A 56800-nucleotide genomic window follows, 5' to 3' on the forward strand; every position below is an offset into this window, starting at 1 on the left:
CCCGTGCTGGTCCAGGTGCCGAGGCGCGGCTATCTCCCCTCGGTCTCGTGCGGCACGTGCCGCGCCCCGGCCCGCTGCGCGACCTGCCAGGGCCCGCTCGCCCTGCGCTCGTCCCACGCCGTACCCGCCTGCCGCTGGTGCGGCCGCGTCGCCGGCGACCACGTCTGCCCCCACTGCGGCGGCCGCGGCCTGCGGGCCGCCGTCACCGGGGCCCGCCGCACCGCCGAGGAGCTCGGCCGGGCCTTCCCCGAGACCCCGGTGCGCACCTCCGGCCGCGACGAGGTGCTCACCGAGGTGCCGGCCGCGGCCGCGGTGGTGGTCGCCACGCCGGGCGCGGAGCCGGTCGCGACCGGCGGCTACGGCGCCGTCCTGCTGCTCGACACCTGGGCCCTGCTCACCCGGGCCGACCTGCGCGCCGGCGAGGAGGCCCTGCGCCGCTGGATGACCGCCGCCGCGCTGGCGAAACCCCACACCGCCGGCGGCCGCGTCGTGGTCGTCGCCGACGGGGGCGTCCCGGTGGTGCAGGCGCTGCTGCGCTGGGACCCCGGCTGGTACGCCGAACGCGAGCTCGCCGAACGCCGCGAGCTGCGGTTCCCGCCCGCCGCCCGGATGACCAGCCTGACCGGCGCCCCGCCGGCCGTGGCCGACCTGCTGGCCGCCGTGCACCTGCCGCCCGACGCCGAACTGCTCGGCCCGGTCCCCGCCGACCAGGACCAGGAGCGCTATCTGGTGCGCGCCTCGCGCACGAAAGCAGCCGAGGTGGCCGCCGCCCTGCACGCCGCCGCGGGGGTCCGCAGCGCCCGCAAAGCCCCCGACCCCGTCCGCGTGCAGGTCGACGCCGCCGACCTCTTCTAGACTTGTCGGGATTCGACCTAGCGAGGAGTTCCACGTGACCGTCCAGCCCATCCGTCTCTTCGGCGACCCCGTGCTACGTACGCCCGCGGATCCGGTCGTCGACTTCGACGCTGAGCTGCGCAAGTTGGTCACCGACCTCGTCGAGACCATGCAGGAGCAGTCCGGGGCCGGGCTCGCGGCGCCGCAGCTCGGCGTGGGCCTGCGGGTGTTCGCCTTCGACGTCGACGACGTGGTGGGCCACATCATCAACCCGACCGTCAGCTTCCCCGACGACGAGGAGCAGGACGGGCCCGAGGGGTGCCTGTCGATCCCCGGGATCTACGTCGACACCAAGCGCCGGCAGAACGTGGTGGCCACCGGCTTCAACCAGTTCGGCGATCCGATCAAGCTGGTCGGCAGTGGCCTGATGGCGCGCTGCGTGCAGCACGAGACCGACCACCTCGACGGCGTGCTCTTCCTCGACCGGCTCGACGCGGCCGCGCGCAAGGAAGCGATGAAGGAGATCCGCCAGGCCGAGTGGTACGACGCCGGCGCGCCGCCGGTGATCAAGTCCAGCCCGCACGGCGGCGTCGCGTTCGGCCTGGGCGGGGTGCGCTGATGCGGCTGGTCTTCGCCGGCACGCCGGCGGTGACGCTGCCGGCCCTCGACGCCATCGCCGACTCGTCCCACGAGCTGCTCGCCGTGGTCACCCGGCCCGACGCGCCCGCCGGCCGGGGCCGCCGCCTGGTCCGCTCGCCCGCCGGCGCCTGGGCCGACGAGCACGGAGTCGAGGTGCTGACCCCGGCCAAGCCGCGGGAGCCCGAGTTCCTGGAGCGGCTGCGCGACCTGGCGCCGGACTGCGTGCCGGTGGTCGCCTACGGCGCCCTGGTGCCGCCGGCCGCCCTCGAGATTCCCCGGCACGGCTGGGTCAACCTGCACTTCTCGCTGCTGCCGGCCTGGCGCGGCGCGGCGCCCGTCCAGCACGCCGTGCTGCACGGCGACGAGATCACCGGCGCCAGCGTGTTCGAGCTGGAGGCGGGCCTCGACACCGGCCCGGTCTACGGCACGCTGACCGACGAGATCCGCCCGACCGACACCTCCGGCGACCTGCTCGACCGGCTGGCCACCTCCGGCGCGGGCCTGCTGGTCGCCGTGCTCGACGCGATCGAGGCCGGCACCGCGCGGGCCGAGCCGCAGCCGGCCGACGGCGTGAGCCTCGCGCCCAAGCTGACCGTCGAGGACGCGATGGTGCGCTGGGACGAGCCCGCGTTCGCCGTCGACCGCCGGATCCGGGCGTGCACCCCGGCGCCCGGCGCGTGGACCACGTTCCGCGAGGACCGGGTCAAGCTGGGCCCGGTCCGGCCGGTCGCCAACGCTCCCGCCCTCAAACCCGGCGACCTGCTGGTCGACCGCACCGGCGTGCTGGTCGGCACGGCCACCACGCCGGTCGCCCTCGGCGAGGTGCGGGCCGCGGGCAAGCGGGCCATGCCGGCCGCCGACTGGGCGCGCGGCGTCCGGGTCGAGTCCAGCGAGCGTTTCGCGTGACCGCCGACCTGCGCGGCCACGACGGCCGTGGAAGCCACGACGACCGCCGCAACGAGCCCGGACGTGGCCGCGGCGGCCAGGGCCGGGATCGCCGCGACGACCGCCGCTCCCAGGGCGGCCGACGCAACACCATCGACCCGGCCCGCTCCGCCGCCTACGCCGCGGTCGCCGCCGTGCACCGCGACGACGCGTACGCCAACCTGGTCCTGCCGGCCATCCTGCGCGAGCGCGACGTCGACGGACGGGACGCCGCGTTCGCGACCGAGCTCACCTACGGCGCACTGCGCTCGCGCGGCACCCTCGACGCGGTGCTGGCCGCGGCGGCCGGCCGCGAGGTCGACCGGATCGACCCGCCGGCCCGTGACGCGCTGCGCCTGGGCGCCTACCAGATCCTCTACATGCGTGTGCCGGCCCACGCCGCCGTCTCGTCCACGGTCGACCTGGTCAAGGCGGTCGCTCCCGGCGCCACCGGTTTCGCCAACGCCGTCCTCCGCGAGATCACCACACGCGACCTCGACGCCTGGGTCGAGCGGCTCGCGCCCGACTACGCCACCGACCCGATCGGCAACCTCGCCCTGACCAACAGCCATCCGCAGTGGATCGTCCGGGCGTTCCAGGAGGCTCTCGGCGGCGACCTCGACGAAACCAACCGGCTGCTGATCGAGGACAACCAACCGCCGGCCGTGCAGCTCTGCGCCCGTCCGGGCCGGGTCGACGCGGTCGCGCTGGCCGACGAGGTGGGCGGCGCGCCGGGCGCGTTCTCGCCGTACGCCGTCTATCTGTCCGGCGGCGCCCCGGGCGACCTCGCCGCCATCCGTGACGGCCGCGCCCACGTGCAGGACGAGGGCTCGCAGCTGGTCGCCACCGCGCTGGTCGACGCGCCGGTCGAGGGCACCGACGCGCGCTGGCTCGACCTGTGCGCCGGCCCCGGTGGCAAGGCCGGCCTGCTCGCCGCGATCGCCGCCCAGCGCGGCGCCCACCTGACCGCGGTCGAGGTGGCCGCGCACCGGGCCGAGCTCGTGTCGAAGGCGGTGGCGGGCTTCCCCGCGACCGTGCTGCACACCGACGGCCGGACCGTCGGCCGCGACTCCGACCTGCCGGAGCAGGGCTTCGACCGGGTGCTGGTCGACGCGCCGTGCACGGGCCTGGGCGCGCTGCGCCGGCGGCCCGAGGCGCGCTGGCGCCGCCAGCCCAGCGACCTGCCGCCGCTGACCCGCCTCCAGCGCGAGCTGCTCACCGCGGCGCTGCGGGCGGTCCGCCCGGGCGGCGTGGTCGGCTACGTGACCTGCTCGCCGCACACGGTCGAGACGCACGTCTCGGTCACCGAGGGCACCCGCCGCTCCGACATCGCGGTCGACTTCGTCGACGCCCGCCCGCTGCTCCCGGCCGGCATGCCGGGCCTGGGCACCGGCCCGACGGTGCAGCTCTGGCCACACCGGCACGGCACGGACGCGATGTTCCTGGCCGTCCTGCGCCGGACTAGTTGACCGGCAGCAGCGAGGTGCCGCCGTTCTTGATCGACCGGGTGTACGTGCGGCCACTGTCCCAGGAGAAGCACTTCACGCCGCGGTTGCCCTGGTCCCACTCGGCCGCGGTCGGGTAGTAGTAGATCGTCCCGGTGCGGAACGCCAGGTTGCCGTCCTTGGGCAGCTTGGCGTAGGTGGCGACGGCGTTGAGGCACGCCTTGTGGATGGTCTCGCTGTCGTCGATGAAGGTCTTGTAGGCCTTGTCCGGCGCGTTGTAGACACCGACGAACTCGCTGCGGTGCGTCTTGGTGCAGCCGACGGCCACCATCTCCTGCACGATGTCCTTGGAGATCTTCGGCGTGAAGCAGCCGTAGTGCAGCGACGACGGCTTGGCCAGCGCGCCCTTCAGCGAGCCGTCCCGGGACGCCATGCTGGTGTCGTCGAGCGACCGGGTCTCCGCGATGTCGCAGCGGAACCACCGGGAGCCGCCCTGCCACGCCTCCGGCGCCGGGAGCACGAGGGTCAGCGCGAGCCGGGCGCCGCGCCAGTCGCCACCGAGGAAGGCGTTGGCCTTCGCGCCGCATTCGCCGTACGCCGTCTTGTAAGGCTTCTGACCGGGGGCCGGCGGCTTGGCGCCCGCGTCGCCGACCTCTCCGACGTGGACCGTCTCGGTCATGTGGGTGGTGGCGCAGTCGACCGGCGCGTAAGCGGCCAGGTAACCGGACTCCACCGCCGTGCTGTGGCAGACCTCGGCGGCCGGCACGAACGGCTTGGGCTCGCTGATCGGCCGCCAGTCGTCGCTGAGGTCGCCGTCGACGCCGGCGGGGTTGCCGCCGCAGCCCGCGAGCGCGAGCGCAGCCACGAGGCCCGCCAGGCCCACCGTCCACCAGCGTCGCATCCGCTCATCCCTCCCCAGGGCCGGGTCGAGGGCAACCCTACGGGGATCGGCCAAGGCTTCGTACACTGGCCCGGTGACCCGACCGTCGCCGATCGTCGCCCCCAGCATCCTCGCCGCCGACTTCGCCCGGCTCGCCGACGAGGTCCACGTGGTCGAAGGGGAGGCCGACTGGTTGCACATCGACGTCATGGACAACCATTTCGTGCCCAACCTGACGATCGGCCTGCCCGTCGTGCAGAGCCTGCGCCCGGTCACCCAGCTGCCGTTCGACGTGCACCTGATGATCGACGAGCCGCGCCGGTGGGCGCCGGCCTACGCCGACGCGGGCGCCTACAACGTCACCTTCCACGTCGAGGCCAGTGAGAACCCGGTCGCGCTGGCCAAGGACCTGCGGGCCGCCGGCGCCAAGGCCGGCCTGGCGATCGACCGGGACACCCCGATCGAGCCCTACCTCGAGCTGCTGCCCAGCTTCGACACGCTGCTGGTGATGACCATCAAGGCCGGCTTCGGCGGCCAGCGCTTCCTGCCCGACCTGCTGGAGAAGGTGCGCAAGGTCCGCACGGCCCGGGAGAGCGGCCATCTGGAGCTGCGCATCGAGGTCGACGGCGGGATCGCCGCCGACACGATCGAGCAGGCGGCGGAGGCCGGCGCCGACGCGTTCGTCGCGGGCACCGCGGTCTACGGCGCCGACGACCCGGCCGCCGCGATCCGCCATCTGCGGTCGCTGGCCACCGGGGCCGGGGCACGGCCATGAGCGAGCGGAGCGAGCGAATCAGCCGGCTCAGCGCGCCGAGGGAATGGTCTGCCACGCGAAGCGGGGCACGGCCATGAGCGAGCGGGACCAGGTCGCCCTGGAGCCGGTCAACCGGCTCGGGCTGATCCTGATCGTCGACGACGACGAAGATATCGCCCGGTTCGTCGGGATCAGTCTCAAGCTGCACGGGTTCGACGTGATGCACGCCCGCGACGGTCAGGAGGCGCTGGAGCTGATCGAGCGGATCCGGCCGGACCTGTGCGTGGTCGACCTGATGATGCCCCGCATCGACGGCGTCGAGCTGACCCAACGGCTGCGCGCCGACCCGATGAACGCCGCTCTGCCGATCATCATGCTGACCGCCAAGGGGCTGACCGTCGACAAGGTGCACGGGCTGCGGGCGGGCGCCGACGACTACATGGTCAAGCCGTTCGACACGTCCGAGCTCGTCGCCCGGGTCGAGTCGACGCTGCGCCGCAACCGGGAATACCGCGAGGTCTCGCCGCTGACCGGCCTGCCCGGCAACACCCGGATCAGCCGCGAGATCACCGACCGGGTGCGCAACGGGGCCGACTACGCGGTCGCCTACATCGACATCGACCGGTTCAAGAGCGTCAACGACGTCTACGGCTTCGGCCGCGGCGACGAGTTCATCGGCGCGCTGGCCCGCAGCCTGCACCGGGCGGTCACCGTGGCCGGCCTGCCGCCCGCGTTCCTCGGCCACATCGGCGGCGACGACTTCGTGATCGTCTGCGCCCCGCCGCAGGTCCGGCCGCTGGCCGAGCAGGCCGTGCTCGACTTCGAGAAGACCACCGACGGGCTCTACGACGAGCGCGACGCCGCCCGTGGCTACGTCGAGGTGCGCGACCGGCGCAACAACATCCAGCGGGCGGCCCTGGTCACCCTCTCCATCGGGGTGGCCCTGTCCAGCGGCGACCGCCGGTTCAACGACCCGCGCGAGATCATCGCCCTGGCCAACGAGATGAAGAGCGTGGCGAAGAGCCAGCCCGGCTCGTACGTGGCCGTCGACCGCCGCCTCGCTCCGGGGTGACCGGTTTGTCCGGCGGTGTCCGTGGCCGGCGCCGCATGTGAGGTAGGTCGCCTGTCGATCGCCGTTCCGCCGATTGCGTGTAAGACTTAACCCCAACCCACCACGCGCTGGCGGGACTCGGTGAAATTCCGAACCGGCGGTGATCCGCGGGGCCTGGCCCCCGGTAAGCCCGCGACCCGGTCGAGGAACCTCTCGAACGGTGGACCTGGTGAGAATCCGGGGCCGACGGTTGGGCAGCCACTTCGGCCGCCCAGACAGTCCGGATGGGAGACAGCGCGAGGGCGGATGGCCGCGCCGTTCCCAGGCGCCGCCGTCGGGCGGCCTGACGCCGTCCCGAGCCGCGCTCCTGCCTGCCTCCACCTCGCCCGCGCTGACCACGGCGCACGGGAAGGGAACGGGCATGGCGAGCGGCGTCTCCGTCGACGAGGCGATGCGGCGCGCGATTGCGCTCGGGGCACGCGGCCTCGGCACCACGAGTCCCAACCCCGTCGTGGGTTGTGTGCTGCTCGACGCCGAGGGCGAGGTGGTCGGCGAGGGCTTCCACGCGTACGCCGGCGGCCCGCACGCCGAGATCGTCGCGCTCGCGCAGGCCGGCGACCGGGCCCGCGGCGGCACCGCGATCGTCACCCTGGAGCCCTGCAACCACACCGGCCGCACCGGCCCCTGCACCCGTGCCCTCATCAACGCGGGCGTGGCCAAGGTCGTCGTCGGCGTGGCGGACCCGGACCCGGTCGCCCGCGGCGGCGCCGAGACCCTGCGGGCCGCGGGCGTCGAGGTCCAGATGGGCGTACGCGAGGACGAGGCCGAGGCCGGCAACATCGCCTGGCTGACCAGCGTGCGCCGGGGCTGGCCCTACGTGACCTGGAAGTACGCCGCCACCCTCGACGGCCGGTCCGCAGCCGCCGACGGCACCAGCATGTGGATCACCTCCGAGGCCGCCCGCATGGACGTGCACGCGCTGCGCTGTGCGAGCGACGCCGTCATGGTCGGCATCGGCACCGTGCTCGCCGACGACCCCCGGCTGACCGCCCGCAACCTGCGCGACGGCTCGCTGGCGATCCGGCAGCCGCTGCGGGTCGTGGTGGACAGCGCCGGGCGTACGCCGGTCGACGCCAAGGTCCGCGACAGCGCCGCGCCGACCTGGGTCGCCACCGCCGCGGCGGTCGGCGCGGGTCCGGACGGGCACGTCGACCTGCAGGCGCTGCTCGCGGCCCTGCACACCCGCGGCGTCCGCTCGGTGCTGCTGGAGGGCGGCCCGCGACTGGCCGGCGCGTTCCTCGCCGCCGGGCTGGTCGACAAGGTGGTCGGCTACGTCGCGCCCAAGCTGCTCGGCGCCGGCACCTCCGCGCTCGCCGACGCGGGCGTCTCCACCATCGCCGAGGTCATCGACCTCGACCTCACCGATGTCACGCGGGTCGGCCCTGACCTGCGGTTCACCGCTGTGCCACGCAAGAAGGAGGGCTGACCCGCATGTTCACCGGCATCATCGAGGAGCTCGGCGAGATGGTCGGCTGGACCGCGACCGGCGACGACTCCGGCCTGATCGCGATCCGCGGCAAGACCGTCGTCGACGACCTGAAGCACGGCGACTCGATCTCGGTCAACGGTGTCTGCCTGACCGCGGTCGAGATCTCCGCCGACGGCTTCACCGCCGACGTGATGGGCGAGACGCTGCGCCGCTCGTCGCTCGGCGAGCTGCACCCCGGCGACCCCGTCAACCTGGAACGGGCCGCCCGGCTCGACAGCCGGCTCGGCGGCCACCTCGTGCAGGGGCACGTCGACGGCGTCGCCCGGATCGTCGGCCGTGAGCCCGCCGAGCAGTGGACCACCGTCCGGTTCGAGCTGCCGGCCGCCATTCGCCGTTACGTCGTGGAGAAGGGCTCGATCACGGTCGACGGCGTCTCGCTGACCGTGATGGAGGCGGGCGCCGACACGTTCTCGGTCGGCCTGATCCCGACCACGCTGTCGCTCACCACACTCGGTCACAAGCAGATCGGCGACCTGGTCAACCTCGAGGTCGACGTGATCGCGAAATATGTCGAACGGCTCCTGGGGGAGAGGTCATGACGCTGTCCACAGTGGAAGGGGCCGTCGCCGCGATCGCGGCGGGCCGGCCGGTCGTGGTCGTCGACGACGAGGACCGCGAGAACGAGGGCGACCTCATCTTCGCCGCCGAGCTGGCGACGCCGGAGCTGCTCGCGTTCACGGTCCGCTGGACGTCCGGCTACATCTGCGCGCCGATCACCGAGGAAGAGGCCGACCGCCTCGAGCTGCCGCCGATGTACCACACCAACCAGGACCGGCGCGGGACCGCGTACACGGTGACCGTCGACGCCCGCGAGGGTGTCTCCACCGGCATCTCGGCCGCGGACCGCGCGCACACGATCCGGCTGCTGGCCTCGCCGGAGACGACCGCGACCGACCTGTCCCGGCCCGGCCACGTGGTGCCGCTGCGCGCCAAGGCCGGCGGCGTGCTGCGCCGGCCCGGCCACACCGAGGCGGCGGTCGACCTCGCGGTGCTGGCCGGCCTGCGGCCGGCGGGCGTGCTGTGCGAGCTCGTCAACGACGACGGCACCATGATGCGCCTGCCCGACCTGGAGAAGTTCGCGGCCGAGCACGGCCTGCCGCTCATCTCCATCGCCGACCTGATCGCCTACCGGCGGCACCACGAGAAGCAGGTCGAGCGGGTCGTGGAGACGCGGATCCCGACCGAGCACGGCGTGTTCACCGCCTACGGCTACCGCTCCACCCACGACTCGGCCGAGCACGTGGCGATGGTCTACGGCGACCTCGACGACGGTGCCGACGTGCTGGTCCGGGTGCACTCTGAATGCCTCACCGGCGACGTGTTCGGCTCACTGCGCTGCGACTGCGGCCCGCAGCTCAACGCGGCGCTGGCCCGGGTCGCGGCCGAGGGCCGTGGCGTCGTGCTCTACATGCGGGGCCACGAGGGGCGGGGCATCGGCCTGCTGCACAAGCTGCAGGCCTACCAGCTGCAGGACCTGGGCCGCGACACCGTCGACGCCAACCTCGACCTGGGCCTGCCGGCCGACGCCCGCGACTACGGCACCGGCGCGCAGATCCTCTACGACCTCGGCGTGCGCTCGATGCGCCTGCTGACGAACAACCCGGCCAAGCGGGCGGGCCTGGAGGGCTACGGGCTGACGATCGTCGGCCGCGAGGGCCTGCCGGTGCGCCCGCACCCCGAGAACGTCCGCTACCTGCGGACCAAGCGCGACCGAATGGGACACCTGATCGACGCCCTCGACGACGTCGACACGGCGGAGGGATTCTGATGGCGGGTTTCGGCGAACCGGACGTGGCCACTGTGGACGCATCGGGCCTGACGGTGGGCATCGTGGCGGCCCGCTGGCACGCGGAGCTGACGGACCACATGGTCGACCGCGCGGTGGCCGCGGCCAAGGCCTCGGCCGTCGCGGACGTGGCGGTGGCCCGGGTCGCGGGCTCGGTCGAGATCCCGGTGGTGGCCCAGGCGCTGGCGAAGAAGTACGACGTCGTGGTCGCCCTCGGCGTCGTCATCCGCGGCGCGACGGCCCACTTCGACTACGTCTGCCGGTCGGTGACGGACGGCCTGACCCGGGTCGCCCTCGACACGGGCAAGCCGGTCGCGCACGGCGTGCTCACGGTGAACACCCTGGAGCAGGCGCAGGACCGGGCAGGCCTGCCGGGCTCGGCGGAGGACAAGGGCTGGGCGGCCACCATCGCCGCCCTCGACGCCGCCCTGGCCATCCGCGCTCTCTAGTGTCGTGAGTCGTTAATTCGAGTGCAGTAGCGGGCGATGGATTCGAGGATCTGGTCGGCGGTCTTGGTCCAGACGTAGGGCTTGGGGTTGTCGTTCCAGGTTCCGATCCATTCGCGGATGTCTTTGTTGAGGGCGCGGACCGAGCGGTGGGTTCCGCGTTGGAGTTTCTTGGTGGTCAGTTCGCCGAACCAGCGCTCGACGAGGTTGAGCCAGGATGAGCTGGTCGGGGTGAAGTGCAGGACGAAGCGAGGGTGGGCCGCCAGCCAGCGTTTGATCGCTGGTGTCTTGTGTGTGGAGGCGTTGTCCAGGACCAGGTGGACCTGTAGGTCCGCGGGGACTTCCCGGTCGAGGGTGGTCAGAAACTTGCGGAACTCGATCGCCCGGTGTCGGGCGTGCAACGAGCCGATCACCTTGCCGGTGGTCAGGTCCAGGGCGGCGTAGAGGCTGGAGGTGCCGGCGCGGATGTAGTCGTGACTGGCCCTGGCGGGTGTGCCGGGCAGCATTGGTAGGACCGGCGCGGTCCGGTCGAGGGCTTGGATCTGAGACTTTTCGTCGACGCAGAGCACGACCGCCCGTTCCGGCGGGTCCAAGTAGAGACCGACCACGTCGCGGACCTTGTCAATGAATTGCGGGTCTTTCGACAGCTTCCACGAGTCCTGCCGGTGCGGCTGCAGCCCGAACGCCCGCCAGATCCGCGATACCGCCGTCTGTGACAGGCCGACCTGCGCGGCCAGCGACCGGGTCGACCAGTGCGTGGCGTCCTTCGGCGTGGTCTCCAACGTCGTGGTGATGACGCGCTCGACGTCGGTGTCGGTGACCGTGCGCGGCCGGCCCGGCCGCGGCTCGTCCAACAACCCGTCGAGCCGGTCGACCGCGAACCGATTACGCCACTTCTTCACCGTGTTCCGCGAGATCCCCAGACGCTGCGCGATCTGGCCGTTCGACTCGCCGGGACCATCGGCACAGGCCAGCACGACCCGTGACCGCGCCGCCAAAGCCTGCGCACTGGTCGGCCTTCGTGACCAGGTAACCAACTGCTCACGCTCGTCATCAGTGAGCACGATCGACACTGCTATCGGAGACGGCATACGACCACCGTACCCACTGACAACGATTTAACGACTCAGGACACTAGAGGTCCAGCACCACTTCGCCGCGGGGGCGGGAGCAGCAGATCAGGGTGTTGCCCGGTCCCGCGGGTTCGAGGGGCTCCGGGTCGAAGGTGACGGCGCCCGAGAGCAGGCCGGTTTCGCAGGTGTGGCAGACGCCCGTGCGGCAGGACCAGCGGGTCGGGACGTCGCACGCCTCGGCCAGCTCCAGCAGTGAACGGCCGTCGTCGGGCATGGGCACGGTCAGGCCGCTGCGGGCGAACGTGACCGCCGGCCCGGTGCCGGGCTCGCCGGGCGGTGGGTGCGGAGAGCGGCGGTTCGCGTCGGTGATGCCGGGGTTGATGGCGGCGCGGGCCGCGAAGAACTCCGTCTTCACCCGGTCGGGCTTGAGACCCACGTCGACCAGCGCGGCCCGCACATCGTCCATGAAGGACTCCGGACCGCAGACGTACGCGTCGGCGTCCGTCGGCAACCCCATGGACTCCAGCACGCCGGCCGTCAGTCGGGTCTGCGTCGAGTAGTAGACGTGCTCCTGCGCGTTCGGCAGCTTCGCCAGCAGTCCTTGGATCTCCGGGCCGAACGCGTACTGGCGCTGGTCGTGGGTCGTGTGGATCCACCAAATCTGGCGGGTGTCGCCGTCGGCGGCCAGCCGGTGCAGCATCGCCAGCACCGGCGTCACGCCGATCCCGGCCGAGATCAGCAGGACCGGGTCGGTGCCGCCGGCCAGCGTGAACTCCCCGCGCGCCGCGGCGACGTCGAGCAGGGCGCCGGGCCGCAGGCGTTGCAGCGGGCCGCTGACCGCGCCGTGCTCCTCGCGCTTGACGCTGATGCGCCAGGCGGCCGGGTCGGAGAACGAGTACGAGCGCACGCCCGCGGCGACCTTCACCGTCAGGTACTGGCCGGCCTCGGCCGGCGGCAGCGGCCGGTCGTCGTCGGCGGCGAGGTAGATGGACGTGATCGAGTCGGTCTCGGCGACCATCCGGGCGACGCGCAGCTGGCGGAAGCCGGTCCACGGCGGCTCGTGGCCGACCGGGATCGGCGCGAGGCCACCGCCGCCGGCGAGCACCTCGCGGAACGAGGCCTGCCAGCCGGGGCTGAGCGCCGGGATGTCGAGGGCGGCGCGGATCCGGTCGTGGTCGGGATCCGGCAGGTAGAGCAGCGCGTCGACCTCCGCGACACTGACCTCGTGCGGGCCGACCCGGGTGCGGACGATCTCGTCGCCGGCGCCGACCGTACCCTCGGTGATCACCCGCAGGTAGAAGCCGGGCCGGTGGTGGCCGACGAGCAGCGCCGGCAGCCGCGGCTCGCCCAGCCGCATGCCGACCCGGAAGCAGGTCACCCGCGGCTGGCTGACCTCGAACTCGGCCTCGCCGATCCGGTAGCGGTCGCCGATGTGCACCTCGTCGTCGGACAGGCCGTCGACCGTGAAGTTCTCACCGAACGCGCCGTGGCCGCCCAGGTCCTTGGCGAAGAACCGCGACCAGTGCGCGTACGAGTCGGTCTGGTAGACCAGCACCGCCCGTTGCTCGCCGCCGTGCCCGTCGAGGTCGCCCTGGCCGTCGCCGTCGACGTTCAGTCGGCGCACCATCCGTCTCCCGCTCACCGGCGCCTTCCACACTCCGGTGTGGACGGTGCGGCCCTGCCACGCCACGTCCTTGGGCATCCCGACGTTGACCGACAACAGCGTCGCCATGTGCTTTCCCCCTGTCGCCAACGTAGATCGGTGGCAGCGGGCCGACAACGGGGGTCACCGCGGCCGGCCCACTCGCACGGTCGCACATGTCACACCAGCCGCTCGCCGCCGTCGAGACCCAGCGACACCCCGGTGAGGAACGTGTTCGTCAGCGCGAAGACGACCGCCTCGGCGACGTCGCCCGGCGTCCCGATCCGGCGGGCCGGGTTGGTCTTGCTGCGGCCCGCGTACAACTGCGCCTTCTTCTCGGGCCCCAGCGCGTCGTAGGCGCCCGAGTCGATCGTGCCCGGCGAGATCGCGTTGACCCGGATCGGCGCGAGCTCCACCGCGAGCGACCGGACGATCGCGTCCACGGCGCCGTTGGTCGCGGCCACGGCCAGCATGCCGGCGGCCGGCTTGACCGCGGTGGCGCCGGAGAACAGCAGGAACGAGCCGTCGGCCGGCATCTGGGTGGCGAAGTGCTTGGCGAGCAGGATCGCCCCGACCGCCTTGGTGCGCAACGAGAGCGCCACCACGTCGGGGTCGAGCTGGCCCACCGGCCCGCGGGCCCGGGCCGACGCGGTGCTCACCACGTGGTCGACGGCGCCGACCCGCTCGGCCAGGGCGGCCACGCTCGCCTCGTCGGTGACGTCGACGGTTTCGACCCGCACGTCCGGATAGGCGGCGGCGAGCGCTTCCGCGTCGCGGCCCGCGACCACCACGGACCCGCCCGCCTCGCGCACGGCGTCCGTCGCGGCCCGGGCGATGCCGCCACCGCGGCCGATCACCAGCACGGTCCGGTCCTTGAGTGTCATCGTGGTGCTCCCTCCTGGTGCAGGATCTCGTCGGGGTCGAGGCCGCGGTCGATGCCGTGCGGCACGACGGACTGGCCGGGCTCCAGCGCGAGCCGGCGGCCGTCCAGCCGCACCTCGATCAGATCGGGCTCGAACGAGACGAGATCGGCGACGGCCCGCACCTCCGGCCACGCCTCCCGGTAGGACCAGGCGGCCCGGCGGCGCCGGCCGATGTCGTAGTAGCTGGCCAACCCCTTGTAGGGGCAGAACGTCTGGCCGCCGACCTCGGTCAGCGCGGCGGGGTCGACGTCGGCACGCGGCACGTACCACCGGGGCGCGAAGCCCGACTCGTAGAGCACGAGCGGCCGGCTGGTGTCGGCGATCACCCGGTCGCCGTCGCGCACCTCGAGCCGGCGGGAGGTCCGCCGGACGTCGATCCGGTGGTACGGGTCGGCGGCGTGCCCGACGATCCGCTCGTCCTCCTCGTAGAACGCGTCCATCGGCCGCCAGGCGAACGCGACGCGGTCGGCCAGGTCCTTGGCGTGGTCGGGCAGCCCGACGAACTGCCAGGCCGCCCGGGGCGCGGTGCGGTCGCCGCCGCCGTGCACGGTGAACCAGGCCGTCGCGCCGAGGTCCGGATGGCTGGTGACCCGATCGGTCGGCTCGAGGGCGCCGGGCGTGACCGCCGCGGCGGGGAAGTAGGCCACCGGGTAGCGACCCGGCTCGTGCAGCAGCACGACGTCGTCGCTGTCGGCGATCCAGCTCCCGCCGAACCGCACCCGCATCCGCCGGCGCAGCCGTTCGGCGAAGAGCAACCGCTCCGGCAGGGGTTCGGGAACCAGGAACCGGCCCACCGGTCCGGCGGACAGCGGCCCCTGCTGCCAGGCAAGTCCCATGACGCACCTCCCTAATGCATAGTCCGACGCTAAAAGCATTAGTCTGGGTACGCAAGCCGTTCGGAGCTAATGGATAAGATTGCCCTGTGAGCATCAGTCTGGCCGACGTCCAGCGGGCCGGCTTCCCGATGGGAGGCGAGCCGCTGATCGCGCTCGACCTGGTGGACACCAAGATGCTGGTCACGGACCCGCCGCAGGACCTGATACCCGACGAGGCGACGGCGTCCGCCTGGTGGCGGGTGCAGTCGCCCCGCCTGCCCGCGGGTCCGCCGCCGGACCTGGCCGACACGCGCCGGTTGCGCACCGCGATCCGCGACCTGTTCGACGCGCACCTCGCGGGCCGTACGCCGGCGGCCGACTCGTTGGCCGCCGTCAACACGGCCGCGGCGGCGGTCCCGACCTCGCTAGGTCTGATCGCGGCGGGCGACGGCTACCGGGAGGAAACCCGCTGGCACACCGAGCACGGCGGCAACGCGGCCCTGGCCGCCACGGCCCGCGGCGCGATCGAACTGCTCGCCGACGAGACCCGCCTGACCCGCCTGCGCCGCTGCGCCAGCCCCACCTGCTCGATGCTCTTCCTGGCCGAGACCACCCGCCGCCAGTGGTGCACCCCCAACATATGCGGCAACCGGGCCCGGGTCGCCCGCCACTACCGGCGTGCGCACCAGCCGCCCTTCACAAACTGACAACGTCCCCGTTACATTGTCGTCTATCCATGGGAGCGCTCCCGGGACCTTGCCTCACCACCCTCCGACAGGAGTAACCGTCATGCACCACGTCAGACGCCTCCGGCGGGCGCGCCGTGTCCTCGCTGCCGGTGCGGCCCTGGTCACCGGGCTCACCCTCGGCGCCGTCCCCGGTCCCGCGTCCGCTGCCCCCGCCACGACCGGCGTGCAAGCCGCCGCGGCCGCCTTCAACTACGCCGAGGCGTTGCAGAAGTCCCTCCTCTTCTACGAGGCCCAGCAGTCCGGTCCCAAGCCCTCCTGGAACCGCGTCTCCTGGCGCGGGGACTCCGCGATGACCGACGGCGCCGACGTCGGGCTCGACCTGACCGGCGGCTGGTTCGACGCCGGCGACCACGTCAAGTTCGGCTTCCCGATGGCGTTCAGCGCCACCATGCTCGCCTGGGGCGCGGTCGAGTACCGGGACGGCTACGTGGCCTCCGGGCAGCTCCCGCACCTGCTCAACAACCTGCGCTTCGTCAACGACTACTTCGTCAAGGCGCACCCGGCACCGAACGTCCTCTACGGACAGATCGGCAACGGCGACGCCGACCACAAGTGGTGGGGTCCGGCCGAGGTGCTGCCGATGGCGCGTCCCTCGTACAAGATCGATGCGAGCTGTGGCGGCGCGGACCTGGCCGGGGAGACGGCGGCGGCGATGGCCGCGTCGTCCATGGTCTTCCGACCCACCGACGCCGCCTACGCGGACAAGCTGGTCGGCCACGCGAAGCAGCTCTACGCGTTCGCCGACACGGTGCGGAAGAGCTACCACGAGTGCATCACCGACGCGACCAGCTTCTACCGGTCGTGGAGCGGCTACCAGGACGAGCTGGTCTGGGGCGCGATCTGGCTGTACCGGGCCACCGGCGACGCCAGCTACCTCGCCAAGGCCGAGAGCGGGTACGACCTGCTCGGCAACGAGAACCAGACCACCACCAAGTCCTACAAGTGGACGATCGCCTGGGACAACAAGCAGTACGGCGCGTACGTGCTGCTGGCCCGCCTGACCGGTAAGCAGAAGTACCTGGACGACGCCAACCGGTGGCTCGACTTCTGGACCGTCGGCGTGAACGGGCAACGGGTGCCGTACTCGCCGGGCGGCATGGCGGTGCTCGACTCGTGGGGCGCGCTGCGCTACGCGGCGAACACCAGCTTCGTCGCCCTGCTGCACGGTGACCACCTCACCGACGCCACCCGCAAGGCCCGGTACCAGGACTTCGCGCTGCGGCAGATCAACTACGCGCTCGGCGACAACCCGCGCAGCTCCAGCTACGTCATCGGGTTCGGCGCCAACTCGCCGAAGAACCCGCACCACCGCACCGCGCACGGCTCGTGGTGGGACAGCCAGACCGTGCCCGAGGAGACCCGGCACGTGCTCTACGGCGCGCTGGTGGGCGGCCCCTCGTCGGCCAACGACGCCTACAGCGACACCCGGTCGGACTACGTGATGAACGAGGTCGCCACCGACTACAACGCCGGCTTCACCTCCGCGCTCGCCGCGCTGGTGACCAAGCACGGCGGCACCCCGCTGGCCAACTTCCCGGTCGCCGAGACCCCGGACCGTGACGAGTTGACCGTGGAGACCACGGTGATGCAGGCCGAGCCGCGGGCCACCGGGCTCAAGGCCATCATCTACAACCGCTCCGCGTACCCGGCCCGCGCCCTGACCGACGCGAAGTTCCGCTACTACTTCCGCGCCGAGGGCGCGACGCCCGTCGTGGTCACCCCGGGCTACACCCAGGGCTGCCCATCACCGTCCACGGCGCGCCAGGTCTCCGGCGACCTCTGGTACGTCGAGGTCGACTGCACCGGGCACACCATCGCCCCGGCCGGGCAGTCACAGCACCGGATGGAGGTGCAGTTCAAGGTCGGCGTGCCGGAGGGTGGCACCTGGGACCCGACCAACGACCCGTCGTACAGCACCGTCGCCGGGCCCAACCGCAACGTGCCGCTCTACGCCGGTGGCCGGCGGGTCTGGGGCGTCGAGCCCGGCGCGCCCACCCCGGACACCACCGCGCCGACGGCGCCCGGCCGGCCGACCGCGTCGGCGGTCACGGCGACCGGCGCGACCCTGAGCTGGACGGCGTCGACCGACAACGTGGGCGTCACCGGGTACGACGTCTACCGCGAAGCCGGCGCCACCGACGTCCTCGTCGGCTCGCCCACCGCCGCCACGTTCGCGGTGACCGGGCTGACCGCCGCCACCGCCTACGCGTTCTACGTGGTGGCCAAGGACGCCGCGGGCAACCGCTCCGCCGCGTCCGCACCGGTCTCCGTCACCACCACCGACCCGCCCGCGCCGGACGCGGTCGCGCCGACCGCGCCCGGCCAGCCGACCGCGTCGGCGGTCACGGCGACCGGCGCGACCCTGAGCTGGGCGGCGTCGACCGACAACGTCGGCGTGACCGGCTACCGGGTCTACCGGGAGAACGGCGCGACGGACCCGCTCGTCGGGTCGCCCACCGCCGCCACGCTCGCGCTGACCGGACTGACCGCCTCCACCGCGTACACCTTCTACGTGGTGGCCGTCGACGCGGCCGGCAACACCTCACCGGCGTCCGCGTCGGTCACCGTCACCACGTCGGCGCCGCCCGCCGCCGGTGCCTGCCGGGTGGCCTACGCGACGAACGACTGGGGCAGCGGGTTCACCGCGAACATCACGATCACCAACACCGGGACGACCGCGATCAACGGCTGGAGCCTCGGCTTCACCTTCCCGCACACCGGGCAGCGGGTCGGCCAGGGCTGGTCGGCGACGTTCACCCAGACCGGTGCGGCGGTCACCGCGACGAACCTGTCCTACAACGGTGCGCTGGCGCCGGGGGCGTCGACCGGCATCGGCTTCAACGGCACCCACACGGGCAGCAACCCGAGGCCGACCAGCTTCACCCTCAACGGCGTCGCCTGCACCGCCTGATCGTGTCGAGCGCTTGGACGGTTACCGTTCCGCAGGAGCGGTAACCGTCCAGGACAGAGGGGACCAGGGGAGTGCTGACGCAGGTCGCAGAGGGTGTGTGGGTCCACGAGAGCGAGTTCGTCCAGAGCAACGCCGTCGTCGTGCGCGGCCGCGACGGTGTGCTGCTGATCGACCCCGGCGTCCAGGACCACGAGCTGGCCTGCCTCGCGAACGACCTGGCGGGCCGCACCGTGGTGGCCGGCTTCTCGACGCACCCCGACTGGGATCACCTGCTCTGGCACGCCGGCTTCGGCACACCACCGCGGTACGCGACGGCCCGCTGCGCCGCCAGCGTCGAGGAGCAGCTGGCCGCCCCGAACGCCAAGGCCGAGATCACCGCCCATCTCGAGCCGACCGGCATCGCCGACAAGGTGCCGTTGGACCTGCTCGGCCTCGTCACCGCCCTGCCCGCCGGGGCCGCGGAGGTGCCGTGGGACGGCCCGCGGGCACGGATCATCGAGCACCGGGCGCACGCGCCGGGCCACGCGGCGCTGCTCGTCGAGGAACGCGGGGTCCTCGTCGCCGGCGACATGCTGTCCGATGTGCTGGTGCCGATGCTCGACCTGAACAGCAGCGCCGACCCGGTCGAGGAATACCTGGCCGCGCTGTCGCTGCTGGCGGCCGTGGCCGGCGACGTCGACGTGGTCGTCCCGGGCCACGGGTCGGTCGGCGGCGCCGACCAGGTGCGGGAGCGGATCGAGCGGGACCGGGCGTACGTGCTGGCCCTGCGGGACGGCGAGGCGCCCGACGACCCGCGGATCGGCCCGTCGGCCCGGCCCGGCTGGGAGTGGGTCAGCGACGTGCACGAGGGCCAGGCCCAGCGCCTCGCACAGCGCCGCTAGGGTCTATCGAGCAGGGCCGCGACGTCGGCGGCGAGGTCGGTGGTGGCCTCGATCTCCGCCCGGCGGATCGAGACGCTCTCGACGTTGAAGCCGTGCGGCATGCCGAGGTGGCGGCAGAAGTCGGCCAGGTCCCGGGCGATCGCCAGCGTCTGCCGGTAGGACTCGCTGAGCGGATCCGCGGCATGGTTGATCGAGTTGCGCAGCCAGCGCGGCACGTCGACACCGAGCCACCCGAGGAACTCCAGCGTGCGGGGCGACCCGCACAGCGACAGCGTGAAGATCACCGTGCGCGGCGCCACCCCGCGGTCCCGGCACGCGTAGAAGTAGTCCGAGACCAGGTCCTTGGTCTCGTCGACGTCGTAGACGACCTGCGAGACGAAGAACGAGCAGCCCCGCTCCTGCTTGGCCAGCATGCGCAGGTGCTCGTCGCCGCGGCGGGTGTGCCGCTCGCCGATCACCACGCCGCCGAGGTGCAGGTCCGGGCACACCTCCGCGCGCAGCTCCTGAGCCCGGCGCAGGTCGGTGCGGACCGGCTTGTCGCTCGACGACGGGCCGACGAACACGCCGAGCACCCGCCGCGGGTCGGCCGCGCCCAGCCAGTCGCGGAGGTCGGCCTCGGCGTACTTGCTGACGCAGCGGTAGATCACCGTCGGCCGGTCCCAGCCGTGCAGGTGCTCCGCGTGGTAGCGCGCGGGGTCCACTGTGGGCAGATAGGGGAACGGCCGCTCGCCCGGGTTGCGGTCGGACTCGTCGTCGATGTCGTAGAGGACCAGCCCGTCGAGGTCGAGCGGCGCGAGCCGGTCCAGCGTGACCGCCGCGATCTCCTTGACCCGTTCGGGTGACGCGCTGCTGCGCGGCGGCGTCACCGCGAACAACAACACGCCGTGCGCGGCGTCGGCCAGCAGGCGCTGCAACGGCGGGCGCGGCAGGTCGGGCACGAGCAGAGACTCTACGAGAGATCAGGCCCGCACGAAGCCGAGTTCGTTGCCGTCGGGGTCGCGGATGGTGAACTTCCGTGACCCGTACGGGGTGTCGGACAGCGGCTCCACGACGTCGGCGTCGGGTCCGAGCCGGGCCCACCACGCGTCGACGTCGTCCACCTCGAAGTTGAACCGGGCCCCGACCGCCGGCGCCGGCTCGTATGCCCCCAACGCGAACTGCGCCGCGCCGAGCGTGAAATGGGCGTACGTCGGCGCCGACGGCGGCCAGTGCCCCTCCGCCCGCACGCCGAACAGCCGCTCGTACCACGCGATGGCGGCAGCCAGATCGCGCACGTTGACCCGCACGTGGGTCAGCCGCGGAGGCGTCACTGGGCGGGCGCCAGGCGGCGGAGGAACTGCTGCGTCCGGGGCTCCGACGGGTGGTCCAGGATCCGGTCCGGCGGGCCCTGTTCGAGGATGCGGCCCCCGTCGAGGAAGCAGACCCGGTCCGCCACCTGGCGGGCGAAGGTCATCTCGTGGGTGGCCAGCACCATCGTCATGCCGTCGCGTTTGAGGTCGCGGATCAGGTCGAGGACCTCGCCGACGAGCTCCGGGTCGAGGGCCGACGTGACCTCGTCGAGCAGCAGCAGCCGCGGCGAGTTGACCAGGGCCCGGACGATCGCGACCCGCTGCTGCTGGCCGCCGGAGAGCCGGTCCGGATAGGCCGACGCCTTGTCCGCCAGCCCGATCCGCGTCAGCAGCGACAGCGCCTGCTCGCGGGCCTCGGCGACCGGCCGCTTGTGGACCCGCACCGGCGCCAGCGTGATGTTGTCCAGCACGGACAGGTGCGGGAACAGGTTGTAAGCCTGGAACACGATGCCGATCTTCCGGCGGACGAGATCGGGGTTTGCCCGCGGGTCCGTGATGTGGGCGCCGTCGAGGTGGATCGTGCCGTCGTCGACCTCCTCCAGCAGGTTGACGCAGCGCAGCAGGGTCGACTTGCCCGAGCCCGACGCACCGATCAGCGCGACCACCTCGTGCTCGGCCACGTCGAGGTCCAGCCCGTCGAGCACGACCGTCGGCCCGAACACCTTGCGTACCCCCTGGCACGACAACACGGCGCTCATCGGCCGGCCTGCCGGCGGGCGGCCCGCAGCGTCACCCAGTCGGTGACCGCGATCAGCGGGATGGCGAGCAGCACGAACAGCACCCCCGCGACGATGTACGGCGTGTAGTTGTAGTGCTCGGCCGTCGCGATCTGCGCCGCGCGCACGGCGTCAATCGGTCCGGCCAGCGACACGAGCCCGACGTCCTTCTGCAGGGCGACCGTGTCGTTGAGCAGCGGCGGCGCCACCCGCCGCACCGCCTGCGGCAGCACCACGTGCCGCATCGCCTGCCGGTAGGTCAACCCCAGCGACCGCGCGGCCGCGACCTGGGAGGGGTGCACCGACTCGATGCCGGCGCGGAACACCTCGGCGATGTAACCGGAGTAGGTCAGCACCAGCGCCGCCCCGCCGAGCACCAGCACCGACGGCATGCCCTGCAGCCGCAGCCCCGGCACGCCCAGGGTGAGCACGTAGATCACGATGATCAACGGCAACCCGCGGAAGGTGTACGTGTAGCTCGTCGCCAACGCCCGCACGGGGAAGAAGACCGGGCCCCGCAGCGTGCGCAGCAGCGCGATCAGCAGGCCCAGCCCGAGCGAGCCGAGCGCGCAGAAGAACAGCAGCCGGATGTTGAGCCAGAGCCCGCGCAGGATGTCCGGCAGCGCGTCGGCGGCGATGGCCGGGTCCAGGAACGACTGCCGGACCCGGTCCCAGCCGGGCGCGCCGGTGATCGCGACGACCAGCAGCACGCCGACCACCGCCGTCGACGCGGCCGCGACCAGGATCGACCGGACCGTCTGGCGGCGACGCCAGGCGATCCGGTCGAGTTGGACGGCCGAGGGCGGCGCGCCGTCGACCAGCTTGGTCACGAGAGTTCGGGGGCGCCCGCCGTGTCGGCGAGCCACTTCTGCTCCAGCTGCTGCAGCTGGCCGCCGTCGCGCAGCTTGTCGACCGCCTCGCTGACGCACTTCGTCAGCGGGGAGCCCTTGTCGAGCAGCAGGCCGAACGTCTCGGGGGTGCCGACCTGCGGCAGCTGGCCCACGATCTTGCCGTCGGTCAGCTCGGCCCCGGTGATGTAGAACGCCGTGGGCAGGTCGACGACCAGGCCGTCGATCTGGCCGTTCTCCAGCGCCTTCTTGGCGTCGTCGTTGGTGTTGTAGACCTGCGGCTGGCTGGCCGGCTTGATCAGCTCGTTGACCGCCTGGAAGCTCGTGGTGCCGACCTGCGCGCCGAGCTTGGCGCTCTTCAGCTCGGCCACGCTCTTCGCGTTGGCGATCTTCGACGACCTCAGCGCGATCACCGTCTGGCGCACCAGGTAGTACGGCGACGAGAAGTCGACCGCCTGCTGCCGCTCGGGCGTGACGGAGAACTGGTTGACGTCGAAGTCGAACGCCTTGGGGCCGGGCGCTATCGCGTTGTTGAACGTGACCCGGGTCCACGCGACGTCGGTCTTCGCGAAGCCGAGCTGCTCGGCCACGGCATAGGCGACCGCGGACTCGAAGCCCTCGCCGGACTCGGGCTTGTTGCCGACCACCCACGGCTCGTAGGCCGGGTCGTCGGTGGCGACGGTCAGCTTGCCGGCGGTCTTGGTCCGCAGTGAGTCCTTCGTGCAGGACGCGGCGGCGGAACCCGAGGGCGCGGCCTCCGGAGTCTCCTCGGGCGCGCAGGCCGCGAGAGTGGTGATGAGCGCGGCCGCCGCGACGACCGCGAGATGTGCTCGCCTGGACATGGGGGACAGCTTAGAGACGCCGCGGCGTACGTCCATCGAGTTCCCTATCACACTGGTCGGGAATTTGGACTAATCGCCCCCTGGCGCCGGGCATCCCCGAGGCGGTAAACCCATTGCGCGGGTGGCGCGTCAACCTCCCGTGCGAGTCGACACGGCGTTGCGTCCCGGGAGGGGCATGACCGACCGACCGTCCACGGAATGGGACGCCGACCAGGCGGTCACCCATCTCTTCGGCGCGCACTACCGCCCGATGGTGCGGCTGGCCAGCCTGCTGCTGCACGAGCGGGGGCAGGCCGAGGAGATCGTGCAGGACGCCTACGTCAAGCTGCACGCCCGCTGGCGCCGGCTCCGCGATCCCGACAAGGCGCTGGCCTACCTGCGGATGACCGTGGTCAACGGCTGCCGGTCGGCGCTGCGCCATCGGCGCGTGGTCGACGCGCACCTGGCGGCCAGCGCGCCGCCGCCCGACGCGCCCAGCGCCGAGGCCGGCGCGCTGGACCTGCTGACCCAGGCCGCGGTGGTGGCCGCGATCCGTGGCCTGCCGCCGCGCCAGCGGGAGGCGATCGTACTGCGCTACTACGCCGACCTGTCCGAGGCCGAGATCGCCGAGGCGATGGGCGTCAGCCGCGGTGCGGTCAAGAGCCACGCGTCGCGGGCGGTCGCCGCCCTGCGCCCGATCCTGGAGCGGCTGTGATGACCCCCGAGGAGACGATCCGCCGCGCGCTGGAGTCCGAGGCGTCCACTGTGGAGGTACGGCCGGACGCGCTGGCCGCGATCCGGGCGCGCACGGGGCGCCGGCGCACCGTGGTGCGCGTCTGGTTCGCCGCCGGCCTGGGTGTCGCCGCGGCGGCGGTCGCGGCCGTGTTCGCGGTGGCGTGGCCGGCCCCGCAGCCGACGCGGCCCGCGGCCCCGACAGTGGCGCCCACTGCGAGCCCGTCGGCCGGCGCCGCCGAGCGGCTGCTGGCCGTCTACTACGTCGGTCCGCGCCGGGGCGACCGGCTGGTTCGCGAGTTCCACCGGACCACCCCCGAGTCCGACACGGTGGCGGACCGGGTCCGGGCGGCGGTCACCCTGATGCTCGGCACGGCGCCCGCGGATCCGGACTACGCGTCGGCGTGGCCGGTCGGCACGGCGGTCCGCGGCGTCACCGTCGCGGGCGACGTGGTCACCGTCGACCTCGGCGGCGCCACGCCGCCGTCGGCGATCGCCACACAGCAGCTGGTCTGGACCGTCACCGCGGCCAGCGGCCGGCCGGAGGTCCGGATCGGCGCCGGCGCGCCGGTGCGCCGGGCGTCCGCCGTCGACACCCTGGCCCCCGTCTGGCTGATCAACCCGCAGCACGGCGACGTCCTCCGCGGCGGCGGCCCCGACATCCACGTCGCGGGCTTCGCGGCCACGGCCCACCTGGAGATCCGGTCCGCGGACGGTGAGGTGGTCCACGAGGAGGAGCTGGCTCTCGACGGCGGGAGCCCGGCGCAGCGTGAGGCGCACGTCACACTGGCCCTCGCGCCGGGCCGCTACACCCTGACGGCGACGGTCGACGGGGCCTCCGACGACCATGTCCTCATCGTGGAATGAGCGCGGCCCGGTTCGGCGACGGCGGCGCTGCCTGGTTGGATGGCGGCGTGAAGACGTTCGAGGAGCTCTTCGCCGAGCTGTCGGCGAAGGCCGAGGCCGGCACGCCGGGCTCGGGCACCGTCGCCGCGCTCGAGCGCGGGGTGCACGCGATCGGCAAGAAGGTCGTCGAGGAGGCGGCCGAGGCGTGGATGGCCGCCGAGCACGAGGGCCCGGAGCGGGCCGCCGAGGAGATCTCGCAGCTGCTCTACCAGGCCCAGGTGCTCATGCTGGCCAGCGGCCTGAAGCTGGAGGACGTGTACCGACATCTGTGAGCTCCGCTCACCGATCCGGCACGCCACTTCCCGCTAGGAGTCTTCCCGAAATGCTGCGCATCGCCGTGCCCAACAAAGGCACCCTGTCCCGTCCGGCCGCCGAGATGCTCCGCGAGGCGGGCTACCGCCAGCGGTCCGACGAGCGCGACCTGGTCTGCCGCGACGAGGCCAACGACGTCGAGTTCTTCTACCTGCGGCCGCGCGACATCGCCACCTACGTCGGCTCCGGCGACCTCGACCTCGGCATCACCGGCCGGGACCTGCTCGTCGACGCCGGCAGCCCGGCCGAGGAGCTGCTCGACCTCGACTTCGCCGGCGCCGAGTTCCGGTTCGCGGCCCACCCCGCGACGATCACGGCGGTCGACCAGATCGCCGGCCGCCGGGTGGCCACCTCGTTCCCGGGCGTCGTCGGCCGCTACCTGACCGACCGGGGCATCCCTGCCGAGGTGATCCGGCTCGACGGCGCGGTGGAGAACGCGATCCGTCTCGGCGTGGCCGACGTGGTCGCCGACGTCGTGCAGACCGGCGCGACGCTGCGCCAGGCCGGGCTGGCCGTCATCGGCGAGCCGATCCTCACCTCGTCGGCGCTGCTGATCGGCCGGGACTCGGTGGCCGCGCCGCCGGTCGCCCAGCTCGTCCGCCGCCTCCAGGGCGTGCTGGTCGCCCGCCGTTACGTGATGCTGGCGTACGACGTGCGGGCCGACCTGCTCGACCAGGCCACCACGCTGACCCCGGGCATCGAGTCGCCGACCGTGTCGCCGCTGCACCGCGAGGGCTGGGTGGCGGTGGAGGCCATGGTGCTGCGGTCGGACGTACACAAGATCATGGATGAGCTCTACGACCTCGGCGCCCGCGCGATCCTCGTGACCGGCATCCACAACTGCCGCCTGTAGTCTCAACTGCCGTGACGAGTGAAGCGGTGACGTTCCGTCCGCAGCGGGCGCGCAAGGTCGCGATCGGCGCGGCGATCGCGGTCGTGGTCGTCTTCACCGCCGTGAGCTTCGGGCTCTCCGGCTCGACCGGCTCCGGCGACGGCGTCTTCCAGCGCGGCGACCAGACGGCGATGATCGGCCTCGGCCTGGCGTTCGCGGCCGGCATCCTGCTGTTCCTGCGCCCCCGGGTCGACGCCGACGCCAAGGGGATCAGGATCCGCAACGTGATCGGCTCCTACGACCTGCCCTGGGAGCTGGTCCGGGCCATCCGGTTCGAGCGCGGCGTCTCGTTCGCGGGCGCCGAGCTGCTCGACGACGAGCTGGTCACGATCGTCGCGCTGCAGATCGTCGACAAGGACTACGCTCTGGCCGGCGTGCGCGCCCTCCGGGAGCTGCACGCCGCCCACCAGGCCGCCGCGCCGACCCCTTAAGGATTGACGGCGCGCCGCGAGTCGATGCCGGTGCCGTGGACCGGGTGGCCGCCCGGGATGTGCACGTCGACGGCGCCGGCCGTGGCCACGTAGAGCCGCAGCTCGGCGGCGCCGGACAGGTCCTCGGGTGTGAACCGGACGGCGCCGCGCGCGACGTCGGTGTAGGCCTGCGCGCAGCGGCGCGGCAGCTCGTCGTCGGGCACCACGGCGGCGGTGGCGTCCACGTACACCGCCCGCCCCTGGCCGATCGCCGCGGTGGAGTCGAAGATCACGATGGCGACGTCGGGCCGCTCGGCCACGTTGCGGGAGTGCCGGGCCGCCGGTGAGGAGACCCAGAAGAACTCGCGGTAACCCGCGTGGGTGAAATAGACCGGCGACACGCGGGGTCGGCCGTCGGGGCCGATCGTGCCGAGCGTCAGGTACCTGTTGCGGTCGATGACGGAGCGGGCCATCTCGTCGAGGTCGTCACTCATGCCCTGGGACTCTGCCGGGTTTTGCCGTTCCGGCAAAGAACTTTGTCAGCCGCTCCGGCCGTCGGTGATGGTGGCGGCATGCACACGGACCACTGGGACCAGATGTACCAAAGCCGCGAGCAGGTCTTCAGCGGCGAGCCCAACGGGGTATTGGTCACCGAGGCGACCGACCTGCCGCCCGGGCGGGCGCTCGACGTCGGCTGCGGCGAGGGCGGCGACGCGATCTGGCTCGCCGGCCGCGGCTGGCAGGTCACCGCGGTGGACGTCTCGCCCACGGCGTTGGCCCGGGCGGCCGCGGCGGGCGCGGCAGTCGCCGACCGGGTGACCTGGCAGCGCGCCGATCTGCTGAGCGCACCGCCGCCGGCCGCCGCGTTCGACCTCGTTTCGGCGCAGTACTTCCACCCCCCGCGGGCGGCGGGCGACGACGCAGTGCGGGGCCTCCTGGCGGCCGTCGCGCCCGGCGGCACGCTGCTGGTGGCCGGCCACGACCCGGGCGACCTGACGGAGCACGACCACCACGGCTTCGACCCGGCCGGCTACTACCAGCCCGCCGACATCGCCGCGCTCCTCGACGACGGCTGGACGGTCGAGATCGACGGGAGTCGGCCGCGCACCTCGCCCGCTCCGCCCGGTACCCGGCACACCCACGACCTGGTCCTGCGGGCCCGGCGCACCGGGTGAGGGCACGAAAAGGGGGCGGCACCGCTGCGGTGCGCCCCTTGCCCTTTCCAATATAACCACGGCGCACGCCCGGCGAATCGTCCCGGGTGTGGATTTTCGGGCCTTGACCTGCCCCTATGGTTGCCGGGACCCAATCCGCACGCTTTCCCGGGGGAGCATCGTGCCCGAAACCAGGACGCAGGAGATCGCCGCCGAGCAGCAGGTCGTCGACCGGGTCTACGCGCGTCTCGACGTGCTGCGCGGCCAGGCGAAGGCGCTCGAGGGCGAGGGACACGGGCGGGCCGCCGGCAACTCGGCCGCCGGGCTGGTGGAGCGGGACGCGCTCGTGCACCGGGCGGCCACCCGCATGCACGAGCTCGACTCCGAGGAGGAGGGGCTCGTCTTCGGCCGCCTCGACTTCGACGACGGCGACACCTACCACATCGGACGGTTGGGCGTACGCGACGGCATCGAACCGCTGCTCGTCGACTGGCGGGCGCCGGCCGCGGCGCCCTTCTACCGCGCCACCTCCGGCGACCCGCTCGGCGTGGTGCGCCGCCGGGTCATCTTCTGCCGCGGCCCCGAGGTGGTCGACCTCGACGACGACGTGCTCACCCCGGAGGCGGCCGCCGACCTGACCGTGCTGGGCGAGGGCGCGCTGCTGGCCGCGCTGCGCCGGTCCCGCGGCCCGCACATGCGCGACATCGTCACCACCATCCAGAAGGAGCAGGACGAGGCCATCCGGGCGCCGGCCCGCGGCGTCACCCTGATCACCGGCGGTCCCGGCACGGGCAAGACCCAGGTGGCCCTGCACCGCGCCGCGTACCTGCTCTACACCGACCGCGGCCGGTTCACCGGCGGCCGCATCCTGGTGGTCGGCCCGTCGACGGTGTTCACCGACTACATCGGACGCGTGCTGCCGTCGCTCGGCGAGGACAGCGTGCACCTGCGCGCGCTCGGCGAGCTGTTCGAGGGCGTCACCGCCACCCGGCGCGACCGCGCGGAGCTGGCCGCGGTCAAGGGCAGCGCCGACATGCTGGCGGTGCTGGCCGACCTCGTCTGGCAGACGCCGCCGACCGCCCCGGGCCAACTGCGCCTGGTGTACGCGGGCCAGGTGCTCACCCTCGACGCCGCGGCCCTGTCGGCGGTCCGTGCGACGGTGCGCGAACGCTGCGCGCTCGACGGCGTGCTGCCCAACGCCGCCCGCCCCGTCGCCGCCGTGGCGCTGGCCGACGCGCTGTGGTCCAAGGTGGACGGCGCGCACCTCGACCGGGAGCTGTTCACCGACGAGGTCCGCGACCGCCCGGAGTTCCGCCGTTTCCTGCACGGCTGGTGGCCGGCGCTGCTGCCGACCGGGGTGCTGGCGTGGCTCGCCGACCCCGCTCTTGTGCCCGGCCCGCACGCCGCCGCGCTCGCCGGCTCGTACCACGGGCGGTCCGACTGGTCCGTCGACGACGTGCCGCTGCTGGACGAGCTCGCCGAGCTGCTCGGCCCGCCGCCCCCGCCGCCGCGCGCGCCGCGTCCGGAGTGGCAGCTGCGCGAGCTGACCTCGGGCCCGCGCCTGGTGGAGACGTTCGTGCTCAGCTGCGGGCTGCGCGACGGGTGGGAGCTCTACGCTCCGAACCTCCCCACGCCGATGGCGCTGGCCGGGCCGTCGATCGACAACGACGCGGTCGGCCTGGCGCAGCGCTGGGCCGAGGCGATCATCCTGCGCGAGGGCCACAAGGTGGTGGGCTGGACGGACGGCTACGACCCGCACGGCGAGGAGGGTTACGTGCCGGAGCTCGAGGACCCGCTGCCGGTCGCCGAGCCCGACGACCCGGCCGAGGCCGAGGAGCACTATCTGCACGTGATCGTCGACGAGGCGCAGGACCTCTCGCCCATGGAGTGCCGGATGATCGCCCGCCGGGCGTCGTACGCGTCGATGACCGTCGTGGGCGACCTCGGCCAGGCGACGCACCCGCTGGCCGCCGACGCCTGGCCGGCCCTGGTGGCGCGGTTGGGCAAGCGGGAGGTGCGGACGCTCGACCTGCACACCGGCTACCGGGTGCCGCAGACGATCGCCGACTACGCCGCCCGGGCGCTGGCGCCGGGGATCGAGCCGACCCGTTCCTATCAGGAGGGCGGTTCGCTGTCGGTGCGCCGGGTTTCGGACGTCGCGGCGGCGGTGCACGCGGCGATCGCCGAGATCCCGGCCGGCGCGACGGCCGCGGTGATCGCCGCCGACGACACGGCCGCGACCCTCGGCGACCTGCCCGGCGTCGCGGTGGTCCCGGCCAGCGTGGTCAAGGGTCTGGAGTACGACCACGTCATCGTCCTCGAACCGGCCGACATCGTCGCCGCCGAACCACGGGGCCTGGCCCGCCTGTATGTCTGCCTCACCCGCGCGGTCGCGGGCCTCACCGTGCTGCACCACAAACCACTTCCGGAGCAACTCCGGTGAGGCGCGCCGTCTGCTAGCGTTCTGGCGATCGTGATTCGGCCGCAGGAGGTGAGACCCATGAACGCAGTGTCCGCAATGGGTGCTCCTCCTCCGTTCACGATCGTGCGGCTGAGCTAGTCGCCGCCGGGAGCGCCCGCCAGGCAGATCGCGAAAGGCGACTCCCATGAGCAACACATCTTCTTCGGCCAGCGCACGGGCGTTGGTCCTCGGCGGCGGCGGGTCGACCGGCAACGCGTGGCTGATCGGCGTCGTCGCCGGCCTGTTCGACGCCGGGCTCGACGTGACCGGGGCCGATCTGGTCATCGGCACCTCGGCCGGGTCGACGGCGGCGGCGCAACTGGCCGGCGCGACCCCGGCCGACCTCTACGCCGCCGTTCTGGCAGCGGCGAGCCCGGTGCCGACCGGCGGTGGCCGCGGGCCGGTCAGGTCGGCGACGGACCACCTCGAGCGGACGGGCCGGATCATCGCCGCGGCCGGGGACGCGGCCGACATGCGCCGCAGGATGGGCGCGGCGGCGATCGAGCTGGCCGCGGCGTCCGACGGCTCCGACCGGTGGCGGGCGACCGTCGCCGCCCGGCTGCCGAGTCCCCGCTGGCCGGAACGTCCGACCATGATCACGGCGGTCGATGCCCGTACCGGTGAACCGGTGGTCTTCGACCGGCACAGCGGGGTCGACCTGGTGGACGCCGTCGCGGCCAGCTGCGCGAGTGGCTTCGCCTACCGGATCGGCGACGGCCGCTACATCGACGGCGGCTACCGCCGCAACGAGAACGCCGATCTCGCGGCCGGTCACGCGCGGGTGCTGGTGCTGTCGCCGTTCGGCGGGCGGACCCGGACGCCGCTGGAGTGGGGCATGCAGCTCGCCGCCCAGGTCGACGAGTTGCGGGACGGCGGCAGCCGGGTCGAGACGATCGTGCCGGATCCCGACTCGGAGCGCCTGTTCGGTGCCAATGCGATGGACGTGTCGCTGCGTCCGGCCGCGGCTCGGGCCGGTCACCGGCAGGGCACCGCCCTGGCCGCGCGGCTCACCGACTTCTGGGAGTGACGCGCGGGAGGCGCCCACGACCGAGCCGGTTACGAAGCGTGGTGTCATGGACACTTGGCGGTGATGAGCGGGACGCGGCGACCGGCCGGACCCGCCGGCGGGCTGCTGGCGGAGCCGTGGTTGTGGGCGCTCTCGGCGATGTTCCTCGCGGCCGTCGTGGCGATCTCGGTCGGGCCCGAGCCGGCGGTGACGACGTGGGTCACCCAGTCCGTGTTCTACGGGGTCTTCGCCGGGCTCTCGTGGCGGCTCGCCACCCAGCCCAACCGGTCCCGTCGGTCACGGCGGTTCTGGCGCGCCGCGGCCCTCAGCGGCGTGGTCTTCACGGCCAGCGCGGTCCTGCGTACGGTCGACCTGATCGTCGAGCCCGGCCTGCACAGCACCGCCTCGACGGTCCCCGCGGCCCTGCTCACCGTGGGGTCGGCGTGGTTGCTGGGGTTCATGCTGACCCGGATACCGCGGCGGGGGAGCGCGGAGCGGCGCGGGCTGTGGCTCGACGCGGGCACCGTCATGGCGGCCGCGGCCGTCTTCATCTGGACGATCGCGCTGACCGGCGAGGCCGGCGCCGAGCGGTCGGAGCAGGCCGCCTGGACCGGGGTCGGCGCGATCATCCTGCTGGTCTCCGCCTTCGCGGTCACCCAGTTGCTGGTCACCGGGATGGCGCCGTTCACGGCCGCCACCGGGATCGTCGTCGGGTTCGGGGCCGCGCTGCACGGCCTCGAGCGGGCGCTGAACCCGCAGGTCGAGACGGCCGACGACGGCACGCTGGTGCTGATCGCCCGGCTGGTGCCGCCGCTGCTGCTGGCCGCCGCACCCTGCGTCGAGCGGTTCGGGCACGTCCTGGTGGCCGGGCCCCGCGGTCGGCTCCTCGCGCCGCTGCTCGCGCTGGCCACCACCCAGATCCTGCTGATCGCCCAGCTCTCCGACGAGGGGCTGACCGCGCGGAGCTGGGGCACCGCGATGGGCACGGTGGTCATCGCCGCGTTGATCATCGTGCGGCAGAACGTGCTGCTGGTCGAGAACTCCCGCCTCGTCAGCCAGCTCGACCGGACGGTCGGGGAGGTCAGCCGGCGGGAGCGCTGGTTCCGGTCGCTGGTCGAGCACGCCTCGGACGTCACCCTGGTCCTCGACGGCAACGGCGTGGTCACGTACGCGACGCCGGCGCTCGGCCCGATGCTCGGCCGGACCGCGTCGACGGCGGTGGGGCGGCCGATCGCCGAGATCCTGCGCCCGTACGAGAGCCGGCGGTTGCGCACCCTGCTCGCCCCGGCGCGCAACGGCTGGTCGGGCACCCGCTCGGCCGAGCTCAAGGTGCGGCGGGCGGACGGCGCCGGCCGCTGGCTCAACGTGATCGCCACCGGGCGCCTCGACGATCCGGCGGTCGGCGGGATCGTGCTCAACGTCCGCGACGTCTCCGACACCGTCGCGTTGCGCGACCGGCTGCGGCACGACGCGAGCCACGACGAGCTGACCGGGCTGCCCAACCGGGCGCTGTTCAACGAGCGGGCCGAGGAGCTGCGCGACGCGGTTGCCCGCGGCCAGGGCAGCGCGGTGCTCCTGCTCGACCTGGACCAGTTCAAGGACGTCAACGACCGGCTGGGTCACCAGGCGGGCGACGAGCTGCTGCGGGTCGCCGCGAAACGGATCAAGCGGAGCGTACGACCGGCCGACACGGTGGCCCGGCTCGGTGGCGACGAGTTCAGCGTCATCCTGGTCGACACGTCGGAGTCCGAGGCGGCGGCGACCGCCCGGCGGATCGTCGACGCGCTCGCCCGGCCGGTCTCGATCAGCGGCCACACCCTGCGACCGATGGCGAGCATCGGCGTCGCGGTCAGCGGCGACAAGCCCGTCGAGGCGCTGCTGCGGGACGCCGACACCGCCATGTACCGGGCGAAGCGCCGCCATTCCGGCACCGAGGTGTTCGAGGAGCGCTGAGCGTCAGCAGGCGGCCGTGATCGTGCGGCCGAGGCGTTCCAGGGTCACCCGGGTCTCGCCCAGCGAGGAGAGGATGGACGGGTCGCCGGCACGTTGGACGGCGGTGACGCCGGACTGCAGGGCCGTGCGGGCGGACGGGTCGATGTCCTGGCTCGCCAGCGTGGTGAGCTTGGCAGCCCACACGTCCAAGGTCTCGTCCAGCACCCGTTCCTTCTCGGCCGAGCGGGCGTCGATCGTCGCCTGGTCGAGGTCGGACTTGGCGAGCACGTACATCTCGTCGAGCGTCCGGGTGTAGGTCGTCGCGCCGGCCTCGCTGATCCGTGCCGCCTCGGCGCAGACGGCCGCGGTCGCGGGGCGGTGCGCGGCGGGCGGGGCCGGCGTGGCCGGGGGATCAGCCGGCGGGGTCGACTCGCAGGCGGCCGTTCCGGCGACCAGACCCAACACCGTCAGGGCGACGACAGCGCGGCGCATCGACACTCCTCGTCTCGAGGCGATCAACGCGACGATGCTAGCCCCACGTGGCTCGTGACGTCGGGGAAGGAGCCGTCGCCGAACAGCACCCGCGCGGCCGCGGCCCGCCCGGTCCTCGAGCGCAGCAGGGCCACGGCCGCCTCGGCGGCGGCCGGGGAGCGGATGCCGGCGAACGCCCGGCGCAGCGCCAGCCGGCCCCGGAAGCGGGCCCGCAGCGCGCCACCGTCGTAGCGGCGCAGCGCCCGCTCGTCGCCGCCGCGCAGGTAGGCCACCGTGACCGCGGCGGCCAGCTCCGACATCCGCAGGCACGGGTCCAGCCCGCCGGCCGTCAGCGGGGACACCGCGCCGGCCGCGTCGCCCACCAGCAGGCCGCCCGGGCCGGCCAGCCGGCGCAGCACACCGCCGACGGGGATCGCCCCGCCCCGGCGGTCGACCGGCCCGACCGGCGCCGCCCGGCCGGGCGCGTCGGCGGCGAACGCGTCGAGCAGGCGTCGCACCCCGGCCCGCATCGCCGCCGGGTAGCCGGCCACGCCGACGTGGGCATGCCCGCCGTCGTCGATCACCCAGCCGAGATAGCCGGGCGCGACCCGGGGATCCACCACGCAGTGGAACGCCGGCGCCGCGCCGCCCGGCGCGATCGGGTGCACGAGCTCCGCGCCGACCAGGAACCGCCGGTTGACGTCGAGCCCCAGGTCGAGCGCGACCCGGGACCGCGCGCCGTCGGCGCCGATCAGGAACCGGGCCCGGACCGGATCGGCGCCGGCGAGCCGCACCACGCCAGCGGTGACGCCGGCGTAGCGCACGGCCAGCCGGACCTGGGCGCCGGCCGCCTCCGCCGCGCGCTGGGCGTGGGCGTAGACCGCGGCCATGTCGGCGACCCGGTACTCGACGCGGTCGCTGGTCAACCGGACCGGCGAGCGCCGCGACGGCGGATAGAGCAGCACATCGCGTACGCCGGGTCCGAGCAGGTGGTCGGGCAGGTCGAAGTCGTCGAGGGTGCGCCGCACGAAGATCCCCGTCGTACGGATGCCGCTCGCCACCGTCGCCCGCCGGTCCACCACCAGCACGTCGAGCCCCCGCTCGGCGATCCGGCGGGCGGTGTGCAACCCGGCCAGCCCCGCGCCCACCACCAGCACGTCCACGCTCTCCACAGGTGGACCGTAGGATCGGACGCGCGCGCAGACGGCGATCTCCACCCGATCCGCCCCAGACCTTCACAGGGGTCACACGGGAGTGCCCGTTTCGCGGGTCCGCGTCCGGGCTGGTAGCCTTGGTGTCGTCGACCATGCCGTCCGCGTGCCCACCGCATGCGGGTGGCGGTGAAGCGGAGCGCCTGCTCCCACCCGAGCCTCGATTTCGGAGCGCCGGGTCCGGTCACCGGAAGGTGAGCCCTCGGGCTCCCGTCCGGAGCGTGCACGTGCGAGCGTGCCGACCGGTCGAGCGGGCCCTGGCATGCGCCGGGGCCTTCTGCTTCTCCTCGGTTGGCGCCCACAGGGGCTGCGGCCAGCAGCCGGACAGGCAACAGAGGAGGCCTCATCAGCGTCGAACCACGCGTCAACGAGCAGATCCGGGCACGAGAGGTCCGACTGGTCGGTCCTGAAGGCGAGCAGGTGGGCATCGTCCCGCTGGAGCGCGCGCTTCAACTGGCGGCGGATGTCGATCTGGACCTGGTCGAGGTTGCGCCCATGGCGCGCCCGCCGGTGTGCAAGCTCATGGACTTCGGCAAGTTCAAGTACGAGAGCGCACTGAAGGCTCGCGAAGCACGGCGTAACCAGCAACAGACGGTCATCAAGGAAATGAAGCTCCGTCCGAAGATCGACCCGCACGACTACGAGACCAAGAAGGGTCACGTGGTGCGGTTCCTCAAGGCCGGAGACAAGGTCAAAGTAACGATCATGTTCCGTGGTCGCGAGCAGAGCCGTCCGGAGCTGGGCTACCGCCTGCTGCGCCGGCTCGAGTCGGAGATCTCGGAGCTGGGATATGTCGAGGCCGCTCCCAAGCAGGACGGCCGCAACATGATCATGGTGTTGGCTCCGCACCGGGCGACCAAGGCCGCAGCCGTGGCTGCGAACACCAAGGGCGCGCCGCGCGAGCAACGTTCTGAGGACGCCGCCGAGGCGTCGCCGGCCACCACGGCCGGGCCCGCCGGAAATCCCGGCGAGTGACAGGGGAGAAGACGTAACAAGATGCCGAAGATGAAGAGCCACACCGGCACGGGCAAGCGCGTCCGCGTCACCGGCGGCGGCAAGATCGTGCACGAGCCCGCCGGCAAGCGGCACAAGCTCGAGGGCAAGTCCTCGACCCGTACCCGTCGGCTGTCCGGCACCGAAGAGATTTCGAAGGCCGACACCAAGCGCATCAAGAAGCTGCTCGGGCGCTGACGCGCGCCACCGACCGAAGGAGAACACTCGATGGCACGCGTCAAGCGGGCAGTGAACGCCCAGAAGAAGCGCCGCACATTGCTCGAGACCGCGAGCGGATACCGCGGTCAGCGCTCCCGCCTTTACCGCAAGGCCAAGGAGCAGGTGCTGCACTCGATGCAGTACTCGTACCGGGACCGCCGCGACCGCAAGGGTGACTTCCGCCAGCTGTGGATCACCCGTATCAACGCGGCCGCCCGCGCCAACGGCATGACCTACAACCGGCTGATCCAGGGTCTCAAGCTGTCCGGGATCGAGGTCGACCGCAAGATCCTGGCCGACCTGGCCGTGCACGACGAGGCCGCCTTCGCGGCGATCGTCGAGGTCGCCAAGGCCGCCGTCGCGGCCGAGGGCACGGGCGCGCAGAAGGCCGCCTGAGCCCGGCCTTGTCGCACGAACAGCGACCCGGGGTAGCTCCGTTCACCGAGCGGACGCCCCGGGTCATTGCTGCCGGCCGCCTGCACCGCCGCCGCGAGCGTGACGAGACCGGCCTGTTCCTGGCCGAGGGGCCGCAGGCGGTCCGCGAGGCGATCGACGCGCGGGCGGTCAAGGAGTTGTTCGCGACCCCGGACGCGGTCGCCCGGCACCCCGACCTGACCAAAGGCGCCACGGTGGTCACCGACGGCGCGATCGCCGCGCTGGCCGAGACCGTCGCCCCGCAGGGGTTGGTCGCGGTCTGCCACCAGCGGGGCGTGCGGCTGACCGACGCGCTGGCGCGCGAGCCGCGACTCGTTGCCGTGCTGGCCGAGATCCGCGACCCGGGCAACGCCGGCACCATCCTGCGCACCGCCGACGCGGCCGGCGCCGGGACGGTGGTGTTCGCCGGTGACGCGGTCGACCCGTACAACGGGAAGTGTGTCCGGGCCAGCGCGGGCAGCGTGTTCCACACGGACCTGGTCCGCGACGGTGACGCGGCGGCGACCGTCGAGGCCCTCAAGGCCGCCGGTCTGACCGTGCTGGCGGCGACCGGCTACGGCGACACGGACCTCGACGACCTCGCCGACGACGGTGGCCTCGCCCGGCCCACCGCCTGGCTGTTCGGCTCGGAGGCGCACGGCCTGTCGGCGCCGTTGCTGGCCGCCGCCGACCGCCGCGTGCGGGTGCCGCTGCACGGCCGCGCCGAGAGCCTCAACCTGGCCGCGGCGGCCGCCGTCTGCCTCTACGCGAGCGCCCGAGCCCTGCGCCGACCGGCCGCCGACCGCCCGTAGACTTGCGAGGTTGCCCCGCCGAGGGAGAGTCATGTCCTACCGCAACGACCCGTACGACCCGAAGCAGGTCGCCTACCTCGACCCCGCCGCGCTCGACGCCGCGGTGGCCGAGGCCGACAAGGCGTTCGCCGGCGCGGCCGACCCCGACGCGCTGACCCAGCTGCGGCATCTGCACCTCGGCGACAAGGCGCCGGTGTCGTTGGCCCGCCGGGAGATCGGCGCGCTGCCGCCGGCCGCGAAGTCCGACGCCGGCAAGCGGGTCAACGACGCCCGGCGGCGCATCCAGGACCTGTTCGACGCGCGTTCCGCGGCGCTCGCCGCCGAGCAGGAGCAGCGGGTGCTGGCCGAGGAGCGGGTCGACGTGACGCTGCCGTGGGCCCGCCGCCCGCGCGGCGCCCGGCATCCGTTGAGCACGCTGATGGAGCGCATCGGCGACCTGTTCGTCGGCATGGGCTACGAGATCGCCGAGGGTCCCGAGGCCGAGCTCGAGTGGACCAACTTCGACGCGCTCAACATCCCGCCGGACCACCCGGCGCGGGGGCTGATGGACACCTTCCACATCGCCCCCGAGGGCGGCGGCCTCGTGCTGCGCACCCACACCTCGCCGGTGCAGGCGCGGGCGATGCTGACCCGCACGCCGCCGATCTACGTGATCGCGCCCGGCCGGGTCTACCGCACCGACGAGCTCGACGCCACCCACACCCCGGTCTTCCACCAGGTCGAGGGCCTGGTCGTCGACCGCGGCATCACGATGGCCCACCTGCGCGGCACGCTCGACCACTTCGCCCGCGCGATGTTCGGTCCCGGCGCGCGCACCCGGTTCCGGCCGCACTACTTCCCGTTCACCGAGCCGTCGGCCGAGTTCGACATCTGGTTCCCGCAGCACCGCGACGGTCCACAGTGGGTCGAGTGGGGCGGCTGCGGCATGGTCAACCCGCGGGTGCTGCGGGCCTGCGGCATCGACCCCGAGGAGTTCAGCGGTTTCGCCTTCGGGATGGGCATCGAACGGTCGCTGATGTTCCGCCACGGGATCAGCGACATGCGCGACATGGTCGAGGGTGACGTGCGCTTCACCCGAGCGTTCGGGATGGAGCTCTAGATGCGGATCGCACTGTCCTGGCTGCGCGAGCACGTCGACCTGCCGGCCGAGCTGACCGCCGACGAGCTCGAGGCGGCCCTGGTCGGCCTCGGCATCGAGGTCGACTCCATCGTGGACCTGCGCGCCACGGTGACCGGCCCGCTGGTGGTCGGCCGCGTGCTGACCGTCGAGGAGCTGACCGGCTTCAAGAAGCCGATCCGGTTCTGCACGGTCGACGTCGGCCGGGCCAACGGCACCGGCGAGCCGCAGCAGATCGTCTGCGGCGCCACCAACTTCGCGCCGGGTGATCTGGTCGTGGTGATCCTGCCCGGCGGCGTGCTGCCGGGCGGCTTCGAGATCGGGGCCCGCAAGACCTACGGCCACCTGTCGGCCGGCATGATCACCTCGGCCCGTGAGCTCGGGCTCGGCGACGACCACGCCGGCATCGTCGTGCTGCCGCCCGACACCGCCGAGGCGCCCGGCGCCGACGCGCGACCCGTGGTCGGGCTCGACGACGTGGTGGTCGAGGTCGAGATCACCCCGGACCGGGGGTACGCGATGTCGGTCCGCGGCATCGCCCGCGAGCTGGCGCTGGCCCTGGACGCCCCGTTCCGCGACCCCGCGCTGGTGTCGGCGCCCGGCGCCACCGACACGCCGGCCTACCCCGTCGACGTGCGTGACCCGGTCGGCTGTGACCGGTTCGCCGCGCGGGCCGTCCGCGGCGTCGACCCGGCCGCGGCGACGCCCGCCTACATGGTCCGCCGGCTGACCCAGGCCGGGATCCGCACCATCTCGCTGCCGGTCGACATCACCAACTACCTGATGCTCGAGCTCGGCCAGCCGATGCACGCGTTCGACCTCGAGCGGCTGCGCGGCCCGCTGGTGGTCCGCCGGGCCACGGCGGGTGAGAAGCTGACCACTCTGGACGGTGTCGCCCGCACGCTCGACGTCGAGGACATGGTCATCTGCGACGACACCGGGCCGATCTCGCTCGCGGCCGTCATGGGCGGCGAGACCAGCGAGGTGCACCCGGGCACCGTCGACGTGCTGTTCGAGGCGGCCCACTGGGACCCGGTGATGGTCGGTCGCACCGCCCGCCGCCACAAGCTGTTCAGCGAGGCCGCCAAGCGCTGGGAGCGCGGCGTCGACCCGGCGCTGCCGCTGGTCGCGTTGCAGCGGGCGGTGCAGCTGATGACGGCGCACGGCGGCGGCACGGTCGGCGACGACATCCTCGACTTCGACGCGGTGCGCCCGCGGGTGCCCGTCGACATGGCGGTCGACCTGCCCACCCGGCGGGTCGGCGTGGTCTACGAGCCGGCCCGCGTGGTGGCGCTGCTCGAGGCCGTCGGTTGCACGGTCACCGTGGACGGTCAGCGGTGCAGCGCGGTCCCGCCGAGCTGGCGGCCCGACCTGACCGACCCGGCCGACCTCGTCGAAGAGGTGGTCCGGCTCGACGGCTACGACAAGGTGCCGGGGCGGCTGCCGCTGGCTCCGGCCGGCCGTGGGCTGACCGACGCCCAGCGTCGCCGCCGCTCGGTGGCCCGGGCGTTGGCCGAGACCGGCCACGTCGAGGTGCTGTCCTACCCGTTCGTCGGCAGCGAGGCGCTCGACGCGCTCGGCGTGCCCGACGACGACCCGCGGCGGGGGCTGGTCAGGCTGGCCAACCCGCTCTCCGACGAAGAGCCCTACCTGCGCACCACGCTGCTGCCGCCGCTGCTGGCGACGCTGCGCCGCAACGTCGGCCGGGGCGCCCGCGACCTCGCCCTCTACGAGGTGGGCGTGGTGTTCCGGGCGCGCGCCGGGGCCGGCGCGCCGCCCGCGATGGGCGTCGACGACCGGCCGTCCGAGTCGGTCTTCGCGGCCGCCGACGCGGTGGTCCCCGAGCAGCCCTGGCACGTCGCCGTGGTGCTGGCCGGCGAGGCCGAGCCGACCGGCTGGTGGGGCGGCGGACGCCCGGCCAGCTGGGCCGACGCGGTGCAGGCGGCGCGGACGGTGCTCGACACCGCGGGCATCCCCGACGAGCGGGTGACCGTGCGCTCGGCCGCGATGGCGCCATGGCATCCCGGCCGCTGCGCCGAGATCGCCGTCGACGGCGTCGTGGTGGGCTGGGCCGGCGAGCTGCACCCGGCCGCGCTGAGCGCGCTCGACCTGCCCAAGCGCACGGCCGCCGTCGAGCTCGACCTCGACGCGGTGCCGGCCGCGCCGGTGACCCCCGCGCCGCGGGTGTCCGGCTTCCCGCCGGCCCTGATCGACGTCGCGCTGGTGGTCGGCGACGCGGTGCCGGCGGCCGACGTGCAGCGGGCGATCGTCGACGGCGCGGGCGATCTGCTCGAGTCGGTGCGCCTCTTCGACGTCTACGCGTCCGACCAGCTCGGCGCCGGCCGCAAGTCGTTGGCCTACAAGCTCACCTTCCGTGCCCCCGACCGCACGCTGACCGTCGAAGAGGCGGTCGCGGCCCGGGACGCGGCGGTGGCCGAGGCCGCCAACCGCTTCGGCGCCGTCCTCCGCGGCGCCTAACCCGCTCGGGCCAACCTGGTCACCTGAGCGGTTGGAGTCGGACCGCCCGGGTACCTACCGCGGTTTTTCTTCGCGTATGGTCCCGTCTGGCAACGAACGGGTACGCCAACGGGGAGAACGCGCGCGGTGACGGTCGACGACCTGCCTCAAATCAGCGACTCGGCGCCGAACTACACCTACGTGCTGGGCGCCCTGGTGCTGCTCTGCAGCCTCCTGTTCGTGCTGGCCTACGCCCGCAACTGGGCGCCCCGCGTCGCCACCAGCGTCGGGGTCGCGCTGCTGGTCCGGGCGGTCGCCGTCTGGGTCGCGTTCGACCAGACGCCGCGGGACGTGGCGAGCTACTTCCGGACGGCCGGCGAGCTGCTGCTCAAGGGCGCCGATCCGATGACGCACATGCCGGAGTTCCGGTGGAACTTCCTCCCGTTCATGCCGGTCGTCTTCGGGGCCGAGCTCAAGACCGGCATCAACTGGGAGATCTCCGGCAAGATCGCGCCGGTCATCGCCGACCTCGTGCTGGTCGTGCTGCTGGCCAAGCTCGGCGGCCAGGAGCACGGGCGCAAGGTCGCCCTGCTCTACGCCCTGTGCCCGCTGGCGTTCCTGATCACGGCGGTGCACGGCCAGGTGGAGCCGATCGCGCTGGCCTTCGGCGTCGGGGGCTACCTCGCCGCCCGCCGCGGCCGCCCCGGCGTCGCCGGCACGCTGCTGGGCCTGGCCATCGCGGCCAAGACCTGGCCCGCCGTCCTGGTGCCCGGGCTGCTGCGGGAGATCCCGTGGCGCCGATGGTGGCGGGCGCTGGTCGGCATCGCGGCCGTCCCGCTGCTGTTCCTGCTGATGATCCCGTTCGTGCTCCACGACTCGCTGCGCGAGGCGATCCACACGCTCACCGGCTACCGGTCGTTCGTGGGCCGCTGGGGCTGGGCCGGGATGGCCTACGTCTGGGACGTCATCGGCCTCGGGTACGCCGGCCCCGGCGTCGACACCGTGCAGCGGGTGGGCACGCTGCTCACCGTGGTCGCGGTCCTCGCGGTGCTCGCGCTGCTGTGGAAGCGGGGCGACGGCGTCGTGCTGACCGCCGGCCTGATGCTGGTGTTCTTCGCGGTCACGGCGGGCTTCGGGCCGCAGTACCTGCTCTGGCCGGTGCCGTTCGTCCTGCTGCTGGGGCGGGTGACCGGCATCGTCTACGTGACGCTGGCCGGCGTCTACGCCGCGATGTTCTACATGATCTACGAAGCGCTGCCCGACGCCCGCGAGGACATGAACATCATCCTGCCGGTCGGCTCGCTGGTCGTGATCGTTGCCGGCCTGGTCGCGCTGCCGTGGCGCCCCCGCGCCACACCCGAGGCGCCGCCGGACCGGCCGGACGGTCCGGCCCAGCCGCGCGTGCCGGCTCAGGCGGGTGAGCCCGCGGCCGAGCGCACGAACGGCGACGCGGGACCGGTGCGGTCAAATTCGCCGGCCGTTGGGTCGTGATCGAGGGCGCTGCCCCCACGACCACGACACCAAGGCATAAACTTCGTTTATTCCACGAAACCACTCACGGGCGGTTCGGACATGACGACGTCGACCGCCGCACGTGACACCGCCCGCGACCCCGCCGGCGAGGCGCCGCCCCGGCCCCGGCGTGGCCGGCTGGTCGAGCGGGTGGCGCTGGGCGCCGTGCTGGCGTTCGCGCTGCTGGGCATCGGCACGCCGCTGCTCGGCCTGACCACCTTCGCCAACACCGACCTGCTGGTCAACAACAGCCCGTACGTCGGCGCCGGTCTGGCCCAGCCGCAGATCGAGAACAACATCGCCAACGACGTGGTGGCCTCGGTGCTCCCCGGCACGTCGCTGTTCGCCGACGAGTTGCGGCACGGCCGGCTGGCGGCGTGGAACCCGTACGTCGGCGGTGGCGGGACCCTCGGCGCGGTGCCCAACTTCGCGGTCCTCTCGCCGCTGACCGTGCCCTACTACGTGTTGCCGGCGTCGATGGCACCGGCCTTCGTCAAGCTGCTGGAGATCCTGGTCGCGGCCGGCGGGGCCTACCTGTTCCTGCGCCGGCTGCGGCTCGGCCGGGCGGCGGCGCTGCTCGGCGGCCTGGCCTTCACGTCCAGCGGGTTCATGATCGCGTGGACCAACTGGCCGCAGACCCGCGTGGCCGCGTTCATCCCGGCCGTCTTCTGGGCCACCGAGCGGCTGGCCGAGCACCGCCGGGTCCGCGACGGCGCACTGCTCGCGGTGGCGCTGGCCGCCATGCTGTTCGGTGGCTTCCCCGCGGTCACCGGCTACACGGTGCTGACCGCGGGCGGTTACCTGCTCGTCCGCGCCATCGCCCGCGGCCGCCCGCTCGCCCCGCTCCTGGCCGGCGCCGGCGCCCTGGTCGGCGCCGTGATGATCACCGCCATCCAGCTGCTGCCGTTCGTGGCGGCCATGCGGCACGCCCGGCTCAGCGGCCGGGGCCAGACCGGCGCCGACCACCTCGACCCGACCGCGCTGATCACCGCGTGGGCGCCGTGGTCGCTGGGCCGCGTCAACACCTTCCCGCTGCGGGACAACGCCGTCGAGTTACTCTCCTACGTGGGCGCCGCCGGGTTGGTGCTGTTCCTGCTGGCGGTGGCGCTGCCGGCCGCCGGGCGGGCGTTCCTGCCCCGCGGCGTCTGGGCCTTCTTCGTCGCGGCCACGGCCGGCTGGGCCGTGCTGATCTACCTGGGCGGCCTGCCGCTCGAGGCGGTGCAGCAGCTGCCGGTGCTGTTCGCCGACAACTTCGTCGGCCGCGCCCGCAGCGTCCTGGGCTTCCTGATCGCGGTGCTGATCGCGGTCGGCTTCGAGATCGCCCTGCGCTGGGTCGGCGCCGTGCTGGACGGTCCCGAGGCCCGGCCGGCCCCGGTGCGCGGGCGGAGCCGGGTGTGGGCGATCGGCGTCGCGGGCGCCGGCCTGGTCGGGCTCGCGGTGACGACCCTGCGCGGCTTCCTCGTGGTGGACGGGCCCGACAGCGTGGTCGGGCCGGGCTGGTTCGCGGTCCGGGTCGGTGCGGGGCTGGCGATCATCGCGCTCACCGTGCTGGCCGTGGCGGTGCTGTGGCGCTCCGGGGCCAAGACGGCCCGACCGAGGTTGGCTGTGGCGGCCGCGGCCGTGGTGCCCGCGCTGCTGCTGGTGCAGGCGCTGGCCACGGTCTACGCGTACTGGCCGCGGGTCGACCGCGACACCTGGTATCCGCGTACCGACGTGCACCAGTTCCTGAGCGCGAACCTCGGACACGACCGGTTCGCCGCGGCCGAGGGCGGCATGTATCCCGGCGCCGACAGCGCGGCCAGGCTCCGCTCGCTGACCGGCGAGGCGTTCTTCGACCTCCGCTTCGCGGAGACGATCCGCGGCCTGCCCGGCGAGAAGTTCTCCAGCACGCTGCTGCGCCTGCCGGCCACCGCCGACGTCGCGCGCAGCGCGCTGCTCGACCGCCTCTCGGTGCGCTACCTCGTGACCACGCCGTGGGAGAAGCCGTTCGGCCCGGAAACGGCCGAGGCGGGCGACGGCCGCACGGTCACCATCCGGCCCGGCGAGCCGCGCACTGTCCGACTGACCGCCCGCGGGCCCATCCGCGGCGTCGCGGTCACGCCGGCGGAGGCCGGGACGAAGACGACCCGGCTCTCGGTGAGCCTGCGCGACGCCGCCGGCGCCGAGGTGGCCAAGGGTGGTCGCCCGCTGCTGGAGAAGGCCGGGACACCGGCGTACGTGGCCGTGGCCGGCGACCGGGTCCCGGCGGGCGCCGCGCTGACCGCCATGATCACGGTCGAGGGCGGCCCGGTCAGGGTGGCCGCGGTCGGGGACCGGCCCGCCGTGTCGACGGTCGCGGCGGCCGACGACGGCCTGCGGATCGCCTATGCCGGGAACTCGACCGTCTGGGAGCGGACGACCGTGCTGCCCCGGATCCGGTGGGCGAGCGAGGTCCACGTGGGCGAGGGGCCGGGACCGCGGGTGCGGGCGATGCGCGACGGCGGGCTGCGGCCGGACCAGGTCGTGCTGGACGCGCCGCCGGCGAGCCCGGTCGACGGCCGGCCGGCCACCGTCACCGTGCTCGAGGACGGCACCGACGACATCGCCGCCCGGGTCGACGCGCAGGGCGCGGGCTACCTGGTCGTGGCCGACCCGCTGCAGCACGGCTGGGGCGTCACGGTCGACGGGAAGGCGGCGACGCTCATCCCGGCCGACAACGGCCTGGTGGCGGTCGCGGTGCCGGCGGGCAGCCACACGGTGCGCCTGGCCTATCGCATGCCCATGCACAACGCGGGCGCCTGGATCTCCGGCGCCGCGCTGATCGGGCTGCTCGGCATCGCCGCCGGGGTGGTGGTCCGCCGGCGTCGCCCGACCGCGTGATTGGTCATACACCGGACTGCATGATCTTGCGATCCGGAAGCGGATGCTGATACCGTTCTTCGCATAGACATGCGGAGGTGCACATGGGCATCCGGGTCGCGGTGGCCGGGGCGAGCGGATACGCGGGCGGCGAGCTCGTCCGCCTGATCGCCGGGCACCCCGAGCTCGACCTGCACGCCGTCACCGCGCACAGCCAGGCCGGCCAGCCGCTGGCGGCCGTGCATCCCCAGCTGGCGGGCCTCGACCTGACGCTGACCGCCACCGACCCCGGCGCGCTGGGCGACGCGGACCTGGTCTTCCTCGCCCTGCCACATGGCGAGTCGGCCGCGCTCGCCGCCCAGCTGCCCGAATCGGTCAAGGTCGTCGACCTCGGCGCCGACCACCGGCTCACCGATGCCGCGGCCTGGGCCGACTACTACGGCGGTCCGCACGCCGGCGCCTGGACCTACGGCCTGCCGGAGCTGCCCGGCCAGCGCGCGGCGATCGCCGCCAGCGACCGGGTCGCCAACACCGGCTGCTACGCCGCGACGATCACGCTGGCCCTGGCGCCGCTGATCGCGGCCGGCGCGGTCGAGCCCGACGACGTCGTGGTGGTGGCCGCGTCCGGCACGAGCGGCGCCGGCCGGGCGGCCAAGCCGCACCTGCTGGCCACCGAGGTGATGGGCGACCTGTCGACCTACCGGACCGGCGCGCACCAGCACGTCCCGGAGATCAAGCAGGCCACCGGCGCGCGGTCGTTGTCGATGACGCCGCTGCTGGCCCCCATGCCGCGCGGCATCCTGGCCACGGTGACCGCCCGGCCGACCGGCGCCGCCGACGCGGCCGCGGTGCTCGCGGAGGCGTACGCCGGTGAGCCGTTCGTGCGGGTGCTGCCGGCCGGGACCTTCCCGCGGACCGCGGCCACCCTGGGCTCCAACACCTGCCACCTGCAGGCCACCGTCGACCGTGACTCCGGCCGGGTGATCGTGGTCAGCGCGCTCGACAACCTCGGCAAGGGCGCCGCCGGCCAGGCCGTCCAGTGCGCCAACCTCATGCTCGGCCTGCCGGAGACCACCGGCCTGTCCGCCTTCGGAGTGACGCCATGAGCGTGACGGCTCCACAGGGGTTTCGGGCGGCGGGGGTGGCCGCGGGGCTCAAGTCCAGTGGTGAGCCCGATGTCGCGCTGGTTGTCAACGACGGGCCCGAGGCCATGGTGGCCGGGGTGTTCACCGCCAACCGGGTCAAGGCGGCGCCGGTGCTCTGGAGCGAGCAGGTCGTGCACGGGGGAGTCGTGCGCGCGGTCGTGCTCAACTCGGGGGGCGCCAACGCCTGCACCGGCCCGCTCGGCTTCCAGGACACCCACGCCACCGCCGAGCACGTGGCCGAAGCCCTCGGCGGGATCGGGGCCGGCGAGGTCGCGGTCTGCTCGACCGGCCTGATCGGCGAGCGGCTGCCGATGGACAAGCTGCTCCCCGGTGTCAGCGCGGCGGTGGCCGCCCTGGCGGGCGACGGCGGTGCCGCGGCGGCGCGGGCCATCATGACCACCGACACCAAGGCGAAGTCCACTGTGGTCGAGGGCGCCGGGTGGACCGTCGGCGGCATGGTTAAGGGCGCCGGCATGCTGGCGCCCGGGCTGGCCACGATGCTCTGCGTGCTGACCACCGACGCGGTCGCCGACGCGCAGACCCTCGACGTGGCGCTGCGGGCGGCGACCCGGGTCACCTTCGACCGCGTCGACTCCGACGGCGCGATGTCCACCAACGACACCGTGCTGCTGCTGGCCAGCGGCGCGTCCGGTGTCTCGCCGTCGACCGCGGACCTGGCCGCGGCCGTCACCGCCGCCTGCCGCGACCTCTGCGACCAGCTCGTCGACGACGCCGAGGGCGCCACCAAGAAGGTGGCCGTCGAGGTCACCGGGGCCGCTTCCGAGGACGACGCGGTCGAGGTCGGTCGGGCGGTCGCCCGCAACAACCTCGTCAAGACGGCGCTGTTCGGCAACGACCCCAACTGGGGCCGGATCCTGGCCGCGGTCGGCACCACGGCGGCGGCGTTCGAGCCGGACCTGCTCGACGTGGCCGTCAACGGCGTCTGGGTCTGCCGGTCCGGCGGTGCGGCCGAGGACCGCTCCAAAGTGGACCTGAGTGGCCGCGACGTGACGATCCGGATCGAGCTGCACGCCGGCCCGGCCCGCGCCACGATCTGGACCAACGACCTGTCGCACGGCTACGTCCACGAGAACTCGGCCTACTCCACATGACCGCATCCCTTTCCCGCGACCAGACCGACGCGCAAACGAAGGCCGCCACGCTGATCGAGGCGCTGCCGTGGCTGGCGCGGTTCCACGGCGCCACCGTCGTCGTCAAGTACGGCGGCAACGCGATGGTCGACCCGGAGCTCCAGCGGGCCTTCGCGGCCGACATGGTGTTCCTGCGCTACGCCGGGCTCAAGCCGGTCGTCGTGCACGGCGGCGGTCCGCAGATCTCGGCGATGCTGGGCAAGCTCGGCATCGTCTCCGAGTTCAAGGGCGGCCTGCGGGTCACCACGCCCGAGGCGATGGACGTCGTGCGGATGGTGCTGGTCGGCCAGGTCGGCCGGGAGCTGGTCGGTCTGATCAACGAGTACGGGCCGTTCGCGGTCGGGCTCTCCGGCGAGGACGCGCGGCTGTTCACCGCCGTGCGCCGTCCGGCGTTCGTCGACGGCGAGGCCGTGGACGTCGGGCAGGTCGGCGACGTGGCGGAGGTCGACACCTCGGCCGTCGACGATCTGATCGCGGCCGGCCGGATCCCGGTCATCTCGACCGTCGCGCCGGACGCCGACGGTGTGCTGCACAACCTCAACGCCGATACGGCCGCGGCCGCGCTGGCCATCGCCCTAGAGGCGCGCAAGCTGGTCGTGCTGACCGACGTGGCGGGCCTCTACGCCGACTGGCCCGACACCGACAGCCTGGTCTCCCAGATCACCGCCCCCGACCTCGAGACCCTGCTGCCGACGCTCGCCGCGGGCATGGTGCCGAAGATGGAGGCGTGCCTGCGCGCGGTGCGTGGCGGCGTGCCCGCCGCGCACGTGGTCGACGGTCGGGTCGCCCACTCCACGTTGCTCGAAGTGTTCACGTCGGAGGGTTTCGGAACCATGGTGGTGAACGCGTCATGACGCTGGTCGACCGCTGGCAGCGGTCCATGATGGACAACTACGGCACCCCGCCGCTGGCCCTCGTGCGCGGCGCGGGCGCGGTCGTCACCGACGAGGCCGGCCGGTCCTATGTCGACCTGCTGGGCGGCATCGCGGTCAACGCCCTCGGCCACGCCCACCCCGCGGTCGTCGAGGCCGTCACCCGCCAGGTCGGCACGCTCGGCCACGTCTCCAACCTCTACGTCGCCGAGCCGCCGGTCGCGCTGGCCGAGCTGCTGCTGGCGCTGGCCGGCCGCCCGGGCCGCGTGTTCTTCGCGAACTCCGGCGCCGAGGCCAACGAGGCCGCGTTCAAGCTCTCCCGGCTGACCGGGCGCGGTCACGTGGTGGCCACCGTGGGCGGTTTCCATGGCCGCACGATGGGCGCGCTCGCGCTGACCGGGCAACCGGCCAAGGTCGACCCGTTCCGCCCGCTGCCCGGCGAGGTCACCCACGTCCCCTACGGCGACAGCGCCGCGTTGGCCGACGCGGTCACCGGGGACACCGCGATGGTGATCCTGGAGCCGATCCAGGGCGAGAACGGCGTCGTCGTCCCGCCGCCGGGCTACCTGGCCGCGGCCCGGGAGATCACCGCGCGGCACGGCGCCCTGCTGGTGCTCGACGAGGTGCAGACCGGCATCGGTCGCACCGGCCACTGGTTCGCGCACCAGGCCGACGGCATCGAGCCCGACGTCATCACGCTGGCCAAGGGGCTCGGCGGCGGCCTGCCGATCGGCGCGTGCGTCGCCTTCGGCGCGGCCGGCGACCTGCTCGGCCCCGGCCTGCACGGCACGACGTTCGGCGGCAACCCCATCAGCTGCGCCGCCGCGCTCGCCGTGATCGGCACGATCGCCAACGAAGGCCTGCTCGACTCGGTCAAGCGGGTCGGCGAGCGGCTGCGCCGCGGCGTCGAGGCGCTCGGCCACCCCCTGGTCGGCGAGGTGCGCGGCGCGGGCCTGCTGCTCGGCATCGTGCTCACCGAGCCGGTCTCCGCCGACCTGGCCACCAAGCTGCGCGACGCCGGGTTCCTGGTCAACCCCATCCAGCCCGGCGTGCTCCGGCTGGCGCCACCCCTGATCCTGACCGCCGACCAGGCCGACGCGTTCGTCTCGGCCCTAGCCGAGGTGCTCCCATGACCCGCCCCCGCCATTTCCTGCGAGACGACGACCTGACGCCGGCCGAGCAGTCGGCGGTGCTGGACCTGGCCGCCGAGATGAAGGCCGACCGGTTCAAGTACCGGACGCTGGAGGGCCCGCGTTCGGTCGCGGTGCTCTTCGATAAGCAGAGCCTGCGCACCCGGGTGTCGTTCGCCGCCGGCATCGCGGAGCTCGGCGGCAACCCGATCGTGGTGGACTCCGGCGGCACCCACGCCGGCCGCGGCGAGACCGCGGCGGACACCGGGCGGGTGCTGTCCCGCTACGTCTCCGCCATCGTCATGCGGACGTTCGCCGACAGCCACCTCGCCGAGGTCGCGTCGGGGGCGAGCGTGCCGGTCGTCAACGCGCTCACCGACGGCTTCCACCCGTGCCAGCTGCTGGCCGACCTGCTGACGATCCGCGAGCGCTGCGGTGGCACGCAGGGCCGGGTGCTGGCTTACCTGGGCGACGCGGGCAACAACATGGCGCACTCCTACCTGCTCGCCGGCGCGACCGCCGGCATGCACGTGCGGATCTCCGGCCCGGAGGCGCACCTGCCCGACGCCGCGGTGCTGGAGAAGGCGACCCAGATCGCGGCCACGACCGGCGGATCGGTGCGCACCATAACGGACCCGTACGCCGCGGCCCGCGGCGCCGACGTCGTCGCCACCGACACCTGGACCTCGATGGGCCAGGAGGACGACGGCTTCGACCGGATGACGCCGTTCCTGCCGTACCGGATCGACGCCGACCTGATCGCCGAGGCCGCCGCGCACGCGGTCGTGCTGCACTGCCTGCCGGCGCACCGCGGCCACGAGATCACCGACGAGGTGCTCGACGGCCAGCAGAGCGCGGTGCTCGACCAGGCCGAGAATCGCCTGCACGCCCAGAAGGCCCTGCTCGCCTTCCTGGTCGAGGAGTCGGCATGACAGCCCCGGTGACGCGTGCGGCGCGGCATGCCCGGATCGTGGAGCTGATCCGGGCCAAGTCGATCCGGTCGCAGACCGAGCTCGCCGAACTGCTGGCGGGGGACGGCCTCGTGGTCACCCAGGCGACGCTCTCCCGCGACCTCGAGGAGCTGCGGGCGGTCAAGGTTCGCGGCGCCGACGGGCCGGCGGTCTACGTGATCCCGGAGGACGGGCACCGGCCGCTGCGCGACGCCGAGGCCGCCTCGGCCCGGCTGATCCGGCTGCTGCGCGAACTGCTCACCGGGGTCGACGCGAGCGGCAACATCGCCGTCCTGCGCACCCCACCGGGCGCCGCCCAGTATCTGGCCAGCGCGCTGGACCGGACCGGACTGCCCGAGGTCGTCGGCACCATCGCCGGCGACGACACCATCCTCGTCGTCTCGCGGGACGCCATGGGCGGCGCCGCCCTGGCCGACAAGCTTTCCGGCTGGGCCGGAGAACCACTCGAAGGGAGCACCACCACATGACCGAGCGCGTCGTCCTCGCATATTCCGGAGGTCTCGACACCTCCGTCGCCATTCCGTACCTCGCCGAGAAGACCGGCGCCGAGGTGATCGCGGTCGCGGTCGACGTCGGCCAGGGCGGCGAGGACATGAACGTCATCCGCCAGCGGGCGATCGACTGCGGCGCGGTCGAGTCCGAGGTGGTCGACGCGCGTGACGAGTTCGCGGCCGACTACTGCCTGCCGGCGATCAGCGCCAACGCGCTCTACATGGACCGCTACCCGCTGGTCTCCGCGCTGTCCCGGCCGCTGATCGTCAAGCACCTCGTCACCGCCGCCCGCCAGCACGGCGGCACGATCGTGTCGCACGGCTGCACGGGCAAGGGCAACGACCAGGTGCGGTTCGAGGTCGGCCTCGGCGCGCTCGCGCCCGACCTCAAGGTGGTCGCCCCGGCCCGGGACTTCGCGTGGACCCGGGACAAGGCCATCGCGTACGCGGAGGAGAAGGGCCTGCCGATCGACGTGACGGCGAAGTCGCCGTACTCGATCGACCAGAACCTGTGGGGTCGCGCCGTCGAGACGGGCTTCCTCGAGGACATCTGGAACGGGCCGATCGAGGACGTCTACTCGTACACCTCGAACCCGGCCGAGCCGCGCGACCCCGACGAGGTCGTGATCACCTTCGACGGTGGCGTGCCGGTCGCGATCGACGGCGAGACCGTGACCCCGTTCCAGGCGATCGCCGAGCTCAACCGGCGGGCCGGCGCCCAGGGCGTGGGCCGGCTCGACATGGTCGAGGACCGGCTGGTGGGCATCAAGAGCCGCGAGGTGTACGAGGCGCCCGGCGCGATCGCCCTGATCACGGCGCACCAGGAGCTCGAGGCCGTCACGGTCGAGCGGGACGTGGCCCGGTTCAAGAAGAGCGTCGACCAGCGCTGGGCCGAGCTCGCGTACGACGGGCTCTGGTTCTCGCCGCTCAAGCACGCGCTGGACGCGTTCATCGCCGACACGCAGAAGCACGTCTCCGGCGAGGTCCGGCTGACGCTGCACGGCGGCCGCGCGGTGGTCACGGGCCGGCGCTCGGAGTCGTCGCTGTACGACTTCGGCATGGCCACCTACGACACCGGCGACACGTTCGACCAGTCGCTGGCCAAGGGCTTCGTGCAGCTGTGGGGCCTGCCGTCGCGCATGGCGGCCGCCCGGGATGCCCGGTTGGGCGGCCCGTCGGCGTGACCGACAGAATGGTGGCCGTGACTGATCAGTCTGTTTCGCGCACGAGCCTGTGGGGCGGCCGGTTCGCCGGCGGCCCCGCGGAGGCCCTCGCCCGCCTGTCGGTGAGCGTCCAGTTCGACTGGCGGCTCGCCCCCTACGACCTGGCGGCGTCCCGGGCGCACGCCCGGGTGCTCGCGCACGCCGGGTTGCTCGACGCGGAGGAGCTGGGCCAGATGCTGGCCGCGCTCGACGACCTGGAGGCCGCCTGCGCCTCCGGGGCGTTCCGGCCGACGGTCGACGACGAGGACGTCCACACCGCGCTGGAGCGCGGCCTGCTGGAGCGGCTGGGCTCGCTCGGCGGCAAGCTGCGCGCCGGCCGGTCCCGCAACGACCAGGTCGCCACCGACCTGCGGCTCTATCTGCGCGATCACGCCCGCGGCGTGGCCGCCCGCCTGGTCGAGCTGGCTTCCGCGCTGACCGAGCAGGCCGCGCTGCACGTCGAGACGCCGGCGCCCGGCATGACCCACGTGCAGCACGCCCAGCCGGTCACCTTCGGGCACTGGCTGCTCGCGCACGTGCAGCCGCTGCTGCGCGACCTCGACCGGCTGCGCGACTGGGACAAGCGCACCGCGATCTCGCCGCTGGGCGCCGGCGCGTTGGCCGGCTCGTCGCTGCCGCTGGACCCGGTGGTCGTGGCCAAGGAGCTCGGTTTCACCACGTCGGCGGCCAACTCGATGGACGCCGTGGCCGACCGCGACTTCGCGGCCGAGTTCCTGTTCGTCACCGCGCTGGCCGGGGTGCACCTCTCCCGGCTCGGCGAGGAGGTGGTGATGTGGACGTCGCAGGAGTTCGGCTGGGTCGAGCTCGACGACGCGTTCGCCACCGGCTCGTCGATTATGCCGCAGAAGAAGAACGCGGACATCGCCGAGCTGGCCCGGGGCAAGTCCGGCCGGCTGGTCGGCGGCCTCGTCGCGGTGCTGACCATGCTCAAGGGCCTGCCGCTGACCTACGACCGCGACATGCAGGAGGACAAGGAGCCGGTCTTCGACGCGGTCGACACGCTGGAGCTGCTGCTGCCGGCACTGGCGGGGATGATCTCCACGATGACCGTGCGGACCGACCGGCTGACCGCCGCCGCGCCGGTCGGCTTCACGCTCGCCACCGAGGTCGCCGACTGGCTGGTCCGGCGGGGCGTGCCGTTCCGCGACGCGCACGAGGTGACCGGCAAGCTGGTGTCGCTGTGCGAGTCCCGCTCGTGCGCGCTGGACGAGCTCTCCGACGAGGACCTGGCCAAGGTCAGCCCGCTGCTGACGCCCGAGGTGCGGCAGGTGCTGTCGGTCGAGTCGGCGCTGGCGTCGCGCACGACGCCGGGCTCGACGGGCCCGGGCCCGGTGGCCGACCAGCTGGCGTCGGTGCAGGACAAGCTGGAGGGTTGGCGGGAGTGGGCCGCGCAGCGCGTCGTCCCGCGCTGAGGTCGGTGCTCGCCGGCCCGGTCGAGACCGCCGCGCGGGCCCTGCTCGGCTGCCAGCTGACGGCGGGTGGGGTCACCGTGCGGTTGACCGAGGTGGAGGCGTACGCGGGGACGGGTGAGGACCCGGCCTCGCACGCCCACCGCGGCCGGACGCAGCGCAACGCCATCATGTTCGGTCCGGCCGGGTTCGCCTACGTCTACTTCACCTACGGCATGCACTGGTGCATGAACGTGGTCACCGGAACCTCGGGCGTCGCCTCGGCGGTGCTGCTGCGGGCGGGCGAGGTGGTCTCCGGCCTGGACGCCGCCCGGGTCCGGCGCCCGGCGGTCCGGCGCGACGTGGACCTGGCCCGCGGGCCCGCCCGGCTCTGTGCGGCGCTGGGCATCGACCGCTCGGCGTACGGCCTGGACCTGCTCTCGGCGGCGAGCCCGGTGCGCCTGTCCTGGGGCCCGTCGTCGCCGCCGGACGAGGCGGTCGAAGTCGGGCCGCGGGTCGGCGTGACCGGCGCGCACGACCTGGAATGGCGGTTCTGGATCAGCGGCGACCCGACCGTGAGCGCCTACCGGCGACACGTACCCCGGACACGCATCTAAGAAGGTCTTGCTTTCGATCGCCGTTGCCGTGAAGATTTCCTTCAGTGTGACAATCCTGAGGGCAAAAATCTTCCCGGAGGTACGCACGCATGGCACGCAGACTCGGCGCGGCGTTGGGTGCCGCGGCGTTGACCCTTTCGTTGTTGGCCGTCGTGGCGCCCGCGCCGGCGGCGGCGACCGGCTCGTCGGGCGCGGCGGGCACGGCCACCTGCGTCACCGACCCGGCCGCGCCCAAGCGGCAGTTCCGGGCGATGTGGATCTCGTCGGTGGTCAACATCGACTGGCCGACCAAGGCGTCGCAGACCGCCCCTGACGTGATCGCGGCGCAGAAGGCCGAATACCTCGGCTGGCTCGACCTCGCCGAGCGGCTCAACCACACCGCCGTGATCGTGCAGGTCCGGCCGACCGCCGACGCGTTCTGGCCCTCACCGCACGAGCCGTGGTCGGAGTTCCTCACCGGCGTGCGGGGGCAGGACCCCGGCTGGGACCCGCTGGCCTTCGTGATCGACGAGGCGCACAAGCGCAACCTCGAGTTCCACGCCTGGATGAACCCCTACCGCGTCTCCATGCCGGACGGCGCCGGGGTCGACATCAACAAGCTCGCGCCCAACCACCCCGTGCGGCAGCACCCCGACTGGGTGGTGCCCTACCCGATCAATGCGGCCGGCGCGCGCCTCTACTACAACCCCGGCATCCCTGAGGTACGCGCGTTCGTGCAGACCGCGATGCTGGACGCGGTGAAGCGTTACGACGTCGACGGCGTGCACTTCGACGACTACTTCTACCCCTATCCGGCGGCCAACCAGGACTTCGCCGACGACGCGACGTTCGCCGCGTACAACCGGGGGTTCACCGACAAAGCCGACTGGCGGCGCGACAACATCAACCTGCTGGTCCAGGAGTTCGGCACGGCCGTGAAGGCGGCCAAGCCGTGGGTGAAGTTCGGCATCAGCCCGTTCGGCATCTGGCGCAACAAGACCGCCGACCCGCTCGGCTCCGACACGGCCGGCTCGCAGTCCTACGACATCATTTCCGCCGACACCCGCAAGTGGGTCAAGGAGGAGTGGATCGACTACATCGTGCCGCAGATCTACTGGAGCATGGGCTTCACGGTGGCCGACTACGCGAAGCTGGTCCCGTGGTGGTCCGATGTGGTCAGTGGCACCAACGTGCAGCTCTACATCGGTGAGGCCGACTACAAGATCGCGGCCAACGCCGACACCAACTGGAACGACCCGCGGGAGATGACCGACCACCTGGCGTTCGCCAAGGGCTACAACGTCTCCGGGCACGTGCACTTCAGCGCGGTCCAGGTGCGGGCCAACAAGCTGGGCGCGACCGACATCTACGCGGCCGAGCACTACGCCCACCCGGCGCTGGTGCCCACGATGAGCCACCTGCCGAGCAAGCCGCTGCTGTTCCCGGTCGTCACCTCCGCCAGCCGGGACTCCGCCGGCGTCGTCACGCTGCGCTGGAAGCAGCCGGCCAACGGGGCCGGGCCCTTCGGCAAGGCGACGTCGTACGCGGTCTACCGGTTCGACGGGATCCGGGTGCCGACCGCCTGTGACCGGGCCGACGCGACGCACCTGCTCGACACGGTCCGCGCCGAGTCCTTCGTGGACACGACAGCGCAGCCGGGTCAGCGCTACACCTACGTGGTGACCGCGCTCGACCGGCTGTGGAACGAGAGCCCGGGGTTGCCGACGCCGGTGTTCTAGCCCGTTTCGCCTGGGCGCCCACCCCGTGTGGTGGGCGCTCAGCCTTTCTCGTGCGGGTGTTCGAAGCCGCTGAGCATCTCGCGCATCCACGGCTCCTGGGGGACCGGGTCGGGGCCGATCACCCGCATCGACGCCAGCACGGTGAGCAGCATGCCCATGGCGATGAACTCGCGGCCCTCGGCCGCCGTCGCGCCGGTCAGCCGCTGCACGAGCTCGTAGATGTCGCCGTAGCAACGGCGGGCCACCCGGCCGATCTCGTCGTCGGCGTTGGCGGCGGCGAAGCCGTGCAGCAACACCGGCAGCATGTCCCGCTGGGCCAGCAACTGGTCGAAGCCGGCGCCCAGGTCGGACAACTGGGCGCCCTCGGCCGGCGCCGCGTCCCGGAAGGCCTGCTGGATCCGGTCGCTGACGTGCTTGATCACCGTGATGAACAGGGCCTGCTTGGAGCCGAACAGGCGGATCACGTAGGGCTGGGACACCCCGGCCAGGCGGGCGATGTCGTCGGTGCTCGTGCCGGCGTAGCCGCCCTTGGCGAACGCGACTATCGCGGCCTCGATCAGCTGTTCGCTGCGCTCGGCGGCGGTCAGGCGGGTGCGGGTCACTGTTCGGGTCCTCCTTGCAGGTTTTCTGTTGACAGGTTATCAGTCGATTACTACCTTAGTTGTTATCAGCGGATAACAACTAGGGGGAGCACCACCATGGCCACCACCGCCACACCAGTCGCAGCGGCGCCGCGGGGCGCGCCGGCGCGATCCCGGTCGCTGGCCGCGGTCCTGATCGCGGTCGGCGTGCCGATGTTCATGGTCACGCTGGACAACCTGGTCGTGACCACGGCGCTGCCGGTCATCCGGACCGAGCTCGGCGCGTCGCTCACCGACCTGTCCTGGTTCGTCAACGCCTACACGCTGCCGTTCGCGGCGCTGCTGCTCACGGCGGCCGCGATCGGCGACCGGATCGGCCGGCGGCGGCTCTTCGTCGCGGGCATCGCGCTGTTCACGCTCGCCTCGGCCGCCTGTGCGCTGGCCACCGAGCCGTGGATGCTCACCGCCGCCCGCGCGGTCCAGGGTGTCGGCGGCGCGATGGTGATGCCCCTGTCCCTGACCCTGCTCGCGGCGGCCGTGCCCGAGCGCATGCGCAACGCCGCGATCGGCATCTGGGGCGGCATCAGCGGGCTCGGGGTCGCGGTCGGCCCGGTGGTCGGCGGCGCGG

Annotated in this window: 55 protein-coding genes and 1 riboswitch (2 of these 56 cut by a window edge); of the genes, 41 read left to right on the top strand and 14 right to left on the bottom strand. The window is 73.2% G+C overall.

What is annotated here, in order from left to right:
* The 4 genes in view from O7635_RS21700 to O7635_RS21715 are tightly spaced (at most 34 nt apart) and all read left to right on the top strand, a layout consistent with a single transcriptional unit that may run on beyond the window.
* Positions 1 to 855 carry the 3' portion of a primosomal protein N' gene (locus O7635_RS21700; RefSeq protein ID WP_278085546.1) on the top strand. The gene continues 1074 nt to the left of window position 1, outside the view, so only the last 855 of its 1929 coding nucleotides appear in the window; its start codon lies beyond the left edge, outside the window; its stop codon occupies positions 853 to 855.
* 34 nt (positions 856 to 889) lie between these two features.
* On the top strand, positions 890 to 1453 hold the full coding sequence (gene def, locus O7635_RS21705; RefSeq protein ID WP_278082286.1) for a peptide deformylase: 564 nt from the start codon (positions 890 to 892) through the stop codon (positions 1451 to 1453).
* The gene (gene fmt, locus O7635_RS21710; protein WP_278082287.1) at positions 1453 to 2379 is read left to right on the top strand and encodes a methionyl-tRNA formyltransferase; all 927 of its coding nucleotides are present in this window, start codon (positions 1453 to 1455) and stop codon (positions 2377 to 2379) included. The genes def and fmt overlap by 1 nt, the downstream gene beginning before the upstream one ends.
* 8 nt (positions 2380 to 2387) lie before the next feature.
* Entirely contained in the window at positions 2388 to 3866 is a 1479-nt protein-coding gene (locus tag O7635_RS21715) for a transcription antitermination factor NusB (RefSeq protein WP_278085547.1), read from the top strand.
* Here the strand turns inward: O7635_RS21715 and O7635_RS21720 are convergent.
* Positions 3859 to 4743 carry a septum formation family protein gene (locus O7635_RS21720; RefSeq protein WP_278082288.1) on the bottom strand — a complete coding sequence of 295 codons (885 nt, stop codon included), beginning with the start codon at positions 4741 to 4743 and terminating at the stop codon, positions 3859 to 3861. The two genes, O7635_RS21715 and O7635_RS21720, sit on opposite strands and share 8 nt — an antisense overlap.
* Positions 4744 to 4816: 73 nt before the next feature.
* Here O7635_RS21720 and rpe point away from each other — a divergent pair, with 73 nt between their 5' ends.
* The 6 genes from rpe (at position 4817) to ribH (ending at position 10311) form a co-directional block, all read left to right on the top strand.
* Entirely contained in the window at positions 4817 to 5497 is a 681-nt protein-coding gene (rpe, locus tag O7635_RS21725; RefSeq protein WP_278082289.1) for a ribulose-phosphate 3-epimerase, read from the top strand.
* A gap of 73 nt (positions 5498 to 5570) precedes the next feature.
* Positions 5571 to 6548 (top strand): response regulator, encoded by a 978-nt coding sequence (locus O7635_RS21730; protein ID WP_278082290.1) that lies wholly within the window; start codon positions 5571 to 5573, stop codon positions 6546 to 6548.
* Between the two features lie 102 nt (positions 6549 to 6650).
* A riboswitch (FMN riboswitch) is annotated at positions 6651 to 6827 on the top strand.
* A 121-nt stretch (positions 6828 to 6948) separates the two neighbouring features.
* On the top strand, positions 6949 to 8013 hold the full coding sequence (gene ribD, locus O7635_RS21735; RefSeq protein WP_278082291.1) for a bifunctional diaminohydroxyphosphoribosylaminopyrimidine deaminase/5-amino-6-(5-phosphoribosylamino)uracil reductase RibD: 1065 nt from the start codon (positions 6949 to 6951) through the stop codon (positions 8011 to 8013).
* A 5-nt stretch (positions 8014 to 8018) separates the two neighbouring features.
* The gene (locus tag O7635_RS21740) at positions 8019 to 8615 is read left to right on the top strand and encodes a riboflavin synthase (RefSeq protein WP_278082292.1); all 597 of its coding nucleotides are present in this window, start codon (positions 8019 to 8021) and stop codon (positions 8613 to 8615) included.
* On the top strand, positions 8612 to 9844 hold the full coding sequence (locus O7635_RS21745) for a bifunctional 3,4-dihydroxy-2-butanone-4-phosphate synthase/GTP cyclohydrolase II (protein WP_278082293.1): 1233 nt from the start codon (positions 8612 to 8614) through the stop codon (positions 9842 to 9844). Before O7635_RS21740 ends, O7635_RS21745 begins: the two co-directional genes overlap by 4 nt.
* Positions 9844 to 10311: a 6,7-dimethyl-8-ribityllumazine synthase gene (ribH, locus tag O7635_RS21750; RefSeq protein WP_278082294.1), complete on the top strand. Its 468-nt coding sequence runs from the start codon at positions 9844 to 9846 to the stop codon at positions 10309 to 10311. The genes O7635_RS21745 and ribH overlap by 1 nt, the downstream gene beginning before the upstream one ends.
* Here ribH and O7635_RS21755 read toward each other — a convergent pair.
* The 4 genes from O7635_RS21755 to O7635_RS21770 all read right to left on the bottom strand — a co-directional run bounded on the left by O7635_RS21755 (position 10308) and on the right by O7635_RS21770 (position 14782).
* Positions 10308 to 11399, bottom strand: coding sequence for an IS630 family transposase (locus O7635_RS21755; RefSeq protein WP_278080110.1), 1092 nt, complete (start codon positions 11397 to 11399; stop codon positions 10308 to 10310). The genes ribH and O7635_RS21755 overlap by 4 nt on opposite strands.
* 43 nt (positions 11400 to 11442) lie before the next feature.
* Positions 11443 to 13113, bottom strand: a complete 1671-nt coding sequence (locus O7635_RS21760) for an MOSC and FAD-binding oxidoreductase domain-containing protein (RefSeq protein ID WP_278082295.1) — start codon at positions 13111 to 13113, stop codon at positions 11443 to 11445.
* Positions 13114 to 13202: 89 nt separating this feature from the next.
* Positions 13203 to 13907 carry an SDR family oxidoreductase gene (locus O7635_RS21765; protein WP_278082296.1) on the bottom strand — a complete coding sequence of 235 codons (705 nt, stop codon included), beginning with the start codon at positions 13905 to 13907 and terminating at the stop codon, positions 13203 to 13205.
* Positions 13904 to 14782, bottom strand: a complete 879-nt coding sequence (locus O7635_RS21770) for a DUF427 domain-containing protein (protein WP_278082297.1) — start codon at positions 14780 to 14782, stop codon at positions 13904 to 13906. The genes O7635_RS21765 and O7635_RS21770 overlap by 4 nt, the downstream gene beginning before the upstream one ends.
* Before the next feature lie 86 nt (positions 14783 to 14868).
* Between O7635_RS21770 and O7635_RS21775 the strand changes: the two genes are divergently transcribed.
* From O7635_RS21775 to O7635_RS21785, 3 genes are all read left to right on the top strand, one after another.
* Positions 14869 to 15468: a CGNR zinc finger domain-containing protein gene (locus tag O7635_RS21775; RefSeq protein ID WP_278082298.1), complete on the top strand. Its 600-nt coding sequence runs from the start codon at positions 14869 to 14871 to the stop codon at positions 15466 to 15468.
* 82 nt (positions 15469 to 15550) lie between these two features.
* Positions 15551 to 18421, top strand: coding sequence for a glycoside hydrolase family 9 protein (locus O7635_RS21780; RefSeq protein ID WP_278082299.1), 2871 nt, complete (start codon positions 15551 to 15553; stop codon positions 18419 to 18421).
* Positions 18422 to 18492: 71 nt separating this feature from the next.
* Complete coding sequence (locus tag O7635_RS21785; RefSeq protein WP_278082300.1) at positions 18493 to 19302, top strand: MBL fold metallo-hydrolase; 810 nt, start codon at positions 18493 to 18495, stop codon at positions 19300 to 19302.
* Here the strand turns inward: O7635_RS21785 and O7635_RS21790 are convergent.
* Genes O7635_RS21790 through O7635_RS21810 form a run of 5 tightly spaced genes read right to left on the bottom strand, consistent with a single transcriptional unit; the run spans position 19299 to position 23057 of the window.
* Positions 19299 to 20240, bottom strand: coding sequence for a 5,10-methylenetetrahydrofolate reductase (locus O7635_RS21790; RefSeq protein ID WP_278082301.1), 942 nt, complete (start codon positions 20238 to 20240; stop codon positions 19299 to 19301). The two genes, O7635_RS21785 and O7635_RS21790, sit on opposite strands and share 4 nt — an antisense overlap.
* 21 nt (positions 20241 to 20261) lie before the next feature.
* Complete coding sequence (locus O7635_RS21795; protein ID WP_278082302.1) at positions 20262 to 20612, bottom strand: VOC family protein; 351 nt, start codon at positions 20610 to 20612, stop codon at positions 20262 to 20264.
* A complete protein-coding gene (locus O7635_RS21800; protein ID WP_278082303.1) occupies positions 20609 to 21349 on the bottom strand; it encodes an amino acid ABC transporter ATP-binding protein in 741 nt (246 codons plus the stop codon). Before O7635_RS21800 ends, O7635_RS21795 begins: the two co-directional genes overlap by 4 nt.
* Positions 21346 to 22197, bottom strand: coding sequence for an amino acid ABC transporter permease (locus O7635_RS21805; protein ID WP_278082304.1), 852 nt, complete (start codon positions 22195 to 22197; stop codon positions 21346 to 21348). The genes O7635_RS21800 and O7635_RS21805 overlap by 4 nt, the downstream gene beginning before the upstream one ends.
* Entirely contained in the window at positions 22194 to 23057 is an 864-nt protein-coding gene (locus O7635_RS21810; RefSeq protein WP_278082305.1) for an ABC transporter substrate-binding protein, read from the bottom strand. Before O7635_RS21810 ends, O7635_RS21805 begins: the two co-directional genes overlap by 4 nt.
* Before the next feature lie 175 nt (positions 23058 to 23232).
* Here O7635_RS21810 and O7635_RS21815 point away from each other — a divergent pair, with 175 nt between their 5' ends.
* The 5 genes from O7635_RS21815 to O7635_RS21835 are packed head-to-tail and all read left to right on the top strand — an operon-like array spanning position 23233 to position 26309.
* Complete coding sequence (locus O7635_RS21815; protein WP_278082306.1) at positions 23233 to 23751, top strand: SigE family RNA polymerase sigma factor; 519 nt, start codon at positions 23233 to 23235, stop codon at positions 23749 to 23751.
* Complete coding sequence (locus tag O7635_RS21820; protein ID WP_278082307.1) at positions 23751 to 24635, top strand: GerMN domain-containing protein; 885 nt, start codon at positions 23751 to 23753, stop codon at positions 24633 to 24635. Before O7635_RS21815 ends, O7635_RS21820 begins: the two co-directional genes overlap by 1 nt.
* Positions 24632 to 24946 (top strand): phosphoribosyl-ATP diphosphatase, encoded by a 315-nt coding sequence (locus tag O7635_RS21825; RefSeq protein WP_347405297.1) that lies wholly within the window; start codon positions 24632 to 24634, stop codon positions 24944 to 24946. Before O7635_RS21820 ends, O7635_RS21825 begins: the two co-directional genes overlap by 4 nt.
* Positions 24947 to 24996: 50 nt before the next feature.
* Entirely contained in the window at positions 24997 to 25839 is an 843-nt protein-coding gene (gene hisG, locus O7635_RS21830) for an ATP phosphoribosyltransferase (RefSeq protein WP_278082309.1), read from the top strand.
* An 11-nt stretch (positions 25840 to 25850) separates the two neighbouring features.
* Positions 25851 to 26309: a PH domain-containing protein gene (locus tag O7635_RS21835; RefSeq protein WP_278082310.1), complete on the top strand. Its 459-nt coding sequence runs from the start codon at positions 25851 to 25853 to the stop codon at positions 26307 to 26309.
* On the opposite strand, the gene O7635_RS21840 is transcribed toward O7635_RS21835, so the two are convergent.
* On the bottom strand, positions 26306 to 26782 hold the full coding sequence (locus O7635_RS21840; protein WP_278082311.1) for a pyridoxamine 5'-phosphate oxidase family protein: 477 nt from the start codon (positions 26780 to 26782) through the stop codon (positions 26306 to 26308). The two genes, O7635_RS21835 and O7635_RS21840, sit on opposite strands and share 4 nt — an antisense overlap.
* Before the next feature lie 78 nt (positions 26783 to 26860).
* Between O7635_RS21840 and O7635_RS21845 the strand changes: the two genes are divergently transcribed.
* The 4 genes from O7635_RS21845 (at position 26861) to O7635_RS21860 (ending at position 32862) form a co-directional block, all read left to right on the top strand.
* Positions 26861 to 27463 (top strand): class I SAM-dependent methyltransferase, encoded by a 603-nt coding sequence (locus O7635_RS21845; protein ID WP_278082312.1) that lies wholly within the window; start codon positions 26861 to 26863, stop codon positions 27461 to 27463.
* A gap of 160 nt (positions 27464 to 27623) precedes the next feature.
* Positions 27624 to 29885, top strand: coding sequence for a UvrD-helicase domain-containing protein (locus tag O7635_RS21850; protein WP_278082313.1), 2262 nt, complete (start codon positions 27624 to 27626; stop codon positions 29883 to 29885).
* Positions 29886 to 30048: 163 nt separating this feature from the next.
* Positions 30049 to 30930 carry a patatin-like phospholipase family protein gene (locus O7635_RS21855; protein WP_278082314.1) on the top strand — a complete coding sequence of 294 codons (882 nt, stop codon included), beginning with the start codon at positions 30049 to 30051 and terminating at the stop codon, positions 30928 to 30930.
* A 63-nt stretch (positions 30931 to 30993) separates the two neighbouring features.
* Positions 30994 to 32862: a sensor domain-containing diguanylate cyclase gene (locus O7635_RS21860; RefSeq protein WP_278082315.1), complete on the top strand. Its 1869-nt coding sequence runs from the start codon at positions 30994 to 30996 to the stop codon at positions 32860 to 32862.
* Between the two features lie 3 nt (positions 32863 to 32865).
* On the opposite strand, the gene O7635_RS21865 is transcribed toward O7635_RS21860, so the two are convergent.
* Positions 32866 to 33333, bottom strand: a complete 468-nt coding sequence (locus O7635_RS21865) for a hypothetical protein (RefSeq protein WP_278082316.1) — start codon at positions 33331 to 33333, stop codon at positions 32866 to 32868.
* 23 nt (positions 33334 to 33356) lie between these two features.
* Complete coding sequence (locus tag O7635_RS21870) at positions 33357 to 34484, bottom strand: NAD(P)/FAD-dependent oxidoreductase (protein WP_278082317.1); 1128 nt, start codon at positions 34482 to 34484, stop codon at positions 33357 to 33359.
* A 384-nt stretch (positions 34485 to 34868) separates the two neighbouring features.
* Between O7635_RS21870 and infC the strand changes: the two genes are divergently transcribed.
* From infC to O7635_RS21960, 18 genes are all read left to right on the top strand, one after another.
* Positions 34869 to 35498, top strand: coding sequence for a translation initiation factor IF-3 (infC, locus tag O7635_RS21875; protein WP_278085548.1), 630 nt, complete (start codon positions 34869 to 34871; stop codon positions 35496 to 35498).
* Positions 35499 to 35519: 21 nt separating this feature from the next.
* Positions 35520 to 35714: a 50S ribosomal protein L35 gene (gene rpmI, locus O7635_RS21880; protein ID WP_089255971.1), complete on the top strand. Its 195-nt coding sequence runs from the start codon at positions 35520 to 35522 to the stop codon at positions 35712 to 35714.
* Positions 35715 to 35744: 30 nt separating this feature from the next.
* A complete protein-coding gene (gene rplT / locus O7635_RS21885) occupies positions 35745 to 36131 on the top strand; it encodes a 50S ribosomal protein L20 (RefSeq protein WP_278082318.1) in 387 nt (128 codons plus the stop codon).
* A gap of 8 nt (positions 36132 to 36139) precedes the next feature.
* On the top strand, positions 36140 to 36961 hold the full coding sequence (locus O7635_RS21890) for an RNA methyltransferase (RefSeq protein WP_278082319.1): 822 nt from the start codon (positions 36140 to 36142) through the stop codon (positions 36959 to 36961).
* A gap of 31 nt (positions 36962 to 36992) precedes the next feature.
* The gene (gene pheS, locus O7635_RS21895) at positions 36993 to 38060 is read left to right on the top strand and encodes a phenylalanine--tRNA ligase subunit alpha (protein WP_278082320.1); all 1068 of its coding nucleotides are present in this window, start codon (positions 36993 to 36995) and stop codon (positions 38058 to 38060) included.
* The gene (gene pheT / locus O7635_RS21900) at positions 38061 to 40556 is read left to right on the top strand and encodes a phenylalanine--tRNA ligase subunit beta (RefSeq protein WP_278082321.1); all 2496 of its coding nucleotides are present in this window, start codon (positions 38061 to 38063) and stop codon (positions 40554 to 40556) included.
* Positions 40557 to 40682: 126 nt separating this feature from the next.
* The gene (locus tag O7635_RS21905; protein WP_278082322.1) at positions 40683 to 42026 is read left to right on the top strand and encodes a glycosyltransferase family 87 protein; all 1344 of its coding nucleotides are present in this window, start codon (positions 40683 to 40685) and stop codon (positions 42024 to 42026) included.
* A gap of 81 nt (positions 42027 to 42107) precedes the next feature.
* Entirely contained in the window at positions 42108 to 44906 is a 2799-nt protein-coding gene (locus tag O7635_RS21910) for a YfhO family protein (protein WP_278082323.1), read from the top strand.
* Between the two features lie 83 nt (positions 44907 to 44989).
* Positions 44990 to 45991, top strand: a complete 1002-nt coding sequence (argC, locus tag O7635_RS21915; RefSeq protein WP_278082324.1) for an N-acetyl-gamma-glutamyl-phosphate reductase — start codon at positions 44990 to 44992, stop codon at positions 45989 to 45991.
* Positions 45988 to 47142, top strand: coding sequence for a bifunctional glutamate N-acetyltransferase/amino-acid acetyltransferase ArgJ (gene argJ, locus O7635_RS21920; RefSeq protein ID WP_278082325.1), 1155 nt, complete (start codon positions 45988 to 45990; stop codon positions 47140 to 47142). The genes argC and argJ overlap by 4 nt, the downstream gene beginning before the upstream one ends.
* The gene (gene argB / locus O7635_RS21925; RefSeq protein ID WP_278082326.1) at positions 47139 to 48035 is read left to right on the top strand and encodes an acetylglutamate kinase; all 897 of its coding nucleotides are present in this window, start codon (positions 47139 to 47141) and stop codon (positions 48033 to 48035) included. Before argJ ends, argB begins: the two co-directional genes overlap by 4 nt.
* The gene (locus O7635_RS21930; RefSeq protein ID WP_278082327.1) at positions 48032 to 49186 is read left to right on the top strand and encodes an acetylornithine transaminase; all 1155 of its coding nucleotides are present in this window, start codon (positions 48032 to 48034) and stop codon (positions 49184 to 49186) included. Before argB ends, O7635_RS21930 begins: the two co-directional genes overlap by 4 nt.
* On the top strand, positions 49183 to 50115 hold the full coding sequence (argF, locus tag O7635_RS21935) for an ornithine carbamoyltransferase (RefSeq protein WP_278082328.1): 933 nt from the start codon (positions 49183 to 49185) through the stop codon (positions 50113 to 50115). The genes O7635_RS21930 and argF overlap by 4 nt, the downstream gene beginning before the upstream one ends.
* Positions 50112 to 50621 (top strand): arginine repressor, encoded by a 510-nt coding sequence (locus O7635_RS21940; protein WP_278082329.1) that lies wholly within the window; start codon positions 50112 to 50114, stop codon positions 50619 to 50621. The genes argF and O7635_RS21940 overlap by 4 nt, the downstream gene beginning before the upstream one ends.
* Positions 50618 to 51829 carry an argininosuccinate synthase gene (locus O7635_RS21945; RefSeq protein ID WP_278082330.1) on the top strand — a complete coding sequence of 404 codons (1212 nt, stop codon included), beginning with the start codon at positions 50618 to 50620 and terminating at the stop codon, positions 51827 to 51829. Before O7635_RS21940 ends, O7635_RS21945 begins: the two co-directional genes overlap by 4 nt.
* A gap of 17 nt (positions 51830 to 51846) precedes the next feature.
* Positions 51847 to 53280 carry an argininosuccinate lyase gene (argH, locus tag O7635_RS21950; RefSeq protein ID WP_278082331.1) on the top strand — a complete coding sequence of 478 codons (1434 nt, stop codon included), beginning with the start codon at positions 51847 to 51849 and terminating at the stop codon, positions 53278 to 53280.
* Complete coding sequence (locus O7635_RS21955; protein ID WP_278085549.1) at positions 53277 to 53873, top strand: DNA-3-methyladenine glycosylase; 597 nt, start codon at positions 53277 to 53279, stop codon at positions 53871 to 53873. The genes argH and O7635_RS21955 overlap by 4 nt, the downstream gene beginning before the upstream one ends.
* 89 nt (positions 53874 to 53962) lie before the next feature.
* Positions 53963 to 55591, top strand: a complete 1629-nt coding sequence (locus tag O7635_RS21960) for a family 10 glycosylhydrolase (RefSeq protein ID WP_278082332.1) — start codon at positions 53963 to 53965, stop codon at positions 55589 to 55591.
* Between the two features lie 38 nt (positions 55592 to 55629).
* Here O7635_RS21960 and O7635_RS21965 read toward each other — a convergent pair whose 3' ends face one another.
* Entirely contained in the window at positions 55630 to 56193 is a 564-nt protein-coding gene (locus tag O7635_RS21965) for a TetR/AcrR family transcriptional regulator (protein WP_278082333.1), read from the bottom strand.
* Positions 56194 to 56289: 96 nt separating this feature from the next.
* On the opposite strand from O7635_RS21965, the gene O7635_RS21970 reads away from it, so the two are divergent.
* A protein-coding gene (locus O7635_RS21970; protein ID WP_278082334.1) for a DHA2 family efflux MFS transporter permease subunit crosses the window boundary here: on the top strand, positions 56290 to 56800 show its 5' portion. Its footprint extends 914 nt past the window's final position; only the first 511 of its 1425 coding nucleotides appear in the window; its start codon is at positions 56290 to 56292; the stop codon falls past the right edge of the window.

The sequence above is a fragment of the Asanoa sp. WMMD1127 genome, from assembly GCF_029626225.1.
Lineage (GTDB): Bacteria > Actinomycetota > Actinomycetes > Mycobacteriales > Micromonosporaceae > Asanoa.

Excerpts from the sequence above, each read along its gene's own strand:
- fmt (WP_278082287.1), top strand. The coding sequence starts at position 1,453 with ATGCGGCTGGTCTTCGCCGGCACGCCGGCGGTGACGCTGCCGGCCCTC.
- O7635_RS21720 (WP_278082288.1), bottom strand. The coding sequence starts at position 4,743 with ATGCGACGCTGGTGGACGGTGGGCCTGGCGGGCCTCGTGGCTGCGCTC.
- O7635_RS21730 (WP_278082290.1), top strand. The coding sequence starts at position 5,571 with ATGAGCGAGCGGGACCAGGTCGCCCTGGAGCCGGTCAACCGGCTCGGG.
- ribD (WP_278082291.1), top strand. The coding sequence starts at position 6,949 with ATGGCGAGCGGCGTCTCCGTCGACGAGGCGATGCGGCGCGCGATTGCG.
- O7635_RS21740 (WP_278082292.1), top strand. The coding sequence starts at position 8,019 with ATGTTCACCGGCATCATCGAGGAGCTCGGCGAGATGGTCGGCTGGACC.
- O7635_RS21745 (WP_278082293.1), top strand. The coding sequence starts at position 8,612 with ATGACGCTGTCCACAGTGGAAGGGGCCGTCGCCGCGATCGCGGCGGGC.
- ribH (WP_278082294.1), top strand. The coding sequence starts at position 9,844 with ATGGCGGGTTTCGGCGAACCGGACGTGGCCACTGTGGACGCATCGGGC.
- O7635_RS21755 (WP_278080110.1), bottom strand. The coding sequence starts at position 11,399 with ATGCCGTCTCCGATAGCAGTGTCGATCGTGCTCACTGATGACGAGCGT.
- O7635_RS21760 (WP_278082295.1), bottom strand. The coding sequence starts at position 13,113 with ATGGCGACGCTGTTGTCGGTCAACGTCGGGATGCCCAAGGACGTGGCG.
- O7635_RS21765 (WP_278082296.1), bottom strand. The coding sequence starts at position 13,907 with ATGACACTCAAGGACCGGACCGTGCTGGTGATCGGCCGCGGTGGCGGC.
- O7635_RS21770 (WP_278082297.1), bottom strand. The coding sequence starts at position 14,782 with ATGGGACTTGCCTGGCAGCAGGGGCCGCTGTCCGCCGGACCGGTGGGC.
- O7635_RS21780 (WP_278082299.1), top strand. The coding sequence starts at position 15,551 with ATGCACCACGTCAGACGCCTCCGGCGGGCGCGCCGTGTCCTCGCTGCC.
- O7635_RS21800 (WP_278082303.1), bottom strand. The coding sequence starts at position 21,349 with ATGAGCGCCGTGTTGTCGTGCCAGGGGGTACGCAAGGTGTTCGGGCCG.
- O7635_RS21810 (WP_278082305.1), bottom strand. The coding sequence starts at position 23,057 with ATGTCCAGGCGAGCACATCTCGCGGTCGTCGCGGCGGCCGCGCTCATC.
- O7635_RS21815 (WP_278082306.1), top strand. The coding sequence starts at position 23,233 with ATGACCGACCGACCGTCCACGGAATGGGACGCCGACCAGGCGGTCACC.
- O7635_RS21820 (WP_278082307.1), top strand. The coding sequence starts at position 23,751 with ATGACCCCCGAGGAGACGATCCGCCGCGCGCTGGAGTCCGAGGCGTCC.
- O7635_RS21825 (WP_347405297.1), top strand. The coding sequence starts at position 24,632 with ATGAGCGCGGCCCGGTTCGGCGACGGCGGCGCTGCCTGGTTGGATGGC.
- hisG (WP_278082309.1), top strand. The coding sequence starts at position 24,997 with ATGCTGCGCATCGCCGTGCCCAACAAAGGCACCCTGTCCCGTCCGGCC.
- O7635_RS21840 (WP_278082311.1), bottom strand. The coding sequence starts at position 26,782 with ATGAGTGACGACCTCGACGAGATGGCCCGCTCCGTCATCGACCGCAAC.
- O7635_RS21845 (WP_278082312.1), top strand. The coding sequence starts at position 26,861 with ATGCACACGGACCACTGGGACCAGATGTACCAAAGCCGCGAGCAGGTC.
- O7635_RS21855 (WP_278082314.1), top strand. The coding sequence starts at position 30,049 with ATGAGCAACACATCTTCTTCGGCCAGCGCACGGGCGTTGGTCCTCGGC.
- O7635_RS21860 (WP_278082315.1), top strand. The coding sequence starts at position 30,994 with ATGAGCGGGACGCGGCGACCGGCCGGACCCGCCGGCGGGCTGCTGGCG.
- O7635_RS21865 (WP_278082316.1), bottom strand. The coding sequence starts at position 33,333 with ATGCGCCGCGCTGTCGTCGCCCTGACGGTGTTGGGTCTGGTCGCCGGA.
- rpmI (WP_089255971.1), top strand. The coding sequence starts at position 35,520 with ATGCCGAAGATGAAGAGCCACACCGGCACGGGCAAGCGCGTCCGCGTC.
- rplT (WP_278082318.1), top strand. The coding sequence starts at position 35,745 with ATGGCACGCGTCAAGCGGGCAGTGAACGCCCAGAAGAAGCGCCGCACA.
- pheS (WP_278082320.1), top strand. The coding sequence starts at position 36,993 with ATGTCCTACCGCAACGACCCGTACGACCCGAAGCAGGTCGCCTACCTC.
- pheT (WP_278082321.1), top strand. The coding sequence starts at position 38,061 with ATGCGGATCGCACTGTCCTGGCTGCGCGAGCACGTCGACCTGCCGGCC.
- O7635_RS21910 (WP_278082323.1), top strand. The coding sequence starts at position 42,108 with ATGACGACGTCGACCGCCGCACGTGACACCGCCCGCGACCCCGCCGGC.
- argC (WP_278082324.1), top strand. The coding sequence starts at position 44,990 with ATGGGCATCCGGGTCGCGGTGGCCGGGGCGAGCGGATACGCGGGCGGC.
- argJ (WP_278082325.1), top strand. The coding sequence starts at position 45,988 with ATGAGCGTGACGGCTCCACAGGGGTTTCGGGCGGCGGGGGTGGCCGCG.
- argB (WP_278082326.1), top strand. The coding sequence starts at position 47,139 with ATGACCGCATCCCTTTCCCGCGACCAGACCGACGCGCAAACGAAGGCC.
- O7635_RS21930 (WP_278082327.1), top strand. The coding sequence starts at position 48,032 with ATGACGCTGGTCGACCGCTGGCAGCGGTCCATGATGGACAACTACGGC.
- argF (WP_278082328.1), top strand. The coding sequence starts at position 49,183 with ATGACCCGCCCCCGCCATTTCCTGCGAGACGACGACCTGACGCCGGCC.
- O7635_RS21940 (WP_278082329.1), top strand. The coding sequence starts at position 50,112 with ATGACAGCCCCGGTGACGCGTGCGGCGCGGCATGCCCGGATCGTGGAG.
- O7635_RS21945 (WP_278082330.1), top strand. The coding sequence starts at position 50,618 with ATGACCGAGCGCGTCGTCCTCGCATATTCCGGAGGTCTCGACACCTCC.
- O7635_RS21960 (WP_278082332.1), top strand. The coding sequence starts at position 53,963 with ATGGCACGCAGACTCGGCGCGGCGTTGGGTGCCGCGGCGTTGACCCTT.